Annotated in this window: 32 protein-coding genes, 1 other RNA gene and 1 pseudogene; 18 read left to right on the top strand and 16 right to left on the bottom strand. The window is 69.7% G+C overall.

Translation table 11 applies throughout. The features are described 5' to 3' along the window. Window positions 1-586: 586 nt before the first annotated feature. Window positions 587-1,747, bottom strand: a complete 1,161-nt coding sequence (locus OO69_RS44420) for a uroporphyrinogen-III synthase (protein WP_033286699.1) — start codon at window positions 1,745-1,747, stop codon at window positions 587-589. Between the two features lie 127 nt (window positions 1,748-1,874). Beyond that, the gene (locus tag OO69_RS44425; RefSeq protein WP_033286700.1) at window positions 1,875-3,230 is read right to left on the bottom strand and encodes a nitrate/nitrite transporter; all 1,356 of its coding nucleotides are present in this window, start codon (window positions 3,228-3,230) and stop codon (window positions 1,875-1,877) included. A gap of 222 nt (window positions 3,231-3,452) precedes the next feature. Here OO69_RS44425 and OO69_RS44430 point away from each other — a divergent pair, with 222 nt between their 5' ends. Then, on the top strand, window positions 3,453-3,920 hold the full coding sequence (locus OO69_RS44430) for a hypothetical protein (protein WP_158713492.1): 468 nt from the start codon (window positions 3,453-3,455) through the stop codon (window positions 3,918-3,920). Then, window positions 3,917-4,252 carry a winged helix-turn-helix domain-containing protein gene (locus OO69_RS44435; RefSeq protein ID WP_051801721.1) on the top strand — a complete coding sequence of 112 codons (336 nt, stop codon included), beginning with the start codon at window positions 3,917-3,919 and terminating at the stop codon, window positions 4,250-4,252. The genes OO69_RS44430 and OO69_RS44435 overlap by 4 nt, the downstream gene beginning before the upstream one ends. Window positions 4,253-4,432: 180 nt before the next feature. Here the strand turns inward: OO69_RS44435 and OO69_RS44440 are convergent, their stop codons facing one another. The 5 genes from OO69_RS44440 to OO69_RS44460 form a co-directional block, all read right to left on the bottom strand. Next, window positions 4,433-4,687 (bottom strand): hypothetical protein, encoded by a 255-nt coding sequence (locus OO69_RS44440; RefSeq protein WP_033286726.1) that lies wholly within the window; start codon window positions 4,685-4,687, stop codon window positions 4,433-4,435. A gap of 169 nt (window positions 4,688-4,856) precedes the next feature. Further along, window positions 4,857-6,182, bottom strand: coding sequence for an acyltransferase family protein (locus OO69_RS44445; protein WP_033286702.1), 1,326 nt, complete (start codon window positions 6,180-6,182; stop codon window positions 4,857-4,859). Continuing rightward, window positions 6,179-8,311, bottom strand: a complete 2,133-nt coding sequence (locus OO69_RS44450; RefSeq protein ID WP_033286703.1) for a glycosyltransferase — start codon at window positions 8,309-8,311, stop codon at window positions 6,179-6,181. Before OO69_RS44450 ends, OO69_RS44445 begins: the two co-directional genes overlap by 4 nt. Before the next feature lie 185 nt (window positions 8,312-8,496). Continuing rightward, window positions 8,497-9,303 carry a hypothetical protein gene (locus OO69_RS52230; RefSeq protein ID WP_158713493.1) on the bottom strand — a complete coding sequence of 269 codons (807 nt, stop codon included), beginning with the start codon at window positions 9,301-9,303 and terminating at the stop codon, window positions 8,497-8,499. 480 nt (window positions 9,304-9,783) lie between these two features. Continuing rightward, window positions 9,784-10,755 (bottom strand): LysR family transcriptional regulator, encoded by a 972-nt coding sequence (locus OO69_RS44460; RefSeq protein ID WP_033286705.1) that lies wholly within the window; start codon window positions 10,753-10,755, stop codon window positions 9,784-9,786. An 83-nt stretch (window positions 10,756-10,838) separates the two neighbouring features. Between OO69_RS44460 and OO69_RS44465 the strand changes: the two genes are divergently transcribed. The 7 genes from OO69_RS44465 (at window position 10,839) to OO69_RS44495 (ending at window position 21,520) form a co-directional block, all read left to right on the top strand. Next, the gene (locus tag OO69_RS44465) at window positions 10,839-12,023 is read left to right on the top strand and encodes an MFS transporter (RefSeq protein ID WP_199811151.1); all 1,185 of its coding nucleotides are present in this window, start codon (window positions 10,839-10,841) and stop codon (window positions 12,021-12,023) included. A gap of 190 nt (window positions 12,024-12,213) precedes the next feature. Then, entirely contained in the window at window positions 12,214-13,509 is a 1,296-nt protein-coding gene (locus tag OO69_RS44470) for an ABC transporter substrate-binding protein (RefSeq protein WP_033286706.1), read from the top strand. Beyond that, window positions 13,506-14,465 (top strand): carbohydrate ABC transporter permease, encoded by a 960-nt coding sequence (locus OO69_RS44475; RefSeq protein ID WP_033286707.1) that lies wholly within the window; start codon window positions 13,506-13,508, stop codon window positions 14,463-14,465. Before OO69_RS44470 ends, OO69_RS44475 begins: the two co-directional genes overlap by 4 nt. Then, window positions 14,462-15,286, top strand: coding sequence for a carbohydrate ABC transporter permease (locus tag OO69_RS44480; RefSeq protein WP_033286708.1), 825 nt, complete (start codon window positions 14,462-14,464; stop codon window positions 15,284-15,286). Before OO69_RS44475 ends, OO69_RS44480 begins: the two co-directional genes overlap by 4 nt. A 16-nt stretch (window positions 15,287-15,302) precedes the next feature. Beyond that, the gene (yicI, locus tag OO69_RS44485; protein WP_033286709.1) at window positions 15,303-17,543 is read left to right on the top strand and encodes an alpha-xylosidase; all 2,241 of its coding nucleotides are present in this window, start codon (window positions 15,303-15,305) and stop codon (window positions 17,541-17,543) included. After that, complete coding sequence (locus OO69_RS44490; RefSeq protein WP_199811152.1) at window positions 17,543-18,553, top strand: LacI family DNA-binding transcriptional regulator; 1,011 nt, start codon at window positions 17,543-17,545, stop codon at window positions 18,551-18,553. The genes yicI and OO69_RS44490 overlap by 1 nt, the downstream gene beginning before the upstream one ends. 57 nt (window positions 18,554-18,610) lie before the next feature. After that, window positions 18,611-21,520: a glycoside hydrolase family 3 protein gene (locus OO69_RS44495; protein ID WP_033286710.1), complete on the top strand. Its 2,910-nt coding sequence runs from the start codon at window positions 18,611-18,613 to the stop codon at window positions 21,518-21,520. A 69-nt stretch (window positions 21,521-21,589) separates the two neighbouring features. Here the strand turns inward: OO69_RS44495 and ssrA are convergent. The 5 genes from ssrA to ftsE form a co-directional block, all read right to left on the bottom strand. Continuing rightward, window positions 21,590-21,977, bottom strand: a transfer-messenger RNA (tmRNA) gene (gene ssrA, locus OO69_RS49850). Between the two features lie 113 nt (window positions 21,978-22,090). Next, the gene (gene smpB, locus OO69_RS44500) at window positions 22,091-22,639 is read right to left on the bottom strand and encodes an SsrA-binding protein SmpB (protein ID WP_033286711.1); all 549 of its coding nucleotides are present in this window, start codon (window positions 22,637-22,639) and stop codon (window positions 22,091-22,093) included. Window positions 22,640-22,721: 82 nt separating this feature from the next. Continuing rightward, entirely contained in the window at window positions 22,722-23,906 is a 1,185-nt protein-coding gene (locus OO69_RS44505; RefSeq protein WP_199811153.1) for a S41 family peptidase, read from the bottom strand. A gap of 67 nt (window positions 23,907-23,973) precedes the next feature. Continuing rightward, window positions 23,974-24,891, bottom strand: a complete 918-nt coding sequence (gene ftsX, locus OO69_RS44510; RefSeq protein ID WP_033286713.1) for a permease-like cell division protein FtsX — start codon at window positions 24,889-24,891, stop codon at window positions 23,974-23,976. A 55-nt stretch (window positions 24,892-24,946) separates the two neighbouring features. Then, on the bottom strand, window positions 24,947-25,636 hold the full coding sequence (gene ftsE / locus OO69_RS44515; RefSeq protein WP_033286714.1) for a cell division ATP-binding protein FtsE: 690 nt from the start codon (window positions 25,634-25,636) through the stop codon (window positions 24,947-24,949). 260 nt (window positions 25,637-25,896) lie between these two features. Between ftsE and OO69_RS44520 the strand changes: the two genes are divergently transcribed. After that, complete coding sequence (locus OO69_RS44520) at window positions 25,897-26,091, top strand: hypothetical protein (protein WP_033286715.1); 195 nt, start codon at window positions 25,897-25,899, stop codon at window positions 26,089-26,091. Between the two features lie 115 nt (window positions 26,092-26,206). Here the strand turns inward: OO69_RS44520 and OO69_RS44525 are convergent, their stop codons facing one another. From OO69_RS44525 to OO69_RS44540, 4 genes are all read right to left on the bottom strand, one after another. Further along, window positions 26,207-26,824, bottom strand: a complete 618-nt coding sequence (locus OO69_RS44525) for a hypothetical protein (protein WP_033286716.1) — start codon at window positions 26,822-26,824, stop codon at window positions 26,207-26,209. A gap of 313 nt (window positions 26,825-27,137) precedes the next feature. After that, a complete protein-coding gene (gene prfB / locus OO69_RS44530; protein ID WP_033286717.1) occupies window positions 27,138-28,244 on the bottom strand; it encodes a peptide chain release factor 2 in 1,107 nt (368 codons plus the stop codon). Between the two features lie 331 nt (window positions 28,245-28,575). Beyond that, entirely contained in the window at window positions 28,576-29,814 is a 1,239-nt protein-coding gene (locus OO69_RS44535) for a serine/threonine-protein kinase (protein ID WP_033286718.1), read from the bottom strand. Window positions 29,815-29,992: 178 nt separating this feature from the next. After that, window positions 29,993-31,687: a serine/threonine-protein kinase gene (locus OO69_RS44540; protein ID WP_033286719.1), complete on the bottom strand. Its 1,695-nt coding sequence runs from the start codon at window positions 31,685-31,687 to the stop codon at window positions 29,993-29,995. A 343-nt stretch (window positions 31,688-32,030) separates the two neighbouring features. Here OO69_RS44540 and OO69_RS44545 point away from each other — a divergent pair, with 343 nt between their 5' ends. The 8 genes and pseudogenes from OO69_RS44545 to OO69_RS44580 form a co-directional block, all read left to right on the top strand. After that, the gene (locus OO69_RS44545; RefSeq protein WP_033286729.1) at window positions 32,031-35,753 is read left to right on the top strand and encodes an FHA domain-containing protein; all 3,723 of its coding nucleotides are present in this window, start codon (window positions 32,031-32,033) and stop codon (window positions 35,751-35,753) included. Window positions 35,754-35,908: 155 nt separating this feature from the next. Beyond that, entirely contained in the window at window positions 35,909-37,294 is a 1,386-nt protein-coding gene (locus tag OO69_RS44550) for an ABC transporter substrate-binding protein (RefSeq protein ID WP_033286720.1), read from the top strand. Between the two features lie 7 nt (window positions 37,295-37,301). After that, window positions 37,302-38,642, top strand: a complete 1,341-nt coding sequence (locus OO69_RS44555) for a carbohydrate ABC transporter permease (RefSeq protein ID WP_078652863.1) — start codon at window positions 37,302-37,304, stop codon at window positions 38,640-38,642. Then, window positions 38,639-39,547: a carbohydrate ABC transporter permease gene (locus OO69_RS44560; protein ID WP_033286721.1), complete on the top strand. Its 909-nt coding sequence runs from the start codon at window positions 38,639-38,641 to the stop codon at window positions 39,545-39,547. The genes OO69_RS44555 and OO69_RS44560 overlap by 4 nt, the downstream gene beginning before the upstream one ends. A 155-nt stretch (window positions 39,548-39,702) precedes the next feature. Next, window positions 39,703-41,964, top strand: a complete 2,262-nt coding sequence (locus OO69_RS44565; RefSeq protein ID WP_033286722.1) for a bifunctional glycosyltransferase/CDP-glycerol:glycerophosphate glycerophosphotransferase — start codon at window positions 39,703-39,705, stop codon at window positions 41,962-41,964. Between the two features lie 150 nt (window positions 41,965-42,114). Further along, window positions 42,115-44,307 (top strand): bifunctional glycosyltransferase/CDP-glycerol:glycerophosphate glycerophosphotransferase, encoded by a 2,193-nt coding sequence (locus OO69_RS44570; RefSeq protein ID WP_033286723.1) that lies wholly within the window; start codon window positions 42,115-42,117, stop codon window positions 44,305-44,307. Between the two features lie 7 nt (window positions 44,308-44,314). Beyond that, window positions 44,315-46,537, top strand: coding sequence for a bifunctional glycosyltransferase/CDP-glycerol:glycerophosphate glycerophosphotransferase (locus OO69_RS44575; protein ID WP_033286724.1), 2,223 nt, complete (start codon window positions 44,315-44,317; stop codon window positions 46,535-46,537). Further along, window positions 46,534-47,331 (top strand): annotated as a pseudogene (locus tag OO69_RS44580) (hypothetical protein); the annotation flags it as partial. The gene OO69_RS44575 and the pseudogene OO69_RS44580, both read left to right, overlap by 4 nt.

A 47,331-nucleotide genomic window follows, 5' to 3' on the forward strand; every position in this document is an offset into this window, starting at 1 on the left:
GGGTCTTGGGGCGGGGCGGGGTCTTGGGGCGGGGTGGCGCGTTCGGTGCCGGGTGGGCTCTTGCTGCGGGGAGGGGCGCCTTTAGTGCCGGGGCTCGCTTCTGGCGCAGGGCGGGTCTTGGTGCGGGCGGCGCCTTCGGTACGGGTGGGCGCTCGGTGCAGGTCGGGGGGATCGAGTTTGCGGGGCTCGCTTCTTGGTGCGGGGCGGGTCTTGGTGCAGGGCGGGCGCCTTCGGTGCCGGGTGGGCGCTCGATGCAGGCCGGCGACATCCAATCTGCGCCGGCTCGCTTCTGGCGCAGGGCGGGTCTTGGTGCGGGAAGCGCCTTCAGTGCCGGGTGGGTGCTCGGTACAGGGCGGCGGCATCCAGCCTGCGCGGGCTCGCTTCTTGGTGCAGGGCGGCGTCATGCGGGTCGGCTCGTGGGGGCTTGTTCGCTTTTCAGGACAGGTCGGCGAAATTCAGCCCGTCCGGCGTTTGAGGACGAGGCCCTTTCGGGGCCGATGGGGGTCTGGGGGCGGAGCCCCCAGCTACGTCGGCATCGGCACCCCGCACCATCGACCCCGCCCTAGCGCCCCGCCCTGACACCGGTTCACTCGTCGGCGTACTTGGAGTCGGCCGCCGGATCCAACGCCAACCTGTACCCCCGTTTCACCACCGTCTGGATCAGCTTCGGGGAGCCAAGTGCCGTGCGGAGGCGGGCCATTGCTGTTTCCACGGCGTGTTCGTCGCGGCCGGCGCCGGGGAGGGCGCGGAGGAGTTCCGCGCGGGCGACGACCCAGCCCGGGCGGCGGGACAGGGCCCGGAGGAGTGACATGCCGGCCGGTGGGACCGGTCGTAGCGCGCCGTCGACCAGGACCGCGTGGCCGCGGATCTCCACCCGGTGGCCCGCGATGGGCAACGTGCGGGCGCGGCCGGGGAGTTCCTGGCAGAGGAGTTGGACGAGGGGGCCGAGGCGGAAGCGTTCGGGCTGGACCGTGGTGATGCCGTGGTTCTGGAGCGGGAGCGCGGTGACGGGGCCGACGCAGGCCGGGAGGACGTCGTGGTGGAGGGCGGCGAGGAGTTCGGGGAGCAGGCCCCGGGTCTCGGCGCGGGAGAGGAGTGACGCGGCGGCCGGTGCGCTGGTGAACGTCAGCGCGTCCAGACCCCGGGAGACCGTGGCGTCGAGGAGCCGGTCCAGCGGGGCGATGTCCTCGGGCGGCATCCACCGGTACACGGGGACTACGACGACGTCCGCTCCCCCGGCCCGCAACGACTCCACGAAACCGGGCAACGGTTCGCCGTGCAGCTGGATGGCCACCCGGCGGCCCTCGACGCCCTCCTCCAGCAACCGGTCCAGCACCTCCGCCATGGACTCGGACGACGGCGACCACTCCTCCGTCAACCCGGCGGCGCGCACCGCCCCTTTGACCTTGGGCCCGCGCGCGAGCAGTTCCACCCCACGCAACCGGTCCAGGAGCGCCTCCCCGAGCCCCCACCCGTCGGCGGCCTCGATCCACCCCCGGAACCCGATCGCGGTCGTAGCCACCACGACATCGGGTGCCTCGCCGATCAACTCCTTGGTCGCGGCGAGCAGTTCGCTGTCGTCGGCGAGCGGCACGATGCGCAGCGCGGGCGCGTGCACGACCACCGCGCCGCGCCGCTGGAGCAGTACCCCCAGCTCGTCGGCACGGCGCGCGGCGGTGACGCCCACGGTGAACCCCGAGAGGGGCCCGTGCTGCGCGCGCTCCGCTGGCTGCTGTTCCTCGTGCATGGCTCTCGTCCCGAACGTAGTCGTACATGCGGCCGTGGATTCGGTGGTACGGCGGTACCTACATGCCGAACGAGCCTGTCAACGGCGCGTGACAGGCTCGGTTCGGCTTTATGTCGCCGGTGTTACGTCACACCTCGGCATAGCTGAGCTGCGACTTCGCCTCCGATGCGGAAGCTTTGGCACGAGCCGGGGCGGTAGGGCGACGAAGGTATACGGCCCAAGTCACCCCGAAGCAGAGGCCGTAGAAGACGAGGAAGGCGACGAACGCGCCGGTCCCCGAGCCGGAGGACAGGAACGACTGCCGGAAGGCGAGGTTGATGCCGACCCCGCCGAGCGCGCCCACGGCCCCGATGAGCCCCATGGAGGCCCCGGAGAGCCGACGCCCGTAAGCCGCGGCCTCATCCCCTTCGAGCCCCTTCGCGAGCGCCTTGGTCTGGAAGATGCCGGGGATCATCTTGTACGTCGACCCGTTGCCGAGCCCGCTGAGCACGAACAGCACGATGAACACCGTCACGAACAACGGCAGCGACTTCTGCATGCTGGCGACGACCAGGATCGCGGTCGCGGCGGCCATGGCGACGAAGTTCCACAGGGTGATGCGGGCGCCGCCGTAGCGGTCGGCGAGCCATCCGCCGACGGGCCGGATCAGCGAGCCGAGCAGCGGGCCGATGAAGGTGAGATACGCGGCCTGCAACGGCGTACGGCCGAACTGCACCTGAAGCACCTGCCCGAACGCGAACGCGTACCCGATGAACGACCCGAACGTGCCGATGTACAGGAACGCCATGATCCAGGTGTGCCAGTCGCGCGCGGCGTCCTTGGCGGCGCCGGTGTCGTTCTTGACGGAGGTGAGGTTGTCCATGAAGAGGGCGGCGAGGACGGCGGCGACGAGGATGAGCGGGATGTAGATCCCGAGCAGCACGCGCGGCCCGCCACCGGCGCCGATGATCGCGAGGGCGACCAGCTGGATCACGGGCACGCCGATGTTGCCCCCACCCGCGTTCAGCCCAAGAGCCCACCCCTTCTTCCGCAACGGGAAGAAGGCGTTGATGTTGGTCATGGAGGAGGCGAAGTTGCCGCCGCCGATGCCGGCCAGCAGGCCGATCCAGAGGAAGGTGTCGAAGGAGGTCCCCGGCTTCATCACGACGAACGCGGCGATGGTCGGGATGAGCAGCAGGCTGGCCGAGACGATCGTCCAGTTCCGCCCGCCGAAGACGGCGACCGCGAAGGTGTACGGCACCCGGACGACCGCGCCGACCAGCGTGACCATCGACGTCAGCAGGAACTTGTCGGCCGGGGTCAGCCCGTACTCCGGGCCCATGAAGAGCACCAGCACGGACCACAGGGTCCAGATCGAGAAGCCGATGTGCTCGGAGAGCACGGAGAAGACGAGGTTGCGGCGGGCGACCTTCTCACCGGTCTCCCGCCAGAAGGTCTCGTCCTCCGGGTCCCAGTGCTCGATCCACTTGCCAGTGGCTGTCATGACGCCTCCACGGTGCACTACGGGGTAACGAGCGGTGATGCATCCCGAAGGTAGGCAGGGTGCGTTTCCGTGCCGTGGCTGTGAGTGACCGGAAGGGAACGTTGCTCTCACGGGCGGGGGTGGGGCGCGGTGAGGTGGTGGGGCGGTCACGGGGCTTGCGGCCCCTCCACGTGGCATGTACTTTCCACTGTGGAAAGTACATGCCACGTGATGGAGGTCGTCATGAACGACAGTTCGCGGGATCTGGAGCAGCTTCAACAGCAACGGACGGCGCTGGCCCAGCGGTTGAGGCTTCCGTGGTGGTACCTGGCGGCGACCGCGCTGCTGATGGCGGGGGTGCTGGCCCTGCCGTTCCTGCAGCCGCGGCACATCTCCGAGTCGGTGGGCCAAAGCTCCTTGCTGGTGCTGATCCTGGTCCAGATAGGCCTCGGCCGGCTGCTGGTCCGCACCACCGGCGTGAAGTACCGGGGCCGGGACACGATCTACCCGTCGGCCCGACCCGTCATGTGGGTCACGTTCGGGGTGGCGCTGGCATCCGTCGCCGGCGAACACGTGCTGCTCGGAAAAGGGGACACCGCACTCGCGATCACCCTGGCCACCGTCGTGGTGGCGGCAGTGGTGGGCATCCTGCTGTGGCAGAACGCGGCGATCCGCTACGACATCCGGCAAGGGCGAGCGGTATCCCGATGACCGGACCAGAAGGACGCGGGCGGCTGGACGAGATCATTCACCCGGTGACCAGGCTGTCGATCTGCGGACTGCTCGCCGCCGGCCCGCAGTGGGTGGAGTTCTCCGTCGTACGGGACACCGTGGGGGTGAGCGATTCGGTGCTGTCCAAGCAGTCCCGGATCCTGGAGGACGCCGGCTACCTCGAAGTGCGCAAGGGCGCGGTCGGACGACGCCCGCGAACCTGGTTCCGGCTCACCCCCGAGGGCCGCACCGCGTTCACCGAGCACCTCACCTGGCTGCAGAACGCGGCGCGACTCGCCGCGGGCCAGGCGGACACCGGCACGGGGGAATAGGCCGTCAACAGCTCGGCCACGTCCAGGACTTCGGGCATCCCGTGCCCGTGGAGGGCGTACACCCAGGTGGCGGGCGGGGAAGTAGCGGCGCCCGTGCGGCAGTACGAGATCGAGCATCGGCTCACCCACCGCATCAAGCGACAGGGCGGCCTACCGCACCGGCGTTCCGCCTGAGGCAGCTCAGTGGACGGCCGTAAGACGACCAGGAGATGTCATGAGCTGCGGGGCCCGGTACTCCAGCTCGACCACCTGTCCCTCGCGGAGTTCGACGGTCGTACCGGCCTCGCAGCAGCGGGCCTTGAACAGGTAGCGGAAATAGACGTCGACCCGATGCGAGCCGGGAGTCAGCGGTACGAAGCGGCTGCTCCACGCACCCTTCTGGGCCTGGCCGTCGACCTCAACCGTCAGGGCCGTGAAGCGGAGAAAGAACTGCATCGGGTTGTGACGCCCCTGAAGGGAAAAGCCCGTTCGCGTGGACAAGTCGCACCTTCCTGAACCGACAGACCGTACGGAGTGGAGACCATCGGAGGTCGGAGCCACCGTAGCCCCCGCCGAGGTGGAGAACCCCTACCCGGCCGGTCTCCGCCTCCGTCTCCGTCTCCGTCTAGGAAGACGCCCCCTTCCGCCGACTCCGGCCCCGCACAACCCCGTTGGGCCACAACCTCGGACTCCGCTTGGCGGCGATGTCCTCGATCCACCCGAACGCAAGGATCGCCACCGCGATGAGCGGCCAGATCAACAGGAACATCAGGAACGTGTCCGCCTTGTCGAGCAACGACGTCGCCGCGTCGCTCTCCATGAAGGGGAGGTTGTACAGCTGGTCGATGATCGGCACAGTCGCCATGATGAGGAGGTTGTGCCACAAGTAGATCGTGACGGCGCGGTTGTTGGACAGGGTCACCAGCTTGTCCCACTTGGCCAGTCGCCCCGGCAACGTCTGCCAGGACGGCGCGTACTGGAGCAGGATCACCACGACGCCGAAGGACCAGGCCGCCTGGGCGAGCGGGATGTCGTTCAAGTCCCAGCCGTCCGGGCCGAGATGACCCGACGCCCACCACAGCCCGAAGCCCATGATCAGGGTCGCGCCCGACACCGCGAGGTAGCGCGGGACCTGCTTCAGTACGCCCTCGTGGTGCGCGAAGCCCAGGACCCAACAGCCGCCGTACACCGCGAAGTCGGAGACCGCGTTGCCCGTCTCGCCGGGGATGGTCACCAGGCCCGTGCCCACAACTGCCGTCAGTGCCAAGGGTGCCAGCAGAGTCGCCCAGGGGATCCTGCGGAACGCCCACAGCAGCAACGGCGACGCGATCACGAACCACAGATACGCCCGCAAGTACCACAACGGGCCCGCCGCCTGGTCCGCCCACGTGCTCTCCAACAGGCCCGACTCCGAACCCAGATGCTCCGGATACGGCGGGGCGCCGAACGGCACGATGTAGTCGAAGACCTTCGCCGCGCCCCACCAAGTGCCGCCCAGGTCAGGGTCCTTGAGCGGGTTCCAGCCCATCCCGAACATCATCACCAGCACCACCGCGCTGAACGCCCAGAGCGGGGGCAGCAGTCGCCGTAGCCGGCCTTTGATCACACCCAGCGCGGGACGGTTCAGCGAGCGGGCCATCAGCGAACCCGCCAGGGCGAACATCACGCCCATGGAGGGGAACAGGACCGACAGCCACGCCCAGCCGAAGAGGTGGTAGACGACGACCCGGACGAGGGCGATCGAGCGGAGGAGGTCGAGGTAGCGGTCCCGGCCGCCGCCCTTGCCCTTCGCCGGCGCCGATGCCGACTCCGGCGCCAACTCCGGTTCCTGCTGGCGCTGTTGGGGAATCCCGTACGCCGGCGTCGACTCGGAGTCTGCCTCAGACCGCACCCCCGGCCCACGCCCACGCTCCGGGTTCGTGCCCGTCCCCGCCGTGTATCCGTGCGTCATGCGACAGTCCTCCGGTCACTACTGCTACCGCTACCGCTACGCGGACTCGGCACCGCACCCCCCGGCGTCCCCACAACCCCCGTCCGCCGCAGCTTCTGCCAGCGCAGGCGGCCTCCGGTGAGCGCGGTGATCCAGGACTGGAGCAGGACGACGTACATGAGTTGGCGGTAGAGGATCTGTTGCAGGGGCAGGGAGACGAGGTGGGTCATGCGTTCGCGGTCGAGGCGGAAGGCGTAGGCCGCGCAGAACGCCTGGATCGCCAGCACGCCCAGCCAGGCCAGGAACGTCTTCTCCGTCGGGCCGAACACCAGGCCGTAGAGCAGGAACACGTCGATCAGCGGGGCCAGGATCGGGGCGATCACCATGAACAGGGCCACCAACGGGAGGCCTACGCGGCCGAAGCGGCCGGACGGGCCCCGGTCCAGCAGCGCGCCCCGGTGCTTCCAGATCGCCTGCATCGTGCCGTAGGACCAGCGGTAGCGCTGGGACCACAACTGCTGGACCGTCTCCGGGGCTTCCGTCCACGCCCGCGCCTTCTCGGCGTAGACCACCCGCCAGCCGTCCCGGTGCATCGCCATCGTGATGTCGGTGTCCTCGGCGAGCGTGTCGTCGCTCATGCCGCCGACCCGCTCCAGCGCGCTTCTCCTGAAGGCCCCCACGGCGCCCGGGATCGTCGGCATGCAGCGGAGGATGTCGTACATCCGGCGGTCGAGGTTGAAGCCCATCACGTACTCGATGTGCTGCCAGGCGCCGATGAGGGAGTCCCGGTTGCCGACCTTGGCGTTGCCCGCGACGGCGCCGACGCGCGGGTCGCCGAAGGGCTGGACCAACTCCCGTACGGTGGCCGGTTCGAAGACCGTGTCGCCGTCCATCATGACGACGAGGTCGTAACTGGCGTTCGCCAGGCCGCGGTTGAGGGCGGCCGGCTTGCCCGCGTTGACCTGGCGGACGACCCGGACGTTCGGCAGGAACATCGCCTCGACGATTCTCGCCGTACCGTCCGCCGAGCCGTCGTCGATGACGATCACCTCGACGGGATGCTCGCTCGCCATGAGTGAACGAACCGTGTTCTCAATGCACTTGGCCTCGTTGTACGCCGGGACCAGGACCGAGACCGGTTCCGTCACCGGTGGGCCCCAGGCGAAGTCCTTGCGGCGCACCCGGCGGGCGTGGATGCCGGAGAGCAGGAGCATCAGCGCGAAACGGGCGATGACGAGCGAGCCGGTGATCGCCAGGCCGACGACCAGGACGCCCGTGATGTCGTCCGCGGCCTGGACCAGGAAGATCCACGCCTTGCCCTTCCAGAGGTTGACGCCGGTCACCGGGGTGAGCGCGCTGGGCGCGCCCAGGGCCTCGGTGAGGTTGTCGAACCGGTAGCCCTTGGCCTGCATCTCCGGCAGGAACTTGTCCAGCGCCTCGACCGTCTGGTGGCGGTCGCCGCCCGAATCGTGCATCAGGACGATCGCACCCTTGCCGCCGCGCGGGGTCGCGTTGCTGATGATCTTCGCGACGCCGGGCTTCTGCCAGTCCTCGCTGTCCGTGTTGTTGACGACGGTGATGTAGCCGCGGGTGCCGATGTACTCGGTCACCGGCCAGGACAGGTTGTCCATCGCGTCGGCGGACGACGAGTACGGCGGGCGGAAGAGCGAGGTACGGATGCCGGCCGCTCCGGTGATCGCGAGCTGCGTCTGGGACAGCTCCCAGTCGATGCGCTTCTTCGACTGGAAGGACAGGTCGGGGTGGCTGAACGTGTGCACGCCGACCTCGTTGCCCTCCGCCACGATGCGTTTGACCAGCTCCGGGTAGCGCGAGGTCATCGTGCCGGTGACGAAGAAGACGGCGTGCGCGTGATGCTTCTTGAGCACGTCCAGGACCTTGGGCGTCCAGGTCGGGTCGGGGCCGTCGTCGAAGGTCAGCACGATGTCGTGGTCCGGCACGTCCAGGCTGGTCGTACGGCCGCTGCGGGTGTCGATGACCGGGCCGCCGTCGAGGATCTTGTCCGGCACCTTGTCGGTCGCCGCCTCGGGGCGGATGCGGTGGTCGGCCAGGATCTCGCTGTGGACGTAGCCGCGCAGCATCAGCATCGCCAGCAGCGCGACGAGGAGCAGCATCGGCAGCAGGAACCGCATGGAGAGGCGACGGCGCCGGGGATCGCGGGAGGCGCGGCGCTCGGGCTTCTCCCCCTTCCGGGCGCCGGGCCCAACTCCCTTCGGGGCAGCAGGAGTTGCTGGATCCACCGGACCTGCCGGAGTTGCTCCGTGACGGCCGCCCGGGGCCTGGTGCGTGGCCCTGGGGCGGCGGTTGTGCGATGCCATCAGAGGATGTGCTCCGGAGTCTTGGACGGGACCGGCGCCGGTTCGGAAGGCGCGGCCGGCCCCTGCGCCACGGGCGACGGGGTGCTCGGGGCGTCGGCCACCGTGCCCGTGCCCGTCGTCGCGCTCGGGCTCGGCGTCGTATCGACCGGCGCGCTCACGCTGGTGGACGGGGACGGATCGGCCGACGGCGGGGCCGAGGACCGCGAGGGCTGTACGACCGGATTGCTCGCGCCGCCCCCCGTCGGTGCCGAGGCGCTCTTGCTCGCGGACGCCCCGGGCGACGCGGACGTGCTCGCCTTGGCGCCGGGCTTCGCGGACGCGCCGGTCGAGCCGCTCACGCTGACGCCCGGCGACGGTGTCGTACCGTCGCTCGCCGTCGGGATGTTCCCCGGCGCCACGCTGTCGCTGCCACCGGACGGGTGCCCCGACTCGGCGGGCTGCGGCGAGGTGTCGACCTTGCCCGCGGGCGCGTCGTCCTTCTGCCCCGGCACCGGCAGCCACGGCGCGTCCGAACTCCCGGACAGCAGCGTGATGACGATGACGACGGCGTACACGGCGCACGCGATGCCGACGGCCATACCGAACCGCCGGTACCTACGGCTGCGACGCCCGGACTCGTCGACGAAGACGGGCCGGTCGGACCCGTCGTTGCCGGCGCCGGGCTTGCCCCCGGCCTCCCCCTGCGGGGCGGGCCCGTCGAGCTGAACGGTCACCTCGTCGGGATCGGCCGCACCGGCCCCCGTTTCCACCGAAGCGCCCCAGGGATCGGCGAGGATCCCGGCACCGGCGACGGATCCGTTCCTCACGTCCTTACCGGCGGGCGGCTCGGGCCACCCGGTCCGTATACGACGACCGTCCTTGGCCGTACGACGGCTGTCCTTGCCCGCATGCCGGCCATCTGTGCCGCCATGCCGACCGTCCGCGCCGATATTGCGACCGACCTTGGCGGCATGCCGGCCGCCCTCCAGGATTTCTGATCCTCTGGTTCCTCTGGTTTCCCCGGCTGTTCCGGTCGCTTCGGTGTCCGAAAACGCCTCCTGGGCCTCTCCGCCTATGACCGGTACGTCTCTGGTCGCGGATGCAGCTTGGGGCCATTCCGGTTGGGCGTCTTCTCGCCACTTTTCCATGCGCACGCACATCCCCCCACGGGACTGTTCCGGGTGCGCAAACGACCCTGAGCACACGCCGCCGAACCGGGCCCCCACCCGGTCCTCGCGCCCCCCTTACCACACCGTGCTCAGGCCCTGAAGGTAGCGCACAGGGAGCACTCCATGTGCCGGGATGCGTCATTTTCTCCTTTTTAGCATGTCCACGTCGATGGCTGGAATCCATCCGTTCACCGGCCGCCGCAGCCATCCGTCGGCCCTGCCGATCTCCACCGCAGCACGTCGAAGCGCATCGAATCCGGGGTGCACCAGCCCCTTTCGCCACACGAGCGACACGGCGGACAACGGCACCGGGTCCACCAGTGGCCGCAGCACGGTCCGGGGCATGGCCGGAAAATCCACCACGGCGAGAATCGGCGTCCCCGTCCTCGCCATGACCCGTTCGAACTCCTCTTCGCCTACGGCCATGGGTGCGGGCGCGGCAACCTTGATGTCACGCCCCTCGAACAACCGGCGCGCGAGATCCGTCCACTCCGGGGTACGCGGATTCCCGGCACCGGCGTACACGGTCTCCCCGGCGAGCGCGTCGACGGGCACCTCGGCGAGCGCCGCCAACGGATGCCCCTCGGGCAACAGCACCGCCATCGGCTCGTACCGCACCAGCTGATGATCGAGCCCGGCCCGCAACCCCGGCTCCAGCCCCGCGAACCGCCCGAACGACACATCGAGCCGCCCCGCCGTCAACTCCCCCACCGCGCCCGCCAGTCCACTCTCGTAGCGGGCCATCAGCTCCTGCTCCGGGGCGAGTTCACGGGCCCGGCGCAGCACACGGCGTCCGGTACCCAGCCCCGGCGAGTTGAGATCGACGAGCAGCGGCCGGGCCCGGACCTCCCGAAACGCGGCAAGCAACTCCTCCTGCGCCCCGAGCACCCGCCGCGCATACGGCACCAACCGCTCACCGTCCGCCGACAACACCACCTGCCGAGTGGTCCGCACGAACAGCTCCACCCCCAACTCCCGCTCCAGCCGCCGCACATCACGACTGAGCGCCTGCTGGGCGACGTAGAGGCGGGCGGCCGCGCGGGTGAAGTGCAGCTCTTCGGCTACGACGAGAAAGGCACGGAGGAGTCGGGGGTCCACGTGGGCAGGCATCCGGCGAACTTACAACGCAGGTGCGTGAATCGACGCGGACCAGGTGTTGGACCCGGTGATCCACTCCGGCCGACGCTTACCGCATGCCCCAACACACCACCTACCGCCGCCTGTTCACGATCCCCGGCACCCGAGCCTTCACCGCCGGCAACCTCATCGCCCGCCTCCCCGCAGGCATGTTCAGCGTGAGCGCGGTCATGATGATCGCCGGTACACGGGGCTCGTACGCCCTGGCCGGCGCGGTGACGGCAACGGGGCTGGCGGCGACAGCGCTGACGGGCCCATGGATGGCAAGGCTGACCGACCGCCACGGCCAGTCCCGAACAGCCCTACCCGCAACGGCAGTTGCGGCACTCGGCTCCCTCGCCCTCCTCCTCTGCGTCCACTACGGCGCCCCCGACTGGACCCTGTTCGCCGCGTACACGGCCACCGCGACAACCCCCAACACCGGCGGCATGTCCCGAGCCCGCTGGACCCACCTCCTCGCGGACGCCCCCGAGGCCCTCCACACGGCGAACTCCTTCGAACAGGCGGCGGACGAGCTGTGCTTCATGCTGGGCCCGGCGCTGGCGGCCTTCCTGTGCGGCACGTTCTTCCCGGAGGCGGGCACGCTGACGGGGGCGGTCCTGCTGGTGACAGGCACCCTGATCTTCACGGCCCAGCGCGCCACGGAACCCCCACCAAGCCCGGCCCCAAAGGGCAGTTCACCTCTCCGCACCCCCGGCATCCCATCCCTGATCGCCGGTTTCATCGCGACCGGTGCGGTGTTCGGAGCGATGGAGGTAGCGACCCTCGCGTACGCGGACGAGGCGGGCCACCGAACGGCGGGCGGCGCGATACTGGCCCTCCAGGCGGCCGGCTCCTGCGCGGCGGGCCTGCTCTACGGCAGGCGAAAACCGCCGGGCCGACCGGAACACCGTCTGCGCCGCTGCCTGTTGGCGATGACCACCCTGATGCCCCTGCCCCTGCTGGCAGCAAGCACGCTGAACTTCCTCCCCGCGCTGGCGACGGCCTTGCTACTGGCAGGCATGGCGACGGCCCCCACGATGATCACCGCGATGACACTCGTCCAACACCGCACTCCCGAGGGCAGGTTGAACGAAGGCATGAGCCTGGCGGTGACGGGCTTGCTGACGGGAATCGCATGCGGCTCGGCGGCAGCGGGTTGGACAACGGACCATGCCTCACCAACGGCGGCACTCTGGCTACCAGTTGCGGCAGCAACAAGCGCCCTACTGATCGAAGTTCAGGGCAGGACAACCCCCTAGGGGCGCGGGGAACTGCGCGACCAGCCCCCACCGGACCCGTACCCAACCCACAACCCATCGAACCGCTTGCCCCAATCCCTGCCGCACCCATTGACGCCCCCACAGCCCCTACATACCTTCCTCCATCGAAGCGCTTCGACACCCCTCGTCGAATCGATTCGACCCCCTCCGACTCCCCTGGAGGCACTGGATGCTGACGACACAACGGCGAGCAACGACAGCCGCACTGATCCTCACCGGATCCCTGCTCCTCACCTCCTGCGGCGGCAGCTCGGACAACGGCTCCTCGGACGCCAAGACCCTCAAGCTCTGGCACTACGAGGGCCCCGACAGCGCGATGGGCGTGGCCTGGAACGAGGCGATCAAGGAGTTCGAGGCCCAACACCCGGGCGTGAAGGTGAAGTTCGAGGAGAAGGGCTTCGAGCAGATCCAAAAAACAGCCCCGATGGTCCTCAACTCCTCCGACGCCCCGGACATCATGGAGTACAACAAGGGCAACGCGACGGCAGGCCTGCTCTCGAAACAAGGCCTGCTCACCGACCTCACCGCCGAAGCAAAGGCGCGCGGCTGGGACAAGAAGATCCCGGCGAGCGTAGGCACGACGGACGTCTACAACGCCAACGGGGTGATGGGCTCCGGCAAGTGGTACGGCGTCACGGACTACGGCGAGTACACGATGGTCTATTACAACAAGGCCCTCTTCAAGAAGTACAAGATCGCCGAACCGAAAACCTTCGACGAACTGACCACCGCACTCGGCGAGTTCAAGGCGAAGGGCATCACCCCCCTCGCCAACGCCGGCGCCGAGTACATCGCCCAGCAGTACCTCTACCAGCTCGCCCTCTCGAAGGCCGACCGCGCCTGGGTCGACAAGTACGAGCTGTACAAGGGCAAGACGGACTTCCACGACCCGGCCTGGACCTACGCGGCGACGACCTTCGCCGACTGGGTGAAGAAGGGCTACATCGCCAAGACGTCCAGCTCCACGAAGGCCGAAGACGCCGGAGTCTCCTGGATCCAGGGCAAGGCCCCGATCCTCTTCTCCGGCAGCTGGTGGTACGGCCGCTTCCAGACGGAGGCCAAGTTCGACTGGGACACGACGCTGTGGCCCGGCTCGAACCTCACCCTCGGCTCCGGCGGCAACATCTGGGTCGTCCCCAAGGGCGCCAAGAACAAGCAACTCGCCTACGACTTCATCGACATCACCCTGTCGAAGAAGATCCAGAACCTGATGGGCAACAAGGGCGGCATCCCGGTCGCGGCCGACACCTCCGCGATCACCGACCCCAAGTCCAAGGAACTCATCGCCAATTTCAACACCGTCTCCGCCCGTGACGGCCTCGCCTTCTACCCGGACTGGCCGGTCCCCGGCTTCTACGACGTCCTCGTCTCCGAGACCCAGAAGCTGATCACGAACAGCGAGAAGCCGGACGCCTATCTCAGCAACCTGCAGAAGGCGTACGACAAGGGCGTCCCGTCGACATGACGGTCACCGTCGAGAAGGACGGCCGGGTGCTCGACAAGCGTGACGCCATGAGGCACCCGGCCCGTCGCCCGCGCAACTCCTACGCCCTGTTCCTCCTCCCAGGCGCCCTCGCGGCCCTGGCCGTGATCGTCGTCCCGTTCCTGATGAACACGGCCGTGAGCTTCACGAGTTGGCAGGGCGTGGGCGACCCCAAGTGGACCGGCCTCGCCAACTACCGTGACCTGCTCGACGATTCCGAGTTCTGGGCGTCGTTCCGGCACAGCCTGTTCATGGTCGTGGCGATGGCGGCCGTACCGACGGTCGTCGGACTCGTCCTGGCCGCCGCCCTGTTCGACTACGTCGCCAAACACTTCGGCACCCGCATCGCCGCGATCCTCCGCGCCTGCTTCTACCTCCCGCAGGTGCTGCCGATCGCGGTCGCCGGCATCGTCTGGAGCTGGATCCTCGCCCCCGACAACGGCTCCCTCAACGCCCTCCTGAAAGCAGTGGGGTTGGGCTCCTGGCAGCAGGACTGGCTGGGCGACCCCGACCTCGCGCTCTACAGCGTCATGGGCGTCATGGTCTGGGTCCAACTCGGCTTCCCTCTCGTGGTGTTCATGGCCGGGCTGCAACGCGTGGACCCCCAGCTCTACGAAGCTGCCGAGCTCGACGGCGCCGGCTGGTGGCGCCGCTTCTGGCACATCACGCTGCCGCAGATCCGTCCGGAGATATACGTCGTCCTGACCTGGTGCACGATCGCCGCGCTCAAGGTGTTCGGCGCGGTGTACGTCCTCACGAAGGGCGGCCCGGGCGGCGCGACCGACGTCCCGTCCTACTTCTCCTTCACCACGTTTTTCGAGAAGACCCAGGTCGGCTACGGAGCCGCGATATCAACGGTGTTGACGGTGATCATCCTGGTCCTCTCCCTCGCCTTCCTGAAACTCCAGACCCGCGCGGAGGAAGGTGACCGCGCATGACGACCGCCCTGCGCCGCTACCCGGTACTGATCGCCCTGTGCATCGCGGCCCTCTTCATGGTCGTGCCGTTCCTGATCGTCGTCGTCAACGCCGTGAAGTCACCGGCCGAGTACTCCGAACACGGCCCCCTCAGCCTCCCCAACGGCGTCTACCTGGACGGCCTCAAGGACTTCTGGCAACGCGTCGACTACGGCCAGAAACTCTTCAACTCGGCTTTGATCAGCGGCTCGGTGGCCGTCCTCGCCGCCGCGCTCTCCGTCCTCAACGCGTACGCGATCGGCATCGGCCGTATCAAGGGCCGCACGTGGGTCCTGGCCTTCTTCGTCCTCGCCAACATGCTGCCGCAGGAGGCGCTGGTCTACCCGATCTACTACCTGAGCAAGCAAGTCGGCCTGTACGACACGAGGTTGAGCGTCATCATCGTGTTCACGGTGATCCAGGCGGCGTTCGGCACGTACCTCCTCTCCTCCGTGCTCGGCCAGTTCCCCCGCGAGATCCTCGAAGCGGCCCGGATCGACGGCGCCAACAAGTGGCAGGTGCTGTGGCGGATCGTGGTCCCGGTCAGCCGCCCCACGATCGGCGTCCTGCTGGTCTTCTTCTTCATCTGGACCTGGAACGAGTTCCTGCTCCCCCTGGTCATGCTGATCTCCAACGACAACCAGACCGTGTCGGTGGCCCTCGGCGTCCTCCAGGGCCAGCGCCTGATGGACGCCACGATGACCAACGCGGCTGCCCTGCTCGGTGTGTTGCCCGCCATCGTCTTCTTCCTCGTCTTCCAGCGGACCCTCACACGCGGCATCGCCGTGGGTGCCGTCAAGTAGTAAGGGGACCCCCCACATGAAGTTCACCGACGGCTACTGGCTGCTGCGCGAGGGCGTCACCGCCGCCCACCCGGTCGAGGTCCTCGATGTCAGCGCACCGGACGGGGCGCTGGAGATCCACGCGCCGACCATGCCGATCCGCCACCGCGGCGACCTGCTGAAGGGACCGGTCGTGACGATCAGCGCCCACGCCCCGCTGCCCGACATCATCGGCGTCACCTTCACCCACTTCGAGGGCGAACAGCCGCGCGGCCCCCAATTCGACGTCCAGAAGGAGGAGTTCGCGGTCCACACCTCCTACGACGACGAGCATGCGACCCTCACCTCCGGCGCGCTCTCGGTCAAGGTGGCCCGCACCGGCCCCTGGCACGTCGACTTCCTCGCCCACGGCCGCACCCTCACCAGCAGCGGCCCCAAGGGCATGGGCATCATGCGCGACGCGACCGGCGCCCACTACCTCCGCGAGCAGCTCGGGCTCCAAGTGGGCACATCCGTCTACGGACTTGGCGAACGCTTCGGCCCGCTCGTCAAGAACGGCCAGGTCGTCGACATGTGGAACGCCGACGGCGGCACCGCCACCGAACAGGCCTACAAGAACATCCCCTTCTACCTCACCGACGCGGGCTACGGCGTCTTCGTCGACCACCCCGGCAAGGTCTCCTTCGAGGTCGGCTCGGAGGCGGTCTCCCGGGTCCAGTTCAGCGTGGAGAGCCAGCAGTTGACGTACTACGTCATCTACGGCCCGACCCCCAAGGACATCCTCCGCAAGTACTCCGCCCTCACCGGCCGCCCGGCGCTCCCGCCCGCCTGGTCGTTCGGGCTGTGGCTGTCGACGTCGTTCACCACGTCGTACGACGAGGAGACGGTGACGTCGTTCATCGAGGGCATGCGGGAGCGTGAACTCCCGCTCTCCGTCTTCCACTTCGACTGTTTCTGGATGCGCGAGTTCAACTGGTGCGACTTCCAGTGGGACCCGAGGGTCTTCGCCGACCCGGAGGGCATGCTCGCCAGGCTGAAGGAACGTGGCCTCCACATCAGCGTCTGGATCAACCCGTACATCGCCCAGCGCTCCCCACTCTTCGCCGAGGGCAAGGCACTTGGGCACCTGCTCCGCCGCCCCGATGGCAGCGTCTGGCAGTGGGACCTGTGGCAACCCGGCATGGCCCTGGTCGACTTCACCAGCCCGGCCGCCCGCGACTGGTACGCCGGAAAGCTGGAGGCGTTGCTCGCACAGGGCGTCGACTGCTTCAAGACCGACTTCGGCGAGCGCGTCCCCGTCGATGTCGCCTACGCGGACGGCGCGGACCCCGAGCGGATGCACAACTACTACACCTACCTCTACAACCGCACCGTCTTCGACGTCCTGCGCAAACACCGCGGCGAGGGCGAGGCGGTCGTCTTCGCCCGCTCGGCCACAACCGGCAGCCAGAAGTACCCGGTTCACTGGGGCGGCGACTGCGAGGCGACGTACGAGTCGATGGCCGAGTCCCTGCGCGGCGGGCTCTCGCTCGGCCTCTCCGGCTTCGGCTACTGGAGCCATGACATCGGCGGCTTCGAGGGCACCCCGACCCCCGCCCTCTTCAAACGCTGGCTGGCCTTCGGCCTGTTGTCCTCCCACAGCCGCCTGCACGGCAGCTCGTCGTACCGCGTCCCGTGGCTCTTCGACGAGGAATCCGTGGACGTACTACGGCAGTTCACCCGCCTGAAGCTCAGCCTCATGCCGTACCTCTACGAGACCGCGCGCACCGCCTCCGCCGAGGGCGTGCCGATGATGCGCGCGATGGTGCTGGAGTTCCCGGACGACCCCGGGTGCGCGCACCTGGAACGGCAGTACATGCTCGGCCCGGACCTCCTGGTCGCGCCGGTGTTCAGCGACGACGGGGACGTCTCGTACTACGTCCCCGAGGGCACCTGGACCCACTACCTCACCGGCCGCACGGTCACCGGACCGCGCTGGGTGCGCGAGAAACACGGCTTCGACAGCGTGCCGCTCCTCGTCCGGCCCGGCGCGGTGGTCCCGGTCGGCGCGGTGGCCGACCGGCCGGACTACGACCACGCCGACGGCGTAACTCTGCGGGCGTACGCCCTGGAGCGGGGCGCGCAGGTGACAGTGCGGGTCGGAGAGGTGGCCTTCACCGTCGTACGGGAAGGGGACACGCTCCGGGCGTCCTGCACGGATCCGTCCGTCTCCTGGGCGCTGGCGGCCGGTTCGCGGTCGAAGTCGGGCAGCGGGTTCCTGACCCTGGAGCTGGGCTGATGGTGAAGATCACGGATGTGGCCCGGCACGCGGGCGTCTCCCCCAGCACCGTGTCGTACGCCCTGAGCGGCAAGCGCCCGATCTCCGAGGAGACCCGGCTGCGCGTCGAGGCGTCGATCCGCGAGCTGGGCTACCGGCCGCACGCCGGTGCCCGCGCCCTGGCCAGCAGCCGGTCCAACGTGCTGGCCCTGGTGATCCCCTTACGGACCGGCATCCACGTCCCGGTCGTCATGCAGTTCGCGGTCTCCGTGGTGACCACCGCCCGCCGCCACGACCACGACGTCCTCCTGCTCACCCAGGAGGAGGGCGAGGAGGGGCTGCGGCGGGTCGCGGACACGGCACTCGTCGACGCGATGATCGTGATGGACGTCCAACTCGACGACCCCCGGCTGCCGTTGCTCCGTTCCCTGGACCGGCCGTCCGTGATGATCGGCTTCCCCGCCGAGGCGGACGGGCTGACCTGCATCGACCTCGACTTCAAGGCGGCCGGCGAGCTGTGCGTGGAACGGCTCGCGGGGCTCGGGCACCGAGTCGTCGCCCTCGTCGGCTCACCGCCGGAGGTGTACGTCCGCGGAACCGCCTTCGCCCAGCGGGTGGTTCAGGGCTTCACGGCCGCCGCCGACCGCAACCGGCTCGCCTCCTCCGTCCACCCCTGCGAGGCGGCACCGGCCGCCGCAGCCGCCGTGGCGGAGCAACTGCTGCGCGAACAGCCCGCGTTGACCGGAGTCGTCGTTCACAACGAACCCCTCCTGGAACCCCTCATCGACGCGTTCGAGCAGCTCGGGCTGCGCGTCCCCGGCGACCTGTCGATCACCGCGATCTGCCCCGACGAACTCGCCGAGTCCGTACGGGTCCCGGTCACGTCGGTCGCGCTGCCGACCGCCGAACTCGGTTCCGGGGCCGTCGAGTTGCTGATGAAGAAGCTGGACGGCAAGACCGTGCCCGACGCGACCCTCCTGTCCCCCCGGCTGACGGAACGCGCGAGCACGGCACCGCGCAACGCGCCCTGAGACACCTCCGAGATCCCCAACGCCCGCATGCAAGGCCCTACTTGAAGGAGCCGCGACATGAAAGGCAAGAGAAGAAGACACAGAACCACGCTCGTCGTCGCCTTCGCCCTGATCGCCGGTCTGGGAGCGACGGTCCCGGCGACGGCCGACACCCCGTACCCCTTCCGCGACCCAACCCTTCCGGTGAGCAAGCGTGTTGACGACCTCCTGGCCCGCCTGACCCTCGACGAGAAGATCTCCCTCCTCCACCAGTACGAGCCCGCGATCCCGCGTCTCGGCATCCAGTCCTTCCGCACCGGCACCGAGGCCCTGCACGGCGTCGCCTGGCTCGGCAAGGCCACCGTCTTCCCGCAGGCCATCGGACTCGCCTCGACCTGGGACCCGGCGCTGATGGAGGAGGTCGGTTCGGCGGTCGGCGACGAGGCCCGCGGCTTCCAGCAACAGCGCCCGGACGGCTGGGGGTTGAACCTCTGGGCCCCGGTGGTCAACCTCCTCCGCGACCCGCGCTGGGGCCGCAACGAGGAGGGCTACAGCGAAGACCCGGAGCTCACCGGCACCCTCTCGACGGCCTACGGCGAGGGCCTCACCGGCGGCGACCCGAACCACCTCAAGACGGCCCCCACCCTCAAGCACTACCTCGGCTACAACAACGAGGTCGACCGCGCCACCACGTCCTCGGATCTCCGCCCCCGGGTGGAGAAGGAGTACGACGAGGCCGCGTTCAAACCGGCGATCGAGGCCGACGCGGCGACAGGCGTGATGACCTCTTACAACCTGGTCAACGGCCGCCCCAGCACGGTGAATCCGGACCTGAACGACGTCGTACGCAAGTGGACCGACCAGTCCCTGCTGAACGTCACCGACGCCTTCGCCCCCGGCAACCTCGTCACCCCGCAGCAGTACTACCCCAGCATCACGGAGGGCGACGCGGCCGCGCTGAAGGCCGGCGTCGACAGCTTCACGGACAACAGCGCCGATTCCGGCCCGACGACGACAGCCATCAACTCGGCCGTCCAGCAAGGCCTGTTGAAGGTCTCGGACATAGACAAGGCGGTGTCGGACATCCTCTCCGTCCGTGTCCGCCTCGGTGAGTTCGACCCGGGCGGCGGCAAGTACGGCTCGATCGACGCGTCCGTCATCAACAGCCCGGCGCACCAGCAGTTGGCGCGCAAGGCGGCGGCCGAGGGGACGGTACTACTCAAGAAAAGTGTGACACTTCCACTGAAAGCGTCACAGAAAGACGTGGCAGTGGTCGGCCCCCTCGCCGACACGCTCTACACGGACTGGTACTCGGGCACCCTCCCCTACGCCGTCACCCCCGCGCAGGGCATCGCCTCGAAACTCGGCACCGGAGTGACCACCAGCGAGGGAGTCGACCGCATCGCCCTGCGCGACACGGCGACCGGCAAGTACGTCACGGCAGGCACCGGCGACACCGGCGCCCCCTTGCAGGAGTCCACCAACACCCCCACGACAGCGGCCCAGTTCGACGCCTTCGACTGGGGCTCGGGCATCGTCACCCTGCGCTCGGCCGCCAACGGCAAATACGTCGGCTACAACTGGTCGAACTTCGTCAACGACCAGACCCAGCCCAATGGTTGGTACGTCCAGCAGCAGTTCAAGCTGGAACAGCAGGACGACGGAACGTACTTGCTGAAGTACGCGGGCTACGAGACGTCGGAGTCCTGGTGGTCGAACCCCCTCTACCTCGGCCCGACCGACGCGAACGGCACCCTGGGCCTGGTCCCCAAGGATCAGGCCGCCCACTACGCGAAGGACGTCGTCCGCAGCGGAGTCGCCGACGCGGTGGCAGCGGTGAGGGGCAAGGACACAGCAGTCGTAGTCGTAGGCTCCATGCCGTCGATCAACGGCCGCGAGGCCCACGACCGCACGGACATGTCCCTGGCCCCCTCCCAGGAGGCCCTGGTCAAGGCGGTCCACCAGGCCAACCCCAAGACGGTGGTCGTGGTCGAGAACAGCTACCCGACCACACTCGGAGCACTGCAGAAAGAGGTCCCGGCCCTCCTCTGGACCTCCCACGCGGGCCAGGAAACAGGCAACGCCCTCGCCGACGTCCTCTACGGCGACGTCAACCCGTCCGGCCGCCTCACCCAGACCTGGTACCAGTCGGAGTCGGACCTCCCGTCGATCCTCGACTACGACATCATCAAGTCCGACCGCACCTACGAGTACTTCCAGGGCACCCCCCTCTACCCCTTCGGCTACGGCCTCTCGTACACGACCTTCCGCTACGGCACCCTGGAACCCGTCCCCGGCGGCTACGAGATCCCGGTGACGAACACGGGCACCCGGGCCGGTGACGAGGTCGTACAGCTCTACACACACCAGCGGACATCCCGCGACAAAGAACCCCTCAAGCAATTGAAGGCATTCCAGCGGGTCTCCCTGAAACCCGGCGAGACAAAAACAGTCCGCCTGAAAATCCAGCAGAAAGACCTCGCCCACTGGGATGTCACCCGCTCGAAATGGACGGTGGAAAGCGGCACGTACGACGTCATGGCCGGAGCGTCGTCGGCGGATATCCGCGCCCGCACGACCTGGCAGGTCCACGGGGAGACCATCCCGCCCCGGAACCTGTCGAAGACCACCCGCGCCGAGAACTTCGACGACTATTCCGGCATTCACCTCGTCGACGAATCCAAAGCGAGCGGTACAGCTGTGGGGGCTGCGGAGAACGAGGCGTGGCTGAAGTTCGCGGATACGCAACTGGGCACAAGGGCAACGAAGTTCGCGGCCCGGGTGGCGAGTACGGGCGCCGGCACGGTCGAGGTCCGGCTGGGCTCTCCGGCCGGCAGGCTCATCGGTACGGCACACGCAGGCGGGACGGCATCGTCGTACGACTATGAGTCGGTGACCGCCGACCTGTCGGGTGCGGCGAAGGGCCGTACGGACGTGTATCTGGTCTTGAGCAACGGGTTGCGAATGGCGACTTTCACCATTCAGTGACAGGAAAAGGCCCCCTGCCGCCGAAGCAGCAGGGGGCCTTACCACTGTGTTCAATTAGAAACATGGGATGAGTGGAGATGGCGGGAATCGAACCCGCGTCCACCGGTGCAGAATCAGGGCTTCTCCGTGTGCAGTTCGCTGTGATTTTCTCGGCCCCGGTGATCACGCGAACAAGTCGCCGACGGGCCCAGTCACTGTTTGATTTCCCATCGAACCCCGTGACCGGGCTCGATGGTTTAGTTCCCTAGATTATGCCAGGGTCCGGGTCGGGAACACCCCCGGGCTGACACCCTTTTAGGGTCCTTCAGTCGCTGTTATTAGGCAGCGAGGGCGAAGGACTGGGAATCGCTCTTGGAATTGGCGATTATTGGTTGCGACATATGGTTAACGAGATCATTGCCGCTTCCTCGACACGCTTCACCTGCTTCGACAGCCGCTGTCGAAACCGATCATCCCCATGTTGTTTTTTCAAACCGCTACACACCCGCTGTGGGGTGCAGTAGCCATCGTACGCGACCAACGCGCGCCGAGGCCACCGTATTCCCGGCGGCCGCCCGCGAGAAGGACCGGCTACTCGCCGCGCTGCTTCCGCTTCGCCGCCGCGATCGCGCGGTCCGACTCCCGGCGGTCCTGCTTCTCGCGCAGGGTCTGCCGCTTGTCGTACTCCTTCTTGCCTCGGGCGAGGGCGATCTCCGCCTTTGCCCGGCCGTTGCTGAAGTACAGGGCCAGGGGCACGATCGTGTGACCCGTCTCCTGGGTCTTGGCCTCCAGCTTGTCGATCTCCTCGCGGTGCAGCAGCAGCTTGCGCTTGCGGCGCACCGAGTGGTTGGTCCACGTGCCCTGGTGGTACTCGGGGATGTGGGCGTTGTGCAGCCACGCCTCGCCCCCGTCGATCTGGACGAAGCCGTCGGTCAGCGAGGTGCGGCCCTCGCGCAGCGACTTGACCTCGGTGCCGGAGAGGACGAGCCCGGCCTCGTAGGTGTCGATGATCGCGTAGTCGTGCCGGGCCTTCTTGTTCTGGGCGACGATCTTGCGCTTGCCGCCCTTCTCGCCGTCCCTGGCCTTGCCGCCGGCGGCGCCACCGCCCTGCTTGGGCTGGGACTCCTTGGGTACGTACATTCCCTTGCTCATAGTGCTGCCCATTTTCGCACTACAGGGGGGTCCGAGGGAAAGGCGATTACAAACGGCCGTCAGGAGCCGCCTATGACGCGTCCCCGAGCCCGCTCAACACCGTCTCGGCGCGCTCCACGGCGGCCTGTCCCTGCGCGGTGACGTCGAGGTCGGGGGTGATGCCCCGGCCGTCGACGGTGTGGCCGGAGGGGGTGCGGTAGTGGCCGACGGTCAGTTCGGCGACGACGCCGTCGGGGAGTTTGCTCGGCATCTGGACCGAGCCCTTGCCGAAGGTCCTGGAGCCCACGACGACCGCGCGGCCGCGGTCCTGGAGGGCGCCGGTGAGCATCTCGGCCGCGCTCATCGTGCCGCCGTCGACCAGCGCGACCAGGGGTCTGGTGGTGTCACCGCCGGTGTCCGCGTGCAGGGCGCGCTGCCGGCCGTCGACGTCGTACGTGGCGACGAGGCCGCCGTCGAGGAAGGCGGAGGCGGTGGTGACGGCCTCGGTGACCAGGCCGCCGGAGTTGCCGCGCAGGTCGAGGATGAACGCGGAGTCGGCCGGGGCCTGCCGTACGGCGGTGCGGACGAGGTCGCCGACGCCCTTGGTGAACGCAGCGATCTTGATGACGGTGACCTCACCGGCGAGCCTGCGGACGGTCACGGAGTCGGTGGAGAGGCGGGCGCGCCGTACGGTCTCGCTCCACGCGTGCGTGCCGCGCTCCAGGCCGAGGGTGACGGCGGTACCGGCGGCGGCGTCCTGGGCGTCGCCCCGTAGTAAGGACACGACCTCGGTGACGGGCTGCCCGTCGACGTTCTCGCCGTCGACGCTGCGGAGCCGGTCGCCCTTGCGTACGCCCGCGGTGGCGGCCGGCGACCCGGACTGCACCCGGGTCACCTCGATGCGGCCGTCGCGCTCCCGGCGGGCCCAGAGGCCGACGCCGGTGTACTGGCCGTCGAGGGCCTCCTCGAACTCCTCGTACTCCCCCTGGGAGTACACGGCACCCCACCGGTCCCCGCTGCGGCTCACGGCGCGCTCGGCGGCCTCCATGGGCGACTTGCCGTCGGCCTTGGCCTCGGCGGCGGCCTTCGCGACCTCTTCGGTACGGGCGAGCGGCGCCGAACGCGCCGTACCGGACGCCGATTTCCGGTCGGCCCGGCCGGGTTCGTCGAACGACCCGGCCGCCGCACCGGCGACCAGCACACTCGCGAACACCAATGTCAGGGCGGCCCCGCGGCGGATGCGGCGGGGCTGACAGAACAGGTCACGACCTGACATGGCGGTGAGTCTAGGACAACGGGAAGGGCCGCACGGGCGGTTGCCCGTACGGCCCTCTTGGCATGTGTCACACCTTCAGGTACTTGCGCAGCGCGAAGAACGCCGCAAGCGCGGGCATCAGGAGGCTCGTCGCGAGGATCAGCGGGAGCTTCGTCAACACGGCGTCCCAGCCGATGAAGTTGATCAGATTCAGCTTGTGGGACAGGTCCAGGCCGTGGTCGATGATGAAGTACCGGGCGACGACCAGGAATCCGCAGGCGACCGTGCCGCCGATCAGGCCGGCGACCGCGGCCTCCATGATGAACGGCGCCTGGATGTAGAAGCCGGAGGCGCCGACCAGGCGCATGATGCCGGTCTCGCGGCGGCGGCTGAACGCCGAGACGCGCACCGTGTTGACGATCAGCATCAGGGCGACGACCAGCATGAGGGCCATGACCGCGCGGGCGGCCCAGTTCATGCCGTTCAGGAGGCCGAAGAGGTTGTCCAGGATGCCCTTCTGGTCCTGCACCGACTGGACGCCGTCACGGCCGTCGAAGGCGGTCGCGATGACCTGGTACTTCTCCGGGTCCTTGAGCTTGATGCGGTACGACTCCTGCATCTGGTCCGGCGTCAGCGAACTGGCCAGCGGGGAGTCGCCGAACTGCTCCTTGTAGTGCTTGTACGCCTCGTCCTGGGACTCGAAGACGACCTTCTGGACGACCGACATCTTGTCGAGGTCGGAGACGATCGACTTCTTCTGGTCGTCGGTCACCGCGCCCTTGGCGCAGTTGGGGTCGGACTCGGCGTCGCTCTTGTTGCAGAGGAAGATCGAGACGTTGACCTTGTCGTACCAGTAGCCCTTCATCGTGGTCACCTGGTCGCTCATCAGGAGCGAGCCTCCGAAGAGGGCCAGGGAGAGGGCTACGGAGACGACGACCGCGAAGGTCATCGTCAGGTTGCGGCGGAGACCGACACCGATCTCGGAGAGTACGAACTGGGCGCGCATGGCGGCTTTTTCAGGCCTTTCCGTGGACGGACATCAGACGGCGGTCGGTCGGCGGTCAGTGCTGGTAGCCGTAGACGCCACGTGCCTGGTCACGGACGAGGCGGCCCTTCTCCAGCTCGATGACGCGCTTGCGCATCTGGTCCACGATGTTCTGGTCGTGCGTCGCCATCACCACGGTGGTGCCCGTCCGGTTGATCCGGTCGAGGAGCTTCATGATGCCGACGGAGGTCTGCGGGTCGAGGTTGCCGGTGGGCTCATCCGCGATGAGGAGCTTGGGGCGGTTCACGAAGGCTCTCGCGATGGCCACGCGCTGCTGCTCACCACCGGACAGCTCGCCCGGCATCCGGTCCTCCTTGCCGCCGAGCCCGACGAGGTCGAGCACCTGGGGCACGGACTTGCGGATCTCGCCCTTGGACTTGCCGATGACCTCCTGCGCGAAGGCCACGTTCTCGGCGACCGTCTTGTTGGGCAGCAGGCGGAAGTCCTGGAAGACGGTCCCCAGCTGGCGGCGCATCTGCGGCACCTTCCAGTTGGAGATGCGGGCGAGGTCCTTGCCCAGCACGTGCACCTGGCCCTGACTGCACCGCTCCTCGCGGAGGACCAGCCTCAGGAAGGTGGACTTTCCGGAGCCGGAGGACCCGACGAGGAACACGAACTCGCCCTTCTCCACTTCCAGGGAGACGTCCCTGAGAGCGGGGCGGGTCTGCTTGGGGTAGACCTTGGAGACATTGTCGAATCGGATCACGGGTGCACCACGGGTAGCCGGGGGTAGGTGAGCGTGACCATACGCGACCCGGGTGTGCCCGCGCAGTCGGCGTCCGGGGTTGCGCGAGGCTTGCACGTTTTGTCGCGGATTTGAAGGGCTGGAACGCACAAGGTCGGGGCAGGATAAGGCGAGCCGCGCCGAATCCCGCGGAACCTGGCACAGTGGAGGGGAACGTTCGGGAACGTTCTCGGGTCCCGTGGCGTTGTGTCTGTGATAGCCGGTGCAAGGAGGGCGAGCGCATGACGTACGACCGGTTGGTGTGCGCGAACTGCGCGGCGCCCGTGAACGAGGGCCGCTGTCCCGTCTGCCGCGCGAACCGCGAGCGGCTGCAGCAGGAGAACAACCCGTGGGGCAATCTGAACCCCATGGCGTTGATCGCCCTGCTCGCGGTACTGATCGCGGCGCTGGCGCTGGTGGCGCACCAGACCGCGTAAGCGGCCTGATCACCGCGTAGGCGGCCTGTACAAGGACACGCAGAAGGGCCCGGAGCACACGCTCCGGGCCCTTCGTCGTACGACGTGCGTACGGTCCGTACGGGGACGGCTACCGTCAGGCGACCGTGCCGCCGCGATTGCTGCTCGCGAGGCGCGGGAGCACGCGGAAGGCGATGCCGCCGGCGATCATCGTCGCGGCGCCGATCAGCAGGAACGCGGTCTGGCCGGCACCGGTCTCGGCAAGCTCACCGCCGCTGCCCTGGGCCGTCGTGTCGGACCCGGTGTCGGTGAGCGCGGAGGTGCCAGCCTCCTGGGCGGAGGAGCCGCCGTCGGGGTCGTTGTTGTTGCCGCCGGTGGAGCCGGAGCCGCTGGTGCTGCCGTCCGACGGGCTGTCGGTGGGCTCGTCCGTCGGCTCGGTGGGGTTGCCGGTGGGCTCGGTCGGCTCGTCGGTGGGAGGCGTCGAGGTGGGCTCGTCCGTCGGCGGCGTCGAGGTCGGCTCGTCGGTCGGCGGCGTCGAGGTCGGCTCATCCGTCGGGATGACGGTGGGCTCGTCGGTCGGAGTGCTCGGCGTGGTCGGGTCGTCGAGGTTGACGTCCGCGCTGACCCCGTTCCCGTCCACGGTCACACCGAGGTCGAGCGCCGAAGCGGCACCCGCGGCGGTCAGCGAGGCACCGGCGGCGATGATCGCGCCGGCCGCTATGCGCGCGACACGGATCCGCGTCTTCTTGGTCATTAGGTTGCTACCCCCAGTAGCTCGTCGTCAGGGTGGTGCGTCGGTGTCCGGGGCCGTGATCGACGGGGGTGGCAGCTGACGAAAGCTCAAGTCCCCCGGTTCACATGCGCCCCGGAGACACGCATGCCACGCTTCACCCTTCCCAGTTTTCACAGCAACGTCAAGGCCGTTGCGAGCGCAATGTCCAACTACGGGTTCTTTGCTGGGGGATGGAACCTGTGAGTGTGATGTAAAACCCAGACATCAGGGATCCCTGACGGGAAAACAAAAGGCAACCACCGCCCGGTGGGCGGCAGTTGCCTTGTCGACAAACTTACTTCTCCTGCTGCTTGCGCCAGCGAATTCCGGCCTCCAGGAAGCCGTCGATCTCGCCGTTGAACACGGCCTCGGGGTTGCCGACCTCGTACTCCGTGCGGAGGTCCTTGACCATCTGGTACGGGTGCAGGACGTACGAACGCATCTGGTTGCCCCAGGAGTTGCCGCCGTCGCCCTTGAGGGCGTCCATCCGGGCCTGCTCCTCCTGGCGGCGCCGCTCCAGCAACTTGGCCTGGAGCACGTTCATCGCGCTGGCCTTGTTCTGGATCTGGGAGCGCTCGTTCTGGCAGGAGACGACGATGCCGGTGGGGAGGTGGGTCAGACGCACCGCGGAGTCGGTGGTGTTGACGCCCTGGCCGCCGGGGCCGGAGGACCGGTACACGTCCACGCGCAGTTCGGACTCGTCGATCTCGATGTGGTCGGTCTGCTCGACGACCGGGAGGATCTCGACACCGGCGAAGGAGGTCTGACGGCGCCCCTGGTTGTCGAACGGCGAGATCCGCACCAGCCGGTGGGTGCCCTGCTCCACGGAGAGCGTGCCGTAGGCGTAGGGCACGTGCACGGCGAAGGTGGTCGACTTGATGCCGGCCTCTTCGGCGTACGACGTCTCGTAGAGCTCCGTCTTGTAGCCGTGGCGCTCGGCCCAGCGCAGGTACATGCGCTGGAGCTTCTCCGCGAAGTCCGAGGCGTCGACGCCGCCGGCCTCGGCGCGGATGGTGACGACGGCCTCGCGGGAGTCGTACTCGCCGGAGAGGAGGGTGCGGACCTCCATCTCGTCCAGCGCCTTCTTGACGGCGGCCAGTTCGTTCTCCGCCTCGGCGCGGGTGTCCGGGTCGTCCTCCTCCTCGGCCATCTCGAAGAGGACCGAGAGGTCGTCGATCCGGCCGCGGAGCGCCTCCGTCTTGCGGATCTCGGCCTGGAGGTGGCTCAGCTTGCTGGTGACCTTCTGCGCCGCCTCCGGGTCGTCCCACAGGGAGGGCGCTGCGGCCTGCTCCTCAAGGACGACGACATCTGCCCTCAGCGTGTCCAGGTCCAGGACGGCCTCGATCGACTCCATGGTCGAGGAGAGGGACTTGAGCTCTTCGGATACATCGACGACTGCCACGCCTCCAGCGTAACGGCTCCGCCAAGCGGGGAGTGCCGGGGCTGGAACGGGGCTCTGGTCACCCGGCGGGGATGGTGCACGTCCCTGGGGGCTCCGCCCCCAGACCCCCAGGCCTATGCCCACCCACCACCCGTCTCGGTCGGCCAAGAGGCGGACGTACCCCAGCCCGTCCGGCGTTTGAGACGGCGAAGGCGAGCAACCTCTAAACCCCCGGAGGTGGCCCGCCCCCAGCTCGACCGGCGTTTGAGGACGAGGCCGTTCAGGCCGAAGGGGGGTCTGGGGGCGCAGCCCCCAGGGATGGGACGGGTAGGGGCGGCGGGGGCGAGAAAAATTACGGCGAAGCCGGTGCCGAGTTCTTGGTGTCCGGGGAGTCCCCACCGGAGTCCCCCGACGTCGCCGCCCAGGTACCGACCCCGACCGCAGCCACCAGCACCACCCCCGCCGCCGCCAACGTCAGCCGCCGCCGTCGCGTCGCCGCCCGGTGCCGGGCGGAGCCGGGACGCGGGGCGCCCGCCGGACGCGGGGCACGTGCCGTCCCCCGGGGCCCGCCCGCCAGCTCGTCCGGTGCCGGGACCCGCATCGACGTATGCGTGTCCCGGTTGGAGTCGGCGGGCTTGGCGCCCGGGACCAGCGGGACCGCGCCCCGGCGGACCCGCTCGCTGCGCGCCGGCGTGGCCGCCGGGGTCTCCTCCTGCTCCGCCGCCTCCTCCTCGGTGTCCGGCTCGTCGACGTCCAGTGGGGGCATGCCGGCCAGCAGCGGGAGCTGTTCGCGGAGGCGCGCGGCGAGTTCGGAGGCGCGCAGGCGGGAGGCCGGGGCCTTGGCCAGGCACTGGACCATCAGCTGCCACAGCTCGTCGGGGATCCCGGGCAGCGGTACGACGGTCTCGGTGACGTGCCGTCGCAGGACCGCGCCGGGGTGACCGCCGCCGAACGGGGTGAATCCGGCGAGGAGTTCGTACAGGACGGTCGCCAGGGCGTAGATGTCGACGGCCGCGCGCGGGGGCAGGCCCTCGACGATTTCGGGGGCGAGGTAGTCGGGCGTGCCGATGATCTTCGTCGCGCGGGTGCGGCGCGGGGAGTCGATGAGCTTGGCGACCCCGAAGTCGGTCAGCAGCGCGGGGTGCGCGCCGCCGGGACCGAGCGGGCCCTGCATGTCGAGGAGGACGTTCTCCGGCTTGACGTCCCGGTGGACGACGCCGGCCGCGTGGGCCGCCGCGAGTCCGTCCGCGATGTCGGCGACGATCGCGACCGCGGCCTCCGGGGAGAGCCGGCGTTCCCGGTCGAGGCGGGTGCGCAGATCCGTGCCCCGGACCAGGTCCATGACGAGGGCGAGGTCGTTGCCGTCGACCACGAGGTCCCGTACGGACACGATGTTCGGGTGCTCCAGGCCGAGCAGGGCCGTGCGCTCCTGCACGAAGCGGCCGACGAGTTCCTGGTCGGACGCGAGGTCCTCGCGCAGCAGCTTGACGGCGACGGGACCCTCGGGTCCCTCACCCAGCCACACCGTGCCGGCACTGCCCCGCCCCAGGATCTGGTTGGCGGTGTACCGGCTGCCGATCTTCCGTGCCAAGGCTGCTCCTACCGACGCGTGTGTCGCTAAAACTACGCGTCGGATGAGCCAACCTTCACCGCGGAGGCGGAAATCACCCACTGGGTGTCGACAAATCCCCAACCCAGCGTCCGACAAGGGCGATTCGGGGGTCTGTCGCCGGTCGCGGCGAGAGGTCGGGAGGTCGAGAAGTCGGGAGTCAGTTGCCGGTCGCGGAACTCAGGTCCTTGACCCAGCCGCTCACCTGTCCGGCGACGTGGCTGATCTCGTGCCAGTAGCTCCGGCCCGTGCCGATCCAGTCCTGGAGCGGGGTCAGCTCCCAGACCAGCCAGCCCGCGACGAACAGCAGGACGATCGTGAACAGGCAGCCCTTGAGGCAGCCGAGCCCGGGGATCTTCATCGGGTTGGCGCTGCGCTGCCGCGGCTGGCGGGGCTCGCGGGCGGGCTCCGGCGGCCGCTGGGGCTGCTGGCGGCTCGGCGGGGCGTACTGCTGCGGCTGGTGCTGCTGGGGATGGCCGTAGCCGCCGCCCTGCTGCTGCGGTTGCTGGCGCTGCGGGGGCCGCTGCTGCGGGCGCTGCTGGGCGGCCTGGCGGGGCTGCTGCTGCGGGTGGGCGACCTGGCGCTGGGGGCGGCGGCGCAGCGGGTCCTCGCCGGGGTCGAGGTAGGGCTGGTACTGCGTCTGTTCGTTGCGGTCGCGGGCGGCGCGCAGCTGGTTCTGCCAGGGGTGCGGCTGCTCGGGGCCGGCGCCGGACTGGTTCTGCTGGTTCTGCTGGCCGTACTGACCGGCCTGGTTCTGCGGCATGACCGTGGTCGGGTCGGCCGCGCCGCGGTTCGGCATCACCGTGGTCGGGTCCGCGGCGCCCACCGGGCCGCTGGTGTGCGGGAGGACGCTGGTCGCCGCGTTCGGGTCGTAGGCGCCCGCACTGTGCGACAGGACCTGCGTCGGGTCGGCGGCGCCGGGCACGGTCGGTACGGCGGCGGGGGCCGGGTCGGGGGCCAGCAGCCTGCCGACGCTCTCGGCGGCGGCGATCTGCGCGGAGTTCGCGTGCACGCCGACGCCCTCGGCTACGACGCGCAGGGCGCGGGCGAGGTTCTCGGCGCTGGGCCTCTCGTCCGGGTTCTTGCGCAGGCAGCGCTCGATGACCGTCCACAGGGGGTCGGGGACCGTCGAGGGGCGGCGCGGTTCGGCGCTGAGGTGCTGGTGGAGGACTTCGAGGGCGGAGCCGCCGGAGAACGGCGGGTGGCCGGTGACCAGCTCGTACAGCAGGATGCCGGCGCCGTAGATGTCCACGGCGGAGGTCTGCGGGCGGCCCTCGGCGGACTCCGGCGCGATGTACGCGGGCGTGCCGACGAATTCCTGGGTGCGGGTCAGGCCCGGGGAGTCGGCGAGGCGGGCGATGCCGAAGTCGGTGAGCAGCGGGTACATCTGGCCGCCGCCCTGCTTGAGCAGGACGTTCGCCGGCTTCAGGTCGCGGTGGACGACACCGTCGGCGTGGCTCGCGGCCAGCGCGTCGGCGATCTGCGCGGTGAGCAGGGCTGCGCCGACGGGGCTGAACGGGCCGTTCTCCCGGAGGTAGTGGTGCAGGTCGGGGCCCTCGACGAGGTCCATGACGAGCGCCAGGAGATCGCCTTCCACGACGAGGTCGCGGACTCTGACGATGTTCGGGTGGGTCAGGCGCAGCAGCACCGACCGCTCGCGCAGGAACCGCATCACGATGTCGGGATCGTTCGCGAGCTCTTCTTTGAGGACCTTGATCGCGACGGTCTCGCCGGGCTGGCCCTGGACGGCTGCCTCGGCGCCCGCGGTCTCACGCTGGCGGGCCCGCCAGACGGTGCCCGTGGCGCCGCGTCCGAGTGGCTCCTCCAGGAGGTACTTGCTGCCTACCGGCCGCACGTCTGCGCTCCCTGCTGCTTGCCTGTGTTCCGGTCCACTGTAGTGCCGCCCCTCTTGCGGCTACCTACGTAAGCATCGCCGTACATGTTCGAAGGAAAGACGCTCTCCCCGGTCTCCCGGTTGCCCCAATGGTCACCGAAGGCGGACATGACCGGTCTCACTCGATCACCGGTGCGGCACTGGTCAGGCACTTTTGGGGACAGAGCTGACCAATCAAGATCACTTGCCACCGGGGCCCGGGCGAGTTGTCAGTGGCAGGTGCGAGGATGCGTGCAGTACTGGCCGATTGCTCGCGCGGGGTGGGGGAAATTCCGTGCCCGGGCAGAAGGGACCGCTGACGGCGATGCAGATCCGGCTGACCGTCGTAGACCCGCTGGGGCCGCCCGCGCAGCCGCGGGGCCGCTCCGCGAGTTGCGATGTGCTGGTCACCGCGCCCGCCGGCACGGCCCTGGCCGCGGTGGCGTCCGCGCTGGCCTCGGCGGTCTCCGCCGACGCGGCCGCGTCGCAGTCCGAGCGGAGCCGCGAGTCCGGCGGCCCGATCGTGCTGTACGCGGGCGTGGAGCGCCTCGACACCCAGCGCTGCACCCTCGGCGAGCCGCCGCTGACGGACGGCGCGGTGCTGTCCCTGGGCGCCCCCGCCGAGCCCGAGGCCCATCCCGAGCTGGACGACGCCCCGACCCAGCTCCACGTGGTCGCGGGCCCGGACGCGGGCGGGGTGCACCTCCTGCACGGCGGCCAGATCCACATCGGCCGCTCCGCCGACGCCGACGTCCCCCTGGACGACCCGGACGTGTCCCGGCTGCACTGCGCGGTGACGGTCGACCCCGGAGGCCGTGTCTCGGTCGCCGACCTGGGCTCGACGAACGGCACGACCCTGGCGGGCACGCGCGTGGGCACCCGCCCGGTGCGCTTCGCCCCGGGCGCGCTGCTCCGCATCGGCGAGTCGGCCCTGCGGCTGACCCCGTCCGGCGGCCCGGGAGCGCGCGCCGAGACGGCCCCCGATGGCGAGGGCCACGTGCGCGTGTCGCCCGGCACGTCGGCCGGCCCGCGCAGCGAACCCCTCGTGGTGCCCGGCCAGGGCGGTGCCCCGAGCATCGAGCACCGCGTCGCCCAGGAGGGCGGCGACACCCACGCGGGCCACTTCGGAGTCTTCGGCGAGCCCCTGGGCGCCGAGGACGTGTTCTCCGCGCCTACGACGACCTCCCGCATCCCCCCGCAGGACGACGACACCGACGCCCACACCGGACGCAAGGGCACCCCGCTCCGGGGCACCGACGTCCCGCAGGGCGTCCGCAGGCGCGGCGGCATCGGCAAGTGGGCCCGCCGCCTGACGGGCGGCCGCGGCGAGTCGACGGCCGAAGGCCCCGAGTCGTCCTACGACGAGGAGGTCGCCGACGAGAGCGTGCCGCCCCCGCCCGTCGTCCTCCAGCAACCGGACACCTGGCCCGACCCGGCGGCCCTGCTGCTCACCGCCCTGGGCCCGGGCCCCCGCCTGTGGGAGCGCACCCCCGGTCACCCCGAGGCGCTCACGGTGCGGCTCGGCACGGCGGACCGCGCGACACCGGACGGCTCGGCGCTGCTGCCCGCGGTGCCGGTGACCTCCGGGCTCCGCGAGGTCGGCGCGCTGGGCCTGGCCGGTCCGCGCGCGCGGCTCTCGGGGCTGGCCCGCGCGGTGGTGGCCCAGCTCGCCGCGCTGCACTCCCCCGACGCCCTGGAGATCGTGCTGATCAGCACGGACCGCGCGCGTACGGTGGCCGAGCGCACCGCCGAGTGGTCCTGGCTCGGCTGGCTGCCGCACCTGCGCCCGGGACACGGCCAGGACTGCCGACTGCTGCTCGCCTACGACCGGGAACAGGCGACCGCCCGGACTGATGAGCTGCTGCGGCGACTGGAAGACCACGCCATGGATGCGCGGGGCGCGGGGCGACCGGGTGTCACTTCCGGCACCTCCAGCCGTCGCACTCCGGGCATCGGCGCGCAGCGCGGCTCGGCGGAGGGGCGGTCGGGCCTCTCCTCGCCACACGGTTCGCTCGCCTCACAACACGGTTCAGGGGAAGGCCAGTTGGGGGCCGCCGCCGCACGGCACACGGCCGACGATCGTCATCCGCGCGGGGCGACGGGCGCCTCCGCCACCCCGACCACGTACAACACCACCGACGACGCCCACCACCACCGCTCCGGCACCTCCGACGACCCGGCCTCCGGCGCCACCCGGCCCCGGCCCGCCGGCTCCGACGATTCCCTCCGCGGCGCCGCCCACCGTCCCGCGTGGGCCCGCACCGACGACGGTGACGGCTCGGCGGACGGTTTCGTGGGGCCGTACACCGTGCTCGTGGTGGACGGTGACCCCGGTGGCGCCGATGTGCGCGAGGCGGTGGCGCGGCTGGCCCACGACGGGCCCCGGGCCGGTATCCACGTCGTCTGCCTGGCCGAGACGGAAGCGGCCTCGCCCGTGTCCCCCGTGACGGAGACCTACGAGGCGGCCTGCGCGGCGGCGCCGACGTTCCGGGAGTGCGGGGCGGTCGCGCTGCTGAGCGGTGATGTCGCCACGGCGCTACGGCTGTTGCGGGTCGCGCACGGCGGTACGGGGGCGTCTCGGACCGGCGGTACGGGTGGGACGCGACCGGGTACGGAGGCATCCCGACCCGGCGCAGCGACGACACCTCTCCGTACGGAACCGTCGCGCCCGGGTGCAGCAACATCGCGCCCCGGCCAGAACGACCCCGACCACGCCCGCCACAGCCAGACAGGCCTCGGCCAAGCCGACCCGAACCCGTTCGACCCCGACTCCGCCGGTCCCGGCCCCGTGGGCAACGGCACCATCGCCGCCGTGGACGCCGTCTCGCTCGCCTGGGCCGAGCGCTTCGCGCGAGCACTGGCGCCGCTCAGGGCCGACGGCCCCGCGAACGAGCGGCACGCGCGCGTGTCGGCGCCGTTGCCCCAATCGGCGCGGCTGCTGGACGAGTTGGGGCTGGCCCGGGCCACCCCGGCCTCCCTGCTGACGCGCTGGGCGGATGCCGGGGACGACAAGGACGCGGTCGGCGGGCGGGCCTGGGCCGTGCTCGGGGCCGGGCCGCGCGGGCCGGTCACCGTGGACCTCGCCGCCGACGGGCCGCATCTGCTGATCGAGGGGCCGCCGGGCAGTGGCCGTACGGAATTGCTGCGGGCGGTCGTCGCGTCCCTCGCCGCCGCCGAGCGGCCCGACCGGCTGGGCGTCGTGCTGATGGACGGGCGGGACAGCGTCGGCGCGAGCGGCGGGCACGGCGAGGGGCTGCGGGTCTGCACGGACGTACCGCATGTCACCACCCATCTCACCGCCAACGACCCTGTGCGCATGCGGGAGTTCGCGCAGTCGCTGAGCGCGGAGCTGAAGCGGCGGGCCGAGTTGCTGGGCCGGATCGGGTTCGTCGAGTGGCACTCGCGGCACGAGGTGTCGGGGCGGATCATCTCCCAGCGCGGTACGTCCGGTGCCGGGGATCTGGAGTCCCCGTCCAGTTCGACGATCCGGCTGCGCCCGTCGGCCGCGGCCCGTCAACAGACCGAGGCGGCACCGCCGTTGCCCCGGCTGGTCGTGATCGTGGACGACCTGGACGCGCTGGTGAAACCCCCGCTCGGCTCCCCCGGGCGTCCCGCCGCCGGGTCGGTGATACGCGCGCTGGAGGCGGTGGTCCGCGAGGGCGAGCGGCTCGGGGTGCATCTGGTGGCGGCGGCCGCCGTAGAGGCGCGTACGTCCGAGACCGAGCCCGCCCGGCACATCACCCTGCGTGTCGCTCTTGACGCGATCACCCAGGGTCCGGACGAACCCGCCCCGGGGCGTGGCCGGTTGACGCTGGCGGACGGGCGGGCGACCGCGTTCCAGGGTGGGCGCGTGACGGGCCGTATCCCGCGGACGGCGACGCTCCGGCCCACGGTCGTGCCGCTGGAGTGGCAGCGCATGGGCGACCCCCCGGCGCGCCGGCCGGTTCGCGAACTCGGCAACGGGCCAACGGACTTGGCGCTCCTGGCCAGCGCGCTGGAGCGGGCCACGCGCTCGGTGTCGGCGGCGGAGGTGCCGTCGCTCCTCTGATCGTTCACAGGCTGCCCACACAACCCCACGTCACGACCCAATCACGATCGCGTACTTGACAGCGGACGCCATCTTGCCGCGTTCAAGTACCGGGCGTAGACCAGTGCGCACGGAAGCGTTCGAGCGTTCGACGAGGAACGAAGAACGGGGCAGTGATGCGCAGCACGAGCAGCACCTACCGGACACGCACCACCGTACGTACAGCGGCAGTTGTCGCCGCGGGGGCACTGACGCTCTCGCTCGCCGCCTGTGGAGGCAGCGACAACAAGAGCGACAGCGGCAAGTCGAGCAGTCCTTCGGAGACCGCCGGAACCGTCACCCTCCCGAAGCTGAACGGCGCGAGCCTCGAAGTGGCCGCCGTGTGGACGGGTGCCGAGCAGAAGAACTTCAAGGCGGTCCTCTCGGAGTTTGAGAAGCGCACAGGTGCGAAAGTCACCTTCGTGCCCGCGCAGGACCCGATCATCAACTTCCTCGGCTCCAAGATCGCGGGCGGCCAGCCGCCGGACGTCGCGATGCTCCCGCAGCCCGGCGCCATCAAGCAGGCCGTCGACAAGAAGTGGGCCAAGCCCCTCGGCGCCGCCGCGCTCGCGGAGTTGCAGAAGAACTACTCGCAGGGCTGGCAGGACATCGGCAAGGTCGGCGGCAAGCAGTACGGCGTGTACTACAAGGCCGCCAACAAGTCGCTGATCTGGTACAACGCCAAGGTCTTCGAGAACGCGGGCGCCAAGGAGCCCAAGACCTGGGCGGAGTTGCTGACGACCGCGCAGACGGTCTACGACTCCGGGGTCACCCCCTTCTCGATCGCGGGCGCGGACGGCTGGCCGCTGACGGACTGGTTCGAGAACGTCTATCTGTCGCAGGCGGGCCCGGAGAAGTACGACGAACTCGCCCAGCACAAGATCAAGTGGACGGATCCCTCCGTCAAGCAGGCGCTCACCACGCTCGCCCAGATCTGGGGCAAGAAGGCCTACATCGCGGGCGGTCAGAACGGCGCGCTGCAGACCGAGTTCCCCGCGTCCGTCACCCAGACCTTCAACGGCGGCGACCAGCCGAAGTCCGCGATGGTCTACGAGGGCGACTTCGTGCAGGTCAACATCGGTGAGACCAAGGCGAAGGTGGGCACCGACGCAAAGGTGTTCCCCTTCCCGGCGGTCGGCTCCACCGCGCCCGTGGTCTCCGGCGGCGACGCGGCCGTCATCCTGAAGGACTCCAAGGCGGCCCAGGCGCTGGCGACTTTCCTCGCCTCACCGGACGCGGCGACGATCCAGGCGAAGCTCGGCGGCTATCTCTCCCCGAACAAGAACGTGCCGGACTCGGCGTACCCGAACGCGGTGCAGCGGACGATCGCCAAGTCGCTGATCGCGGCCGGTGACGACTTCCGCTTCGACATGTCGGACCAGGCTCCGCAGTCCTTCGGCGGTACGCCGGGCAAGGGCGAGTGGAAGGACCTCCAGGACTTCCTGAAGAACCCGACGGATGTCGCGGGCACGCAGGCCCAGTTGGAGAAGGACGCGGCGGCGGCGTACGCGAGCGGGAGCTGATCCCGAGATGGCATCGGCAGCGGCGGAGGCCTCCGGGGCCTCCGTCCCTCCCCGCAGGCGCAAGAGCGTGACCGGCACCCGCAGGACCGTGGCAGTGCTGTTCCTGCTGCCCGCCCTGGTGCTGCTCGGCGCGCTCGTGGTCTACCCGATCGGGTACTCGCTGGTCCGCAGCTTCGGCAACCAGGCCGGTGACGGCTTCGCCGGATTCGACAACTACAAGGCCCTGTTCACCGACGACGGCATCCGCACCGCCCTGAAGAACAACGTCATCTGGGTGATCTTCGCGCCGACGGTCGCCACCGCCCTCGGCCTGATCTTCGCGGTGCTGACCGAACGGGTGCGCTGGGGAACGGCGTTCAAGCTCGTCGTCTTCATGCCGATGGCGATCTCGATGCTGGCCGCCGGCATCATCTTCCGCCTCGTCTACGACCAGGACCCGCACAAGGGCGTCGCCAACGCCGTCTGGGTCGGCATCCACGACACGTTCGTCTCGTCGTCTGCGTTCCCGAACGCCCACCCGGGCCGCGAGTCGCCGCTGAAGGCGGACCACGGCGGCTTCATCACCAGTACGACGGTCCACACGGGCCAGACCGTCACGCTCCCGCTGGTCGGCGTCGCCCCCGACCAGATGCCCGACAGCGCCAAGAAGGCCGTGGCCGCGAAGGCCGAGCCGGGAAGGATCACCGGCACGACCTGGCAGGACTTCACCCGCGGCAAGGGCGTCGGCAGGCTCGGCGGGGTCGATCCGTCCGAACTCGGCTACGGCGGGATGAAGATCGAGGCGGTCAAGGACGGCAAGGTGGTCGCCTCGACCAAGGCCGCGGGCGACGGCACTTTCACCCTGCCCGCCAAGGCCGACGGGGCCCAACTCCGGCTCCCGGCGGGCAACTTCAAGGCGCCGTACAACGGAGTGGAGTGGCTGGGCCCGTCGTTGGTGACACCGGCGATCATCGGGTCGTACGTGTGGATGTGGGCCGGGTTCGCGATGGTCCTGATCGCGGCCGGACTCGCGGGTGTGCCAAGGGAGTTGCTGGAGGCCGCGCGGGTCGACGGGGCCAATGAGTGGCAGGTGTTCCGGCGGGTCACGGTGCCGCTGCTGGCGCCGGTGCTCGCGGTCGTCGTCGTCACGCTGATGATCAACGTGCTGAAGATCTTCGACCTGGTCTTCATCATCGCCCCGGGCTCCTCGCAGGACGACGCGAACGTGCTGGCCCTGGAGCTGTACCGGAAGGGCTTCTCGGAGGACCAGCCGGGGATCGCCAGCGCGATCTCGGTGTTCCTGCTGCTGCTGGTGATCCCGGTGATGCTCTTCAATGTGCGGCGGCTGCGGCGGGAGGTGCGGCGATGACCATGGATGCCGGAACTCTGGGGAAACCAGGGCCCGTTGAGGTCGTCAAGGCGCGGGAGTCGCTCGGCTCCCGGCTCGCGGCGGTGGCGAGCGGGGGCCTGGTCCGGGTGTTCCTGATCCTCGTCGGCCTGTTCTGGATGGTGCCGACGCTCGGGCTGCTGCTGTCCTCGCTGCGCAGCCCGGAGGACATGAGCGCGAGCGGCTGGTGGAAGGTCTTCAGCCAGCCGTCCCAACTCACCTTCCACAGCTACAAGACGCTGCTGGAGAACAGCGACATCACCAACTCGCTGTGGAACACCGTCCTGATCACCGTCCCGGCGACGCTCCTCGTCGTGGTGATCGGCGCGCTCGCGGGCTACGCGTTCGCGTGGATGGAGTTCCCGGGCCGCGACTGGTGGTTCCTGGGCGTGGTCAGCCTGTTGGTGGTGCCGGTGCAGGTCGCGCTGATCCCGATCGCCGAACTCTTCGGGAAAATAGGCCTGTTCGGGACCATCTTCGGGGTGATCCTGTTCCATGTGGGATACGGGCTGCCGTTCGCGGTGTTCCTGCTGCGGAACTTCTTCGCGGAGATCCCGCGCGAACTCCTGGAGGCGGCCCGGCTGGACGGCGCGGGTGAACTGCGTTTGTTCGCACGGGTCGTGATGCCGCTGGGCGGGCCCGCGATCGCGAGCCTGGGCATCTTCCAGTTCCTGTGGGTGTGGAACGACATGCTGGTCGCGCTGGTGTTCACCAAGTCGAGCACCCAGCCGATCACGGTCGCACTCCAGACGCAGGTACGCCAGTTCGGCAACAACATCGACGTGCTGGCACCCGGTGCGTTCATCTCCATGGTGATCCCGCTGGCCGTGTTCTTCGCGTTCCAGCGGCAGTTCGTGTCCGGCGTGATGGCGGGCGCGGTCAAATAGCCGCAAACGACACATAGTTCGAAGGGGTGGGCCGTCATCGGCCCGCCCCTTTTCGTTCACCGTGCGTCCCCCGTATGCCGTACGCGCCGTAACCAAGTCACTCCATCGGCCGTTCCCGGGCAGAACGCCCGCGCCGACCGACCCATGGATGTCCCTTGCCCAGGTTCAGTGTCATTGTCCCCGCGTACAAGGTGCAGGCGTACCTGCACGAATGCCTGGAATCGGTGCTCTCCCAGTCGTACCCCGATCTTGAGCTGATCGCGGTCGACGACTGCTCGCCGGACGCCTGCGGCGCGATCATCGACGAGTTCGCGGCCCGCGACGCCCGGGTGCGCGCGGTCCATCTCCCCGAGAACCAGGGCCTCGGCCGCGCCCGCAACGCCGGTCTGGAACAGGCGACCGGCGACTATCTGGTCTTCCTCGACAGCGACGACACGCTCACGCCCGACGCGCTGCGCGCGATCGCCGACCGCCTCAAGGAGACCGGCGAGCCCGATGTGCTGGTCTTCGACTACGCGCGCACCTTCTGGTCGGGCGAGGCCCAACGCAACAAGGTCGCCGTCCAGTTGACCGAACAGGGCCCGGCGCCCTTCCGGCTGGAGGACCGCCCCGGGCTGCTGCGGGTCATCATGGTGGCCTGGAACAAGGCGTACCGACGGGAGTTCGTGGAGCGCGAGGGCTTCGCCTTCCCGCGCGGCTACTACGAGGACACCCCGTGGACCTACCCGGTCCTGATGACGGCGGAGACCATCGCGACCCTCGACCGGGTCTGCGTCCACTACCGCCAGCGCCGCCAGGGCAACATCCTCGGCACGACCAGCCGCAAGCACTTCGACGTCTTCGACCAGTACGACCGGGTCTTCGCGTTCGTCGACGCGCGCCCTCAACTCGCCCAGTGGCGGCCGGTGTTGTTCCGCCGCATGGTCGACCACCTCGCGACGGTGTTCACCAAGCCCGACCGCCTCCCGCGCGGCACCCGCGCCGAGTTCCTGCGCAAGGCCCGCGCCCACTACCGCCGTTACCGCATCCCCGGCACCCCGGTCCCGCTGCGCACCCGGACGCGCCACACACTCGTCCACTTCGGCGTCCACCGCACGTTCCGGGCCGTGCAGAAGGCGATGAGCTGGCGGCGCAGCGCGGTCAAGCTCACCGCGAAGGCGCTGCGCACACTCAGGGCGGCGGTCCTCCAGCTCCACTACCGCGTCCAACTCCGGCTCCCGCTAAGGGATCGCGCGGTGTTCGCCGCCTACTGGGGCCGCGGCCACAGCTGCAACCCTGGCGCGCTGGAGACGGCGTTCCGCACCCACGCCCCGCACATCCGCACCGCGTGGATCGCCCGCCCCGAGCACCACCACACGATCCCGGCCGCGACGCGCCGACTCCGCCCGAACACCGCGTCGTACTGGACGGCGCTGGCCCGCTCCAAGTACCTGGTGAACAACGTCAACTTCGACCGCCGGCTGGTCAAGCGCCCCGGCCAGGTCATGATCCAGACCCAACACGGCACCCCCCTCAAGCACATGGGCCTCGACCTCCAGGAACGCCCGGCGGCGGCACGGGACATGGACTTCGCCGAACTCCTCAAGGGCGTCGACAAGTGGGACCACGTCCTGTCCGCCAACCGCCACACCACCCTGACCTGGGAGCGCGTCTACCCCGGCAGCTACACGACGCTCGCCTACGGCTATCCCCGCAACGACGCGTTCCAGCAGGCGACTTCGGCCGACGTGCACCGGCTGCGCGAGTCCCTCGGCATCCCGCAGGACACCATCGCCCTGCTCTACGCCCCGACCCACCGCGACTACCGCCGAGTTCAGCGCGCCCACGTGGACCTGGACCGCGTCCTGCGCCGCCTCGGCCCGCGCTTCGTCGTGCTGGCCCGCGCCCACTACTGGCACGAGGGCCCCCTCGCCGCCTCCGCGTCCGGCCGGATCATCGACGTCACCGACCACCCCAGCGTCGAGTCCCTGTGCCTCGCCTCCGACGCGCTGGTCACCGACTACTCGTCCCTGATGTTCGACTACGCCAACCTCGACCGCCCGATCGTCATCCACGCCGACGACTGGGAGGCCTACGAAGCGGCCCGCGGCACCTACTTCGACCTGCGCGCCTTCCCGCCGGGCGCGGTCGCCCGCAGCGAGGACGAACTGATCGACATCTTCGCCACCGACCACTGGCGCGGCTCGCGTTCGGCCCAGCTGCGCGCCGCGTTCCGCGAGCGCTTCTGCCCCTACGACGACGGCCGCGCCGCCGAACGCGTCGTACGCCACGTGGTGTTGGGCGAAACGGACCTCCCACCGGTCGTACCGCTCGCCGACCGCCACCCGGTCCCGTCGGCCGCCGCGAGCCTCACGCGCTCCCCGCTCGCCACCGTGCCGCAGCCCTCGACGTCCCTGCCCGTCACCGACCGACTCTGAACGCCGTTCCCACACCGGGGAGTTCACATGCCCTCAAGCCCCTCGCGCCCCACCCCGACCCGCCCGACCACCTGGCGCCCGACCGGACGCCCCGGGGCCTGTCGCACGCACTGACACCGGACCCCTCCGGACCACTGGAGAAAGAACAGAATGCCCCGCTTCAGCATCATCGTCCCGTCCCACGGGGTCGCCGGCCGGCTGTCCCTGGCCCTGGACTCGGTCCTCGCGCAGTCCTACGGCGACTTCGAGCTGATCCCGGTCTGCGACAGCCCCGGCTCCCCGGCCGCCGACGTCGCCGCCGACCACGCCGGGCAGGACTCCCGGGTGGCCCCGGTCAACTCCCCACCGTCCGCAGGGCTCAGCGGGGCCCGCAACACCGGACTGCGGGCGGCGACCGGCGCCTACGTCCTGTTCCTGGACGGCGACGACACGCTCGCTCCGGGCGCACTGGCCGCGTTGGACGCCCGGCTCACGGAGACCGGTGACGTGGACGTCCTGTACTTCGAGCACGAGCGCACCCCGTGGTGGGAGGGCGAGCCCACCAACCCGGCCGCCCCGCTGCTCGCGAAGACCCCGGCGGGCGTCTTCTCCCCCGGCCAGGCACCGCAGTTGACGGGCATTCAGCTACCGGCGTGGAGTGCGGCCTACCGCCGCGCCTTCCTCACCGAGCACCGACTCACCTTCCCCGAGGGGCGGTTCACGGACCTGGGCTGGGGCGGCCTGGTCACGGTCGCCGCCGAGCGGGTCGCGGTGCTGCGCTCGGTGGTCGTACGGCATCTGCTGCGGCGACAGGGCAGCCGGCTCAACCTGCCGGGCGAGCACCATCACCAGCTCCTCGATCAGGTGGAGTTGGTGCTGACGGCGGGACAGGGTCTGGCTCCCGAGCGATCGCACGCGCTGTTCGAGCAGCTCTTCGCCGTGGTGCTGAAGACCGCCTCGCGGCCCGAACGGCTTTCCTCCGGGCACCGGGCGTTCTTCCGTCGGGCGGGACGGCTCTACCGCACGCACCGGCCCGCCGACTTCCATGCGCCGGGCGGGAGTCTGGGGGTGCAGCACCGACTGCTGGCGTCGGGGGCCTACCCGGCGTTCAAGGCACTACGCGGTGCCAACCGGAAGGCATCGGGAGCGGCCGAGCGCGTCCCACGCCCCCGGATGCTGCGTACCCGGCTGCGTTACGCCCGTGACCTGCGCCGCTCCCTCGACCCCAACCTGGCTGTCTACTGCGCCTATTGGGGACGGGGCTACGCGTGCAGCCCGGCCGCGATCGAGGCCAAGGCGCGTCAACTTGCCCCGCACATCCGCTCGGTGTTCCTGGTGGAGCCGGACGCGGTGGACGCCGTACCGAAGGGCGTGGAGCACGCCGTCATCGGCAGCCGGAAGTACTGGGAGGTGCTGGCGCGGGCCAAGTACCTGGTGAACAACGCCAACTTCGCGGAGGGCGTCGTCAAGCGGCCCGGCAGTGTGCACGTCCAGACGCAGCACGGGACCCCGCTGAAGAAGATGGGCGTCGACCAGTCGACGTACCCGGTGGTGGCCGCCGCGACCGGCAGCTTCGCCAAGTTGCTGGGCCGGGTGGACCGTTGGGACTACAACATCTCCTCCAACCGGCACTCCACCCAGATGTGGGAGCGCGCCTTCCCCGGCTCGTACGAGGCGTTGGAGTACGGCTATCCGCGCAACGACGTGTACTACACGGCGACGGCGGATGAAGTGGCCCGTGTGCGGCGGGAGTTGGGCGTCCCGGAGGGCAAGACGGCCGTCCTGTACGCGCCCACCCACCGCGACTACCAGACCGGTTTCGACACCGGCCTCGACCTGGAGGCCTTCTGCGCGGCGGCCGGTGAGGACGTGGTCGTGCTGCTGCGCGCCCACTACTTCTACGACCAGGGACGGGCCAAGAGCAGCGGCCGGATCATCGACGTGACCGGGCACCGCTCCTCCGAGGACGTCTGCCTGGCGGCCGACGCGCTGGTCACCGACTACTCGTCGATCATGTTCGACTACGCCAACCTCGACCGGCCGATCGTCGTGTACGCCGACGACTGGGAGGTCTACCGGGAGACGCGGGGCGTCTATTTCGACCTCATGGAGGCGCCGCCGGGACCGGTCGCCCGAACCCCGGAGGAGCTGGCGCAGGTCTTCCGTGACGGCTCGTACGCGGGGCCCGAGTCCACGGCCCTGCGGGCCGAATTCCGGTCCCGTTTCTGCGAGTTCGACGACGGGCTGGCCGCCGAGCGGGTCGTACGCCGGGTGTTCCTCGGCGAGCCGCCGGAGACCGTGCCGCCCGTGATCCCGCTCGCGGAGCGCGTCCCGGCCCCCGCCGCCACCCTCGTAAGGAGCTGAACCCGAAGTGCCCCGCTTCAGCGTCATCGTCCCCGTCTTCAAGGTGCAGGGCTTTCTGCGCGAGTGCCTCGACTCGGTTCTGGAGCAGTCCTACCGGGACATCGAGGTGATCGCCGTGAACGACTGCTCGCCGGACGGCTGCGGCGCGATCCTCGACGAGTACGCGGCCCGCGACCCGCGCGTCCAGGTGCTGCACCTGCTGGAGAACGTCGGCCTCGGCCGCGCCCGCAACGCCGGAATGCCCCTGGCCACCGGCGACTTCCTCTTCTTCCTCGACAGCGACGACACCCTCACCCCGGGCGCGCTGCGCGCGATGGCCGACCGGCTCGACGCGAGCGGCGACCCGGACGTCCTGGTCTTCGACTACGCGCGCACCTACTGGTGGGGCGGCACCCGGCGCAACGTCCTCGCGCACGTCCTGACGGAGGTCGACGGAACCTTCACGGTCGCCGAACACCCGGAGATCCTCGACCTGTTGATGGTCGTGTGGAACAAGGTGTACCGCCGGGAGTTCGTCCACAAGCACGCCTTCGAGTTCCCGCCGGGCTACTACGAGGACACGCCCTGGACGTTCCCGGTGCTGCTCAGCGCCGAGCGGATCGCCACCCTCGACCGGATCTGCCTCAACTACCGGCAGCGGCGCCAGGGCAACATCCTGTCCACCACCAGCCGCAAGCACTTCGACATCCACGACCAGTACGAGCGGGTCTTCGCGTTCGTCGACTCCCGCCCGGAACTGGCGAGTTGGCTGCCGTACCTGCACCGGAAGATGGGCGAGCACTGCCTCGACATCCTCGGCAAGCCGGACCGCCTGCCTCCGTCCGACAAGGCCGAGTTCTTCCGTCGTACGGCCGAGTTGTTCGCAAAGCACAAACCGACGGGGGTGAGGGTGGACGCCGAAGTCCGTGCGCTGGAAGGCAGTTACGCGCTGTACCGGGTGCGGCGGCAGGCAGGGCGGGGCGCGCGGCAGCTGGAGCGCCGGGCGATGCAGGCCCGTAAATCGGCGGCCGGGCGGGTCAAGGGCGGCTGGGGCGCGTTGCACGCGCGCCGGTCGCTGGACCCCAACCTCGTTGTGTACTCCGCGTTTTCGCACCGCGGGGTGCTGGGCGACCCGGCCGCCGTGTACTACAAGGCGAAGGAGATCGCCCCGCGTCTCCGGGGAGTGTGGGTCGTACAGGACGCGGAACAGGCCGCGTTGTTGCCGCCTGACGTCGAGCACGTCCTCCTCAACACCCTGCGGTACCGCCAACTCACCGCGCGCGCCCAGTACTTCGTGAACAACGTCAACTGGCCCGGCACCCTCACCAAACGCCCCGGCAGCGTCCACATCCACACCCACCAGGGCACCCCGCTCAAGTACATGGCGGCCGACCTGCTGGACAAGCCCGGCGGCCGTTTCGGCGTCGATGTTCCGCAGATGCTGCGCCGGGCCGACCGCTGGGACCACAGCCTGGTCGCCAACCGGCACTCGGAGCTGGTGTGGGAGCGGGCGTATCCGTGCCACTTCGCTTCGGCGCGGACGGGGAGCCCGCGCAATGACGTTCTCGTCGGCGCAACTCCGGGAGCGGGGGCGGCAGTTCGGGAGCGGCTGGGTATCCCGGTTGGCAACACCGTCGTGCTGTACGCGCCGACCCGCCGTGAGTACGTCCGGGGTGGGCACGTGGACCGGCTGGACCTGGCCCGGTTCGCCGAGGATCTCGGTCCGGAGCACACGCTCGTCGTACGGCTGCATCCGTCTCTCGCGACCGGGCCCGCGCGTGGGATGGGGCTCGCGGATCTGCATCGGCGTGGGGTGCTGATCGACGCGACCGACGAACTCGCCGTGGAGGATGTGATGTTGGCGTCCGACGCGCTGGTCACTGATTACTCGGCCCTGATGTTCGACTACGCCAATCTCGACCGGCCGATCGTGCTGCACGCCGATGACCGGGAGGCGTACGCGGCCAGTCGGGGAACGTATTTCGACGTCACCGCGGCGCCACCGGGTCATGTGTCCGGTTCCTACCGGGAGTTGGCGTGGCTGTTCGCGTCGGGTGCGTGGCGGGACGAGGACTCGACGCGGTTGCGGGGTGAATTCCGGGCGCGGTACTGCGAGTTCGACGACGGGAGGGCGGCCGAGAGGGTCGTACGGACGCTGCTTCTGGGGGAGGTCGACTGGCTGCCGCAGAGCGGGGCCGGTGCGCGGGTTCCCTCTCCGGTCAGTGGCCACGACCAGTTGGCGTCGTCATGAGGCCGCGTACGTGGGTGCTGGTGCTGGCCGCGGTGTTCGCGGTGCTCCAACTCGCCAATGTCACCGGGCGGGCGACTCCCGACACGAAGAACTACCTGTCGTACGCGATGAGTTTGCGTGGTGCGAGCGAGCGGGAGGCTGCGGCTGTCGCGATCGACTACAGCTGTGCGAGCCAGGGGGCGAACGCGCGGCGCGACCAGAGCGTGAACCCGTTGAACTTCCACGGCAAGGACCCCGCCGCGCGGGTCGCGAAGAAGTGCCGGGACGCGGAGTGGCGGGGGGTGAACGCGCGGCTGCGGGCCGGGCAGACGGGCGGGTTCATCACGCCGTTCACGTCGGAACGGTTCATGCGGATCTTTGAAGTGCGGCCCGGATACCCGGTGTTCCTGGTGCCGTTCGTGACGCTGCTCGGGCCGGTGTGGGGGATGTGGTCGGCGAGTGTCGTCCTCACCGTGCTGGGTGGCGTACTCGTCTTCCTGATCCTGCGCACCCTGTCCGTGTCGGTGCCGTTCGCGTTGACCGGGCAGGCGCTGTACTACGTGCTGCCATGTGGGACGACCTCGATGCGGCCGATGACCGAGGGGCTGATGACTGCCCTGACGCTGGCCGCGGTGTGGGGGTGCGCGCTGGTGCTGAAGGGGCGGCGTACGCGGGTCGGACTCGCCCTGGTGGGCGGTTCGTTGGCGCTCCTCTTCACCGTCAAGCACTCGCAGTCCCTGTTCCTCGGGCTGTGTCTGGCCGGGGCGGGTGCGGTGGTCGCCGTAGGGCGGATGCGGCGGGGGCGGGCTCCGGGG

The sequence above is a fragment of the Streptomyces sp. NRRL F-525 genome (genome assembly GCF_000716605.1).
In the GTDB taxonomy this organism is placed as follows: Bacteria; Actinomycetota; Actinomycetes; order Streptomycetales; family Streptomycetaceae; genus Streptomyces.

Bases quoted from the DNA above. Each gene is read 5' to 3' on its own strand.
- OO69_RS44420 (WP_033286699.1), bottom strand. From the start codon at position 1,747: ATGCACGAGGAACAGCAGCCAGCGGAGCGCGCGCAGCACGGGCCCCTC.
- OO69_RS44425 (WP_033286700.1), bottom strand. From the start codon at position 3,230: ATGACAGCCACTGGCAAGTGGATCGAGCACTGGGACCCGGAGGACGAG.
- OO69_RS44430 (WP_158713492.1), top strand. From the start codon at position 3,453: ATGAACGACAGTTCGCGGGATCTGGAGCAGCTTCAACAGCAACGGACG.
- OO69_RS44435 (WP_051801721.1), top strand. From the start codon at position 3,917: ATGACCGGACCAGAAGGACGCGGGCGGCTGGACGAGATCATTCACCCG.
- OO69_RS44440 (WP_033286726.1), bottom strand. From the start codon at position 4,687: ATGCAGTTCTTTCTCCGCTTCACGGCCCTGACGGTTGAGGTCGACGGC.
- OO69_RS44445 (WP_033286702.1), bottom strand. From the start codon at position 6,182: ATGACGCACGGATACACGGCGGGGACGGGCACGAACCCGGAGCGTGGG.
- OO69_RS44450 (WP_033286703.1), bottom strand. From the start codon at position 8,311: ATGCGGTTCCTGCTGCCGATGCTGCTCCTCGTCGCGCTGCTGGCGATG.
- OO69_RS44460 (WP_033286705.1), bottom strand. From the start codon at position 10,755: ATGCCTGCCCACGTGGACCCCCGACTCCTCCGTGCCTTTCTCGTCGTA.
- OO69_RS44465 (WP_199811151.1), top strand. From the start codon at position 10,839: ATGCCCCAACACACCACCTACCGCCGCCTGTTCACGATCCCCGGCACC.
- OO69_RS44470 (WP_033286706.1), top strand. From the start codon at position 12,214: ATGCTGACGACACAACGGCGAGCAACGACAGCCGCACTGATCCTCACC.
- OO69_RS44475 (WP_033286707.1), top strand. From the start codon at position 13,506: ATGACGGTCACCGTCGAGAAGGACGGCCGGGTGCTCGACAAGCGTGAC.
- OO69_RS44480 (WP_033286708.1), top strand. From the start codon at position 14,462: ATGACGACCGCCCTGCGCCGCTACCCGGTACTGATCGCCCTGTGCATC.
- yicI (WP_033286709.1), top strand. From the start codon at position 15,303: ATGAAGTTCACCGACGGCTACTGGCTGCTGCGCGAGGGCGTCACCGCC.
- OO69_RS44490 (WP_199811152.1), top strand. From the start codon at position 17,543: ATGGTGAAGATCACGGATGTGGCCCGGCACGCGGGCGTCTCCCCCAGC.
- OO69_RS44495 (WP_033286710.1), top strand. From the start codon at position 18,611: ATGAAAGGCAAGAGAAGAAGACACAGAACCACGCTCGTCGTCGCCTTC.
- smpB (WP_033286711.1), bottom strand. From the start codon at position 22,639: ATGTACGTACCCAAGGAGTCCCAGCCCAAGCAGGGCGGTGGCGCCGCC.
- OO69_RS44505 (WP_199811153.1), bottom strand. From the start codon at position 23,906: ATGTCAGGTCGTGACCTGTTCTGTCAGCCCCGCCGCATCCGCCGCGGG.
- ftsX (WP_033286713.1), bottom strand. From the start codon at position 24,891: ATGCGCGCCCAGTTCGTACTCTCCGAGATCGGTGTCGGTCTCCGCCGC.
- OO69_RS44520 (WP_033286715.1), top strand. From the start codon at position 25,897: ATGACGTACGACCGGTTGGTGTGCGCGAACTGCGCGGCGCCCGTGAAC.
- OO69_RS44525 (WP_033286716.1), bottom strand. From the start codon at position 26,824: ATGACCAAGAAGACGCGGATCCGTGTCGCGCGCATAGCGGCCGGCGCG.
- OO69_RS44545 (WP_033286729.1), top strand. From the start codon at position 32,031: ATGCAGATCCGGCTGACCGTCGTAGACCCGCTGGGGCCGCCCGCGCAG.
- OO69_RS44550 (WP_033286720.1), top strand. From the start codon at position 35,909: ATGCGCAGCACGAGCAGCACCTACCGGACACGCACCACCGTACGTACA.
- OO69_RS44555 (WP_078652863.1), top strand. From the start codon at position 37,302: ATGGCATCGGCAGCGGCGGAGGCCTCCGGGGCCTCCGTCCCTCCCCGC.
- OO69_RS44560 (WP_033286721.1), top strand. From the start codon at position 38,639: ATGACCATGGATGCCGGAACTCTGGGGAAACCAGGGCCCGTTGAGGTC.
- OO69_RS44570 (WP_033286723.1), top strand. From the start codon at position 42,115: ATGCCCCGCTTCAGCATCATCGTCCCGTCCCACGGGGTCGCCGGCCGG.